Here is a 57299-nt window from a genome sequence, read left to right as displayed (position 1 = left end):
CTCGATCCATCCAGTCTTGACCCAATTGCGGCGGGACAGGCCCTTAAAGCCGTTGTCCGTTATCGCCAGGCTTCGCTGAAACCTCTTCGTTTTGCCATCGGGTTTGACCATTCCAGTCAGGGCTATCAGCTTCGTTATTGGCTCAACGCCTGCGGTCTGGTCGTCGGGCGCGACGTGGATCTCGTGGCTTTGCCATCGCCATTGATGGCGGATGCCCTCTCGGAGGGGGCCATTGATGGTTTTTGCGCCGCCGAGCCGTGGAACAGTCTGGCGGTGAGCAAAGGTGTCGGGCGCATTCTCACCACCAGCGCCGAAATTTGGCGCAACGGGCCGGACAAGGTGCTTGGCCTGTCAAAAAAATGGGCACAAGACAATGATCTCGCGCTGGATGCCTTGTTGCGCGCCCTGCACCGATCTGCGCAATGGTGCGGCAATCGAGACAATATCGAGGAGTTGGCCGGTATTTTGGCAGCCCCGCGCCATCTTGGCGTTGAGGGGCATCTAATGCTGCCCGCCTTGACCGGCGAGGTAACGATTGCGCCGGGGCTATCTCAAAAGCGGGAGGGCTTTTTGGTGCTGGAGCGCAAAACCGGAGGCTTTCCGCGGCAAAGTCAGGCGCTGTGGTTTTACAGCCAGATGGTGCGCGCCGGTCATGTTGTGCACTCGGCTGAAAACCGCAACACGGTGGTGCAGACCTATCGGCCTGATCTCTATCGTCGCGCCCTGAAACCCATCTTTGCCCCCATGCCCGCGACAGATGATATGCGGCAGGCCATGGCCCTGTCTGGATCCGATGGCTTTTTCGACGGTGCAATTTTTGATCCCGACCGGCTGGAAAATCATCTGTCGCCTTGATCTATGCATGTGTGTGGAAATTTACATCAAAGTGAATTGCAGTCATCTTATTCTCGTGTATGTTTTTTAAGCAGAGTGCGGGGTAGGGCTTTAAATTCTAGGCAAATATGCTGAATGTGAGTGCCTGATCCGCTAGAAATGCTGTTTTTTGAGTTTGGCATGCTTCGTGCATGGTAAGGGAAAAGAAGTCCAGAGGGGACTTTGAAAAGGGCGCACCAAAGAAGGCGCTCACACAAACGCCGCCGGTTCCACCTGCATTCAGCAGTGTTGGTCCGGCGGTTTTTGTTTTGGCACAGATGCAATATAAGGCGTTTCGATTTTGAAGAATTTGCCATGAAGAATTTGTAATAAGGGGTGGTAAAACGGCGCTACATCACCGATGTATCCAGTCTCACTCCAATTCATTCAAAGCTCTGTCCTCCTATATGAGGTGGCAGGCGATCCAACCGGGAAGTTCAGCCATGGTGCCCGATAAAAACAGTGTTCTCGATGCTCTGAAGACCGTGCGCGGTCCTGATCTTGAGGGCAATATCGTCGATCTTGGCATGGTCTCCGACGTGTTCATTTCCGATGCCAAAGTCTATTTTTCCATCAATGTGCCAGCCGAACGCGCCAAGGAGCTGGAACCATTGCGGGCAGCAGCCGAGCGCGTGGTGAAAGCACTGCCGGGTGTCAAAGGCGCGCTGGTGAGCCTGACGGCAGAACGCAAGGCGGGGGCAGCTTCAGCCGCCCCTGCGCCTGGCAAGCCAGCCCATTCGCACAGTCACGCTCATTCTCATGCACCGGCTGGCCAGCCGCCCAAGCAGGCGAAAGCCGATATTCCCGGCATCGGTGCCATCATTGCCGTTGCATCCGGCAAGGGCGGCGTTGGCAAATCCACCACGGCGGTCAATCTTGCCCTGGCGCTGATGGCCAATGGCTTGAAAGTCGGCATTCTCGATGCCGATGTTTATGGTCCGTCGATGCCGCGCCTGCTGGGCATTTCCGGCCGACCCGAGCAGATTGATGGACGCATCATTGTGCCGATGGAAAATTACGGCCTGAAAGCCATGTCCATGGGCTTTCTGGTAGACGAGGGTACGGCCATGATCTGGCGCGGTCCGATGGTGCAATCGGCCCTTATGCAGATGTTGCGTGAAGTGGCCTGGGGCCAGCTGGATGTGTTGGTGGTGGATATGCCGCCGGGCACGGGTGATGCGCAGCTCACCATGGCGCAGCAGGTGCCGCTGACCGGGGCCGTGATTGTGTCGACTCCGCAGGATTTGGCCCTGATTGATGCGCGCAAGGGGATCAACATGTTCAACAAGGTTGAAGTGCCGGTGCTGGGCATTGTCGAGAACATGAGCTATTTCATCGCGCCGGATACTGGCAATCGTTACGATATTTTTGGCCATGGCGGCGCGAAGGCCGAAGCCGAAGCCATCGGCGTGCCGTTCCTGGGCGAGGTGCCGCTGACGATCTCGATCCGAGAAAAGTCTGATGCCGGAACACCGATCGTTGTCAGCGAGCCGGAGCATGTGCAAAGCCACGTCTATCGCGACATCGCCACCAAGGTCTGGCAGGAAGTGCAGCGCCATTCAGCCCGCAAAGCCCCAAAAATCACCTTCGAATAGGTCAAGCCGCTGCTGAACCATCAGGCGGAAGCCGAAAAATGTCGCCGTTGCAGGACTTTAAAGTCGGCTGCAACGGCGACACCGTCAACAGTGTAGGGTTGAACGGAAGAGACATGACGGGATTATGCCCAAAGCCGCCTGTCTGATAAAAATATGCCGATGTTCGCTCCACGCTGCATTGATAAAAATCAAATTGCTATCGGTGGACAGCGAAAACTTGAATTTTTTGTGATGATGAGTCATACCGGCATGATCGCACCACATGTGCGCAACTGCGGGCCCCTCTGGCGGGAAATTCGGCTTTCCCGTGATGTCGGAGTTGTTTTCATTGAAAACGCCGTAAGAGAATAAAATTCATGACCTTTATTGCCGCTGATTTTCTCGGCCAGCCCCTTTGGATGTGGCTGGGCTTTCTTCTGTTTGTGGCTGTTCTGCTGACAATTGACCTTGGCTTGTTAAGCAAAAAGACCCGCCATATTGATGTGGCCCAGAGTATGAAACTCTCTGCCTTTTACATTGCCATGGGCGTGGCCTTTGGCGGGTTTATCTGGTGGCGCATGGGCCAGGAATCCGCAATTCTATACCTCACGGGCTATGTGGTGGAAGAAAGCCTGTCGCTGGACAATATTTTTGTCATTGCCCTGATCTTCAGTTATTTCCGCATTCCCCAGCATCTCCAGCATCGGGCTCTGGTCTATGGCATTATCGGCGTTGTAATCTTGCGCGGCATTATGGTTGCGGCCGGCACAGCCATTGTCGATCAATTCCATTGGGTTTTGTACGTGTTTGCTGCCTTCCTCGTCTATACCGGCATCAAAATGCTGCTGGCCGCAGATCAGGAATTTGATGTGTCCAAAAATCCGATTTTGGCCTTTTTGCACAAGCGTCTGCCGATCACCGAGGAATTGCACGGCGAGAAATTTTTTGTGCGCCTGCCTGCCCCCGGTGATGTGGTGGAAAAAACCAAGTTATTTGCAACGCCGCTGTTTCTGGCTTTGGTGATGGTGGAATTGGCAGATGTTATTTTCGCTGTTGATAGTGTGCCTGCGATTTTTTCGATCACCACCAACCCCTATATTGTCTTCACATCCAATATCGCCGCGATCTTGGGATTGCGCGCGCTATATTTTGCGCTGTCTGCCATGCTGGAACGCTTCATCTTGTTGAAATATGCGTTGTCGGCCGTGCTGATTTTCATCGGCGGCAAGATTTTGATCGGTGATATGCTTGGCGTGTTGCATATTCCACCTCTGCCCTCGCTTGCAATTACCCTTGCTATCTTGTCGGCAGGTGTTATTGGTTCGCTGTTGAAGACGAGTGCGCCGCACACGAAAAAATAACGCCAACGGGCGGATTTAATCGTTTAAGATCTTCTGCAACACAGTAAATTGCCGCTACCTGTTATGGGGCGTGGCAACAATGCTCTGGAGATTTATTGCAGGTTTTCAATTTCCGTTTACGGGTTAATTGAAAATTGTACAGGATTTACAAAGTGTTGCAGCGTCGTTATCGTGTCAGGGTGATGCGGGGTGATGTCGTGGCCATGGGACGAAGGTATCACGTTTGATTAGAGCTTACAGGTGTGACGGGACGGTGGATGTCATTCTGCCCAGCGATGCGCCGACGCGCCTTGCTGACGATATTTTGTGGGTCGATCTGTTGTATCCGGATAAAACCGAGGAACAACTGGCGGAAACCCTCTTGGCCATGCCGCTTCCGACCCGCGACGATTTGAAAGACATCGAGCCATCAAGCCGTTTGTACACCGATGATCATGGCGTTTACATGACGGCATCCCTGATCTGCAAAGCCGAATCCAATGCGCCGCAACTGGCTGATGTGGCGTTTATCCTCGGTGGCAACCGCATGGTCACCGTGCGCTATGCCGAGCCACGGTCGTTCGGGCTGTTTGCTGCGGCTTTGAGCCGCAATCAGGTCAGTTGTTCCACAGGGTCTGTTCTGCTGATGCGACTTTTGGAAACGGTGGTGGATCGAACCGCCGAAGTGCTGGAAATCGCCGGTGCGCGGCTGGATGCGCTGTCGAGCGATGTGTTTATTGAGCGAAAACTGCACAAATCGCGGCCGCCGCATTTTCTGGAAGACAAGCTGGTGGATATTGCCAGCTACCATCGTCTCGTCAGCAAAGCGCGCGACAGCTTGGTGTCGCTGTCCCGAATGGTATCCTTTCTCGCCTCGGCTGATCCGGTCAAGGCCAGTGAGGATGCGAAAGAACTCTGTCATGTGGTGGCGCACGACGTTCATTCCCTCTCGGAACACGCGGGCTTTATCAGCAGCAACATCAGTTTCATGCTGGATGCATCGCTTGGCCTGATCAATGTTGAGCAAAATGCGATCATCAAGATTTTCTCAATTGCTTCCGTGGTATTCTTGCCGCCGACATTGGTGGCGTCCATCTATGGAATGAATTTTCAAATTATGCCCGAGCTGAACTGGCACTTTGGTTACCCCGTTGCCTTGATTTTCATGGTGGTTTCCGCAGTTGTCCCCTTCCTGTTTTTTCGTTGGAAAGGCTGGCTCTGAGAGCCTGTAAAGATCAATGTCTCACGATGCATCCCATACCTCGAACGGAAAAAATGGCCTGCGCAGCCTGTTGTTGCCCGCCCTTGGCTCCGTCGGGGTCGTCTATGGCGATATCGGCACAAGCCCGCTCTACGCCTTTCGTGAAGCGCTAAAGCCCATTTCCTACGATGGCATCAGCCGGTTTGAAGTGATTGGCCTTACATCGTTGATTGTCTGGACCCTGACAATCATTGTCACCTTGAAGTATGTGCTGTTTTTGCTGCGCGCTGACAATGATGGCGAAGGCGGCACCCTGTCGCTGCTGGCGCTTTTGAGCAAGACAGCCGGACGCCGCACGCTGGTGCTGATGGTGCTGGGTCTGGTCGGTGCCGCGCTGTTTTTGGGCGATGCCATGATCACGCCCGCGCTGTCTGTGTTGTCTGCGGTTGAAGGCCTGAAACTGGTTGCGCCGCAGGCCAGCCCATTTGTTGTTCCCATCTCGGTTGTTATCTTGATTATCCTGTTTGCCATGCAATCGCGTGGCACGGGGGCGGTTGCCAATCTGTTTGGCCCCATCACGGTGGTGTGGTTTTTGGTCATGGCCGCAGGTGGCATCAGCCATATCTTCGACGATCCTGCGATTTTCTGGGCCTTTAACCCGGTCAATGCTGTCACTTTTCTGTTTCAGGAGAAGTTTTTGGGCTTTGTTGTGCTCGGGGCTGTTTTCCTGACGGTCACGGGTGCAGAAGCGCTCTATGCCGACTTGGGTCACTTTGGCCGCAAACCCATTCAGCTCGCCTGGTTCTGCCTTGTTTTCCCGGCTCTGGTGATCAATTATCTCGGCCAAGGCGCGCTGGTGTTGAAAGATCCGTCCATGGCGAAGGATCCCTTCTATCTGATGTTCCCCAGCTGGGCGATTATTCCGGTGATCATTCTGGCCACCGCCGCCACCGTCATTGCCAGCCAGGCGGTTATCACAGGCGCGTTTTCCATGGTGCGTCAGGCCATTCACCTTGGCTTTCTGCCCCGCATGGAAATCACCTTCACGTCGGAGACCAACACCGGACAGATTTACCTGCCTGCCGTCAACACGCTGCTGTTGATCGGTGTTCTCGGCCTGGTACTGCTGTTTGAAAGCTCGGATGCGCTGGCCACGGCCTACGGCATTTCGGTGACGGGTGCCATGGTTGTGACCACCATCATGGCCTTTGAATTTGTGCGGGTAAAATGGAAATGGTCGCCCTTGTTGGCGCTTGCGATCATTGTCCCGCTTTTGGCGCTGGAAATGGTGTTTTTGGGCGCAAACCTGCTTAAAATCCATGATGGCGGTTATATTCCGGTGTTTTTTGCGGCTGGCTTCACCATTGTCATGTGGACATGGAGACGCGGCACGGCCATCCTGTTTGCCAAGACCCGCCATGCCGATATCCCGCTGTCGTCGTTCATTCCGTCGATTGAGCGCAAAAGCGAGCATGGGCCGGTATCCGTCTCAGGCACCGCGATTTTCCTGACCAGCGACCCGGAAACCGCCCCTGCGGCATTGCTGCACAATCTCAAGCACAATCACGTTCTGCATGAGAAAAACATCATTCTCACCATCAAGACGGTCAATAGACCTCGCGCCACAGAGGCAGAGCGGTTTGTGGCCGAAAGCCTGTCGGAACGGTTCAGCCGGGTCGAGATCCGCTTTGGCTATATGGAGCAGCAGAATGTGTCGCAGGCGCTGGCCAAATTGCGAAAGGGTGGGTTGAAGTTCGATATCATGTCGACCTCCTTCTATCTGGGCCGTCGCAAGCTGGTGCCGGATGCCAAGGCGGGCATGCCCAATTGGCAGGATCGATTGTTTATCGCGCTGGCCAACTCGGCCACCGACCCATCGGATTATTTCCGCCTGCCGGCCAATCGCGTGGTCGAACTGGGGTCGCACGTGATTATCTGATGGTTTTGGAGCGGATTGCCAAGCATGCAATCTGTCCAGCCAAACGCCTGAATTGCGGCAAAAACCTGGGGGTGATTCCAGGTTTTTGCCGAGATGGGGTAGACAATTTGGCGCAGGTTTATGAGGAAAATCTGTTTTTTTCTGCTATCGCTTTGTTTTGTTTGAGTTAATTTGTCGTGAAACAAGCGTGTTCAATGCCTTGACTATAGCGACGGGCAAAATTATGGTGCGCCAACTTTAGAACGGGCTGGACCATTGAAAATCCGCTACGTTTGCTATCCGGACAGGCTATTTTATGGCAATGTCTGGTTTCGGACGGAGGATTTGCAATGGATGAGCGCGAGACTGAGCTGGAACGTCGCCGCAATCAGCTTGAGACCAAATTGGTCGCCAAGACGATGCATGACGGGGAAGAGGCCGCAAAAGATCAGCGCGCCGAGACAAGCCGTAAAGGCTATGCTCAGGCGATGAAAATCTCCAGCGAGTTTCTGTCTGCCGTGATCGTGGGTGCGGTTCTTGGCTTCGTGATCGACCGTTTTGCAGGAACATCACCCTGGGGGCTTATTATCCTCCTGTTGTTGGGGTTCTGCGCAGGTGTTTTGAATGTGCTTCGCTCAAGCGGGGTGGTGACGTCACCACATCCCGCTGATAGGAAGCCCGGTGTGAAAAAATAACAGCGTTCGGATGCTTTGCATCTGGGCGGACAGGAACGGACGCCACTTGCGGGTGGCAAAAGCGAGAGAGATCAACAGGTGTCAAACGATCCGACCCATCAGTTCCAGATCCACAAGATTGTTCCGATCGAGATTGGTGGCATAGATTTCTCGTTCACCAATGCTTCCTTGTTCATGGTTGCGACGGTGGCGGTTGCTGCTGGTTTTCTATATTTTGCAACGTCTAACCGTGGCCTCATTCCAGGTCGCGCGCAATCTGTTGCTGAAATGTCCTACGAATTTGTGGCATCCATGCTGCGAGAAGGGGCCGGAAGCCACGGGATGAAGTTTTTCCCCATGGTCTTTTCGCTGTTCATGTTTGTGCTTACCGCCAACCTGATGGGCATGGTGCCGTATTTCTTCACGGTCACCAGTCAGATCATCGTCACGCTGGCTTTGGCGATTTTCGTGATTGGCACCGTTTTGGTGTATGGTTTTTACAAGCACGGTCTTGGCTTCTTCCAACTGTTCGTGCCATCGGGTGTGCCTGGCGCACTTTTGCTTCTGGTTGTGCCAATTGAAGTGATTTCCTTCTTGTCACGTCCGATTTCTTTGTCTATCCGACTGTTTGCCAACATGCTGGCCGGTCACATTACACTGAAGGTTTTTGCGGGCTTCGTCGCTTCGCTTGGCAGCCTTGGCGCTCTTGGCGTCGGTGGCGCAATCCTTCCTCTCGCTATGACCGTCGCATTGACTGGTCTTGAGTTCCTGGTTGCCTTCCTGCAGGCTTACGTCTTCGCCGTGCTGACATGCATGTATCTGAACGACGCAATCCATCCGGGCGGTCACTAAGGATAACGACATTGGCGCTCAACGGCGTCAGTCATTCGCCGCAATAACCATTTCAAAGGAGTACACTCATGGACGCGGAAGCAGCAAAGTACATCGGCGCAGGTCTCGCTTGCTTTGGCATGGCCGGCACAGCTCTTGGCCTTGGCAACATTTTCGGCAACTACCTTTCGGGCGCGCTGCGCAATCCGTCTGCCGCTGACAGCCAGTTTGGCCGTCTGGTATTCGGCTTCGCCGTTACGGAAGCTTTGGGCATCTTCTCGCTGCTCGTCGCTCTCCTGCTCCTGTTCGCTGTTTAATTTCAGTGACATTACGGGATCACGGTTTGCTGTTTAGCATGCCGTGATCTCTTGCATTTGCAGGATACTGGAGGCGAGTATGTTCGTTACCCCCGCCTACGCCGAGGAAGCCCCGGCAACGGCTGTGACCCACACTGAGACTGGCGTTCCTCACGGAGCCGAGCATGGCAAGGGCGTTTTCCCACCCTTTGACCATACGACATTTGCATCTCAGCTGCTTTGGCTGGTCATTACCTTTGGCGTTTTCTATGTGCTGATGCAGCGGGTTATCGTGCCACGCGTTGGCGGTATCCTGGAAAATCGCCATGATCGTATCGCTCAGGACATCGAAGAAGCCCGTCGCTTGAAGGCCGAATCGGATGCTGCCGTTGAGGGCTATGAAAAAGAATTGAGCGCAGCAAAAGCAAAAGGCGTTCAGATCGCCTCTGCTGCTCGCGAAGCTGCCAAGGCAGAAGCCACTGCTGAACGCACAGCAGTTGAAGCCGAGCTTGCCAAAAAGATTGCTGAAGCTGAAGCCAGCATTGCCGATATGAAGGCAAAAGCGATTGCTGAAGTTGACACCATCGCAACCGAAACTGTTGCCGTCATCGTTGAGCAGCTCACGGGTAAACCGTTGAGCCCTGCCGATGCTGCGGCCGCCGTGACAGCAGAAAAGAGAGGTTGATCAGATGGAATATGATGCAACTTTCTTTGCCTTCGTTGGTCTGGTGATTTTTCTCGCGCTCGTTGCCTATCTCAAGGTGCCGGGCATGATGGCAAAGTCGCTGGATGAGCGGGCAGAAAATATCCGCGAAGAACTGGCAGAAGCCAAGCGTCTTCGTGAAGAAGCTCAAGCTCTTTTGGCTGACTATCAGAAGAAGAGCAAAGAGGCTGAAGCCGAAGCCGCCGCTATTGTTGCCGTGGCACAGCGCGAAGCTGCTGCATTGGCAGCGGATGCCAAGATCAAGACCGAAGAATTCGTTGCCCGTCGCAACGCAATTTCTGAGCAGAAAATCAAGCAAGCCGAGACCGATGCAGTCAACGCTGTTCGCGCCGCTGCCGTCGATTTGGCAACAGCTGCAGCACAAACCGTGCTGGCAAAGCAAAGCGATGCTGAACTTCAGGCCCGTTTGTTCCAAGCTGGCATCAGCGACGTCAAGACGCGCTTGAACTAATATTCACAACGATGAATAAAAAAAGCCGGGTCCAGCCCGGCTTTTTTGTGCTTGCTGCGACTCATCGGCTCGATTAATTTCCAACGCATAGGCTTGACCCGCGCCTCCTCCCTCCATTCGGGGAAGTATGACACATATGGGGTATTTCATCCTTGTCGAACCGTCTGTTCGAGCATCGCATCAGGAGGGGTTGCGTTTTTCGCTCGCAATAGAGGTTTAGGATGAAACTTTCGGCCCCCATTTTCCAACTTAAACGACGTGCGAAGCTGATGGCGCGTCATAACAATATTGCTTTGCATGACGCGCTCGATCAAATCGCACGCGCGGAGGGTTTTACTCAATGGAGCTTGCTGTCGTCTCACATAGCGGCAAGGCCTTTGTCGGCGACCATACTGGCCCGATTGGATGATGGCGACTTGCTGTTGATGGCTGGTCGCCCCGGCCATGGCAAGACCAAGCTCGGCCTGCAACTTCTGCTCGACGCCGTGCGAGATGACAGGAGAGCGGTGTTTTTCACGCTAGACTTTACGGAGCAGCAGGCGAGACGGCACATACAGTCGCTGATTATCGATCATGATATTGAAGGTGACAGAGTGGAAATTGTAACATCCGATGAGATCAGTGCGGATTATATCATGCGCTATCTTTCGGACGCAAAGCGTGGAACGGTCGCAGTGATAGACTATCTTCAGATTCTCGACCAACAGCGCAGCAAGCCTTGCGTAGCGGAACAGGTTCAGGCGTTGTCGGCGTTCGCTCAGACACGTGGTGTGGCGATTGGCTTCATCTCGCAGATTGATCGGTCATTTGATTCTGATAGCAAACGCTTGCCCGATATCGGCGATGTTCGGCTGCCCAATCTGGTCGATCTAGGCTTGTTCGCAAAAGCGTGCTTTTTGCACAATGGCGAGGCCCAGTTCCAAAACGTTGTTTAATTGACGGGACGGCCCTACAGCGCCGTGCCCATATATGGCGCACGGCGCTGTAACACTTTTAATATGCTGCATAATTCCCTCAATTGATTCCGATTTAAGGAATTATGCCTTAGCGCTGCAGTCGCGGCGATGGTGGTTGATTTAAAACTCCAATGGTCGGTTGTCGACCACTTCTTTCATCACAAAAAAGGTGCGTGTTTGGCGCACACCGGGCAGGGCTATCAATTGGCTGCCGTGAATGCGGTTGAAATCGGCCATGTCGCGGACGCGAATTTTTAGAAAATAGTCGAAATCACCCGCGACAAGATGGCAGTCGAGCACAAAGCTTAATTTCGCAGCGGCAGCTTCGAAATCTGCGAAGCTTTCAGGTGTTGAGCGATCAAGCACAACGCCGACCATCACCAGCGCGCCACGGTCGACTTTGGTGGGAGCGACCATGGCGCGGACCCCACTGAGATAACCGTCTCTGAACAGGCGCTGTGTGCGGCGGTGGCAGGTGGCCGCACTGATGGAGACTTGTTCTGCCAACTCAGTGTTGCTCAGGCGGCCATTTTTTTGCAGCCGCCGCATGATCTTGAGATCAATACGGTCCAGCGGTTCGAGTGTGGAAGAATCGTTCATAAGTTATATCCAAATCGGACGATTAATTATTAAAATCGAAAGTTGATGGTTTATCCTAGATAATAGGCAGTCAAAATTAGAAAGCACCTTTCATTGAAAAAAGTCTAGCGTTTGGTATCTTCAAACGAAAGGATGTCCGATGCTTGACGCTTTTGAACGCTATCCCCTCACGTTCGGTCCAACGCATATTGAAAAGCTGGAAAGACTGAGTGCGCATCTTGGTGGCAAAGTGCAGCTCTATGCCAAACGCGACGACTGCAATTCGGGTCTGGCGTTTGGTGGCAATAAATTGCGCAAGCTGGAATACATCATTCCAGACGCTATCGCCTCGGGTGCCGATACGCTGGTCTCCATTGGCGGCGTGCAATCCAACCACACCCGAATGATTGCCGCCGTGGCTGCCAAGATCGGTTTCAAGTGCCGATTGGTGCAGGAAGCCTGGGTTCCGCATGAAGATGCTGTGTATGACCGCGTCGGCAATATCATGCTGTCGCGCATTATGGGCGCCGATGTGCGTCTGGTTGACGACGGTTTTGACATTGGCATTCGCAAGAGTTGGGAAGATGCCATTGAAGAGGTGAAAGCCAATGGCGGCAAGCCCTATGCCATCCCGGCCGGAGCATCGGTGCATCCCTATGGCGGGCTGGGTTATGTCGGATTTGCGGAAGAGGTGCGGGCGCAAGAAGAAGAGCTGGGCTTCAAGTTTGACTATATCGTGGTTTGCACCGTCACAGGATCGACCCACGCCGGCATGACGGTGGGCTTCGCCAAGGATGGTCGTGCGAACCGGGTGATTGGCATTGATGCGTCGTTTACGCCGCAACAGACGAGAGAGCAGGTTCTTGCGATTGCCAAACGAACTGCGGATCTGGTGAAGCTGGGACGGGAGATCACTTCCGGTGATGTGGTGTTGATCGAGGATTATGCCTATCCTGTTTACGGGGTTCCATCTGAAGAGACCAAAGATGCGATCCGTCTGGTCGGTCGCCTCGAAGGCATGATCACCGATCCGGTTTATGAGGGCAAATCAATGCAGGGCATGATTGATTTGGTCAAAAAAGGATATTTCCCGGAAGGATCAAAAGTCTTGTATGCGCATCTCGGCGGCGCACCGGCGCTGAATGGTTATGGCTACGCGTTTCGCAATGGCTAGACCATAAGCCGGGCTCGGTTCCCTGCGCAATGATGGGATAGAAAGAGAAATCGCCGCGCGTTTGAGAATCGCACGGCGATAGGTGTCATTTGTCTGTAGCGTCGGGCTATTCCTGGCGCAGAGGACGAAAGCTCATGCGATGGAGGATGCAGGGGCCATTGTCGCTGATGGCCTGGATATGGGCCTTGGTGCCATAGCCAGCATGGGCGTCGAAACCATAGGCCGGATAGATTTTCGCGGCTCGTTCCATCATGCGGTCGCGCATGACTTTCGCAATAATGGATGCGGCAGCGATGGAAAGGGAGCGCGCATCGCCTTCGATCACGGCAGAGCCACCGCAGATCAATCCCGGAGGCACATCACGGCCGTCACACAATACATGGGCGGGAGCGAGCGTCAGGCCTGCCACGGCACGGCGCATGGCATCCAGACTGGCTTTGCGGATGTCGCGCCGGTCAATGTGATTGGGACCCGATGAGGCGATGGATACGGTCGCTGTCGCTAGAATTTCCTCATACAATGCTTCGCGACGACGGGCGCTGAGCTTTTTCGAATCATTCAGGCCCACCGGGATGGCATTGCAATCAAGAATGACGGCGGCTGCAACTACGGGGCCTGCAAGCGGCCCGCGACCGGCCTCGTCCGTACCGGCAACAGGCCAAAGACCGCGCTTTTGCGCCAGTGTCTCCAGCGAAAAATCTGGCCCAGATTCAGGCACAATAAAAAAATCAGGATGATCAGGCGAGATGTGTTTTGGCATGCGCAAGACCTCGCATATCGACCCTTATCCCGCAAGTCTGTTATCCGGTAAGTCTGCCGTTGTCGTGCGTTGCGCGCATCATACTTGCAGGACGGCATGAGCCTATCTTGGGAATGTTACGATATAAGGACGTCGTGGCATCCCGCCTGTTGGGAAAGAGTGCAGGGCAGGGGAACCTTTGCAACACAATCACCAACAGGGCAGGAGCAGACCGGTTTGCAGCGGCGGATGCACCGGTCCTTTCAAGAGGCTGCCTTATGCGGCGAGGCGGCCCCGTGAAGTTTGAAATAGAAACAGGCAAAAGCCTACAGCAGCGAAAGCTGCACGCCATTGCCGTGCGGCGGCACAAACAGATCGTCACGCAATTGCATGCTGCGTCGTCCCAGGCCAAGGCGCTTGGTGGCCATCTCGAACCGGCGGTTGATCTGCCAGGCGTAGGGGCCTGTGCCTTTCATGCGCCGGCTGAAATCCGCATCATAATCCTTGCCATCGCGCATGGAGCGCACCAGTGACATCACATGACGGTAGCGATCTGGATAATGCTGAAGCAACCAATCGCGAAACAGCGGACTGACCTCCAGCGGCAGGCGCAGCAGGATATAGCTGGCCTCGGTAGCACCTGCTGCTTGGGCCGCGTCCAAAATCCGTTCCAGTTCATGGTCATTGAGTGCTGGGATCAAGGGCGAGACGAGAACGCTGGTGGGAATACCTGCCTCTCTCAAACCCCGGATTGCCTCCAACCGTTTGGTTGGCGTGGCCGCCCGTGGCTCCATTGTTCGCGCCAGTTTGCGATCCAGTGTTGTGACGGACAAGCTCACCTTGGCCAGTCCCTTTTCGGCCATTGGTGCCAGAATATCGATGTCACGCAGCACCAGCGCGGATTTGGTGATGATGGCAACAGGGTGGTTGGCCTCCATCAACACTTCCAGCAATTGCCGCATGATCCGCCATTCTTTTTCAATCGGCTGATAGGGATCCGTATTGGTGCCAATGGCAAGCGTGCGCGGCTTGTAACCGGGCTTGGACAGTTCGCGGGCCAGAAGTTTTGGCGCATCGGGTTTGGCAAACAGCTTTGCTTCAAAATCCAGCCCGGCGGAGAGGCCCATATAGCTGTGCGTTGGCCGCGCATAGCAATAGATGCAGCCATGTTCGCAGCCACGATAGGGATTGACCGAGCGATCAAACGGAAGGTCCGGTGAATCATTGCGGCTAATGACGGTTTTTGGGCGCTCGACCTGCGTTTCGGTTCGGAAGGGTGCCAGATCTTCCAGATTGTTCCAGCCGTCGTCAACGCTTTCGCGCTCCAGCCGCTCAAAGCGTCCCGTCGGGTTCATGCTCGCGCCGCGGCCACGCCTGCGTTCACCATCAACCCGAAGGCCAGAGGCGGCCATCAGTGCATCGGCAATATCTGCCGTATTGGCAGGCTGAAAGGCAGCCTGCCTGACATCAGACAAAACGGTCATTGTGAACTCCTGACAGGCCAAGCGGCCTTTTCATGTATCAAGAGATTTAGCGTGAAAATGAGAACAATGCAAGAACAAAAATCACGTGCGCTCTTGTGCGGCGTGGTGCTGGCGTATTCAATGAAATTTGAACATCAGCATGTGGTGCGTGCTGGAAAACTTGGGTGCAATGCGATATGACCTGTCAATGTTAACAGTTATCATTGAATGTTTCGATCAGGAAAGCGAATTGGCGCAGACCTTGTCGGCCCTTGTTGCGGGAGCCGTCGAAGGAATTGTGTCTGATGTCGTGGTGCTCGATAACGGCTCTCACGATGGCATTTCCAAAATAGCCGATGCCGCTGGCTGCCGCTATCACACCACGTGGGATCTGCGCGACGTGCTGACTGCCGCCCGTGGGGAGTGGTTGCTGCTGGTTGAGCCGGGAGCGAGGCCAAGCCAGGGCTGGATTGATGAAATTGCCGAATATGTCTCTTTAAACAGCACGCCTGCGCGGTTTTCACCGTCGCGCGCTCATCGGCAATCATTCTTGAAGAGAGTGGCCCGAAGACCACCGCTGCTTGAGCGCGGATTTCTGTTGCCAAAGGCGCAAGCGCTGGCGATTGCCAAAAATGGCATGAAGCTGACAGATCTCGTAGCGGGTCTGAAAGGCCAGGCTCTGTCCAGCGAGATGGTGCCCGCATGGGCGGCGAGACCGGCGCGCCCACGGGCTTAAAGCTTGGCATATGTTGGATTAAGAAGCGCTGCGCTCTATCCGTTTTTGCGGCGCAAGTGTTCATCAAGCCGTGGCATGATTTCCACGAAGTTGCAGGGCTTGTGACGATAATCCAGCTGGTATTGCAAAATACCATCCCATGCATCTTTGCAGGCTCCGGGCGAACCCGGCAGCACAAAAATGAAGGTGTTGTTGGCAAGGCCTGCGGTTGCGCGCGACTGGATGGTGGATGTGCCGATTTTATCGAAGGAAATGCGATGGAAAACCGCTGAAAAGCCATCCATGCGTTTTTGAAAGAGGGGTTCCAGCGCATCCGGGGTCACGTCGCGGCCCGTGAAGCCGGTGCCTCCGGTGGTGATCACCACATCGACGCTGTCTGCCAGCGTCCACGCCCGCACCTGATTGACAATCCGATCGGCATCATCGGGAATGATCGCGCGGTCGATCAGCGTATGACCCGCAGCTTTAATGCGGCCTTCCAGCACGTCACCTGAGCGGTCATCGGCCAGCGAGCGGCTGTCCGACACGGTGAGAACGGCAATGCCGAGGGCAATAAATTCTCGTGAATCATTCAGTTCTGACATGTCACACCTCTGAAACCGAATTGGCGGCTTGGAAATACCAGTCAGGTTTGATGGCCTGAAGGGTCTTTACTGCCTTTTCCGCCTTTTCGAGGGTTTGGTAAAGACCAAAACATGTTGCACCCGAGCCGGACATGCGCGTTAGCTCTGCACCCGTGTCAGAAATAAGCTGGGTGAGGGTGGCAATCTCCGGGCAGAGTTGGCGCGCCACGGGTTCAAGATCGTTGCGCATGTCGGAAATAGCCTTTAACCAATCGCTCTGGTTTGAGGTAAGCGGAAGCATGCCAATGGCCGGATAATCACGCCGGGTCAGGGCCTTGAAGATCGATGGGGTGGAAACCGTCTTCAGCGGATTACCCAGTATGATGCCAAAGCGCGGCAGTGTTGGCAGCGGCAAAACCGCATCGCCAATGCCGGTGGCGCGAAGCGGTCTGCTGTGCAGGCACATGGGCACATCTGCGCCAAGCCTCAGGGCAATGGCCTGCAGATCACAGGCATTGAGATCCACATGCCAAAGTTTTATCAGCGCGCGGAGTGTGGCCGCTGCATCGGCCGAGCCGCCGCCGATGCCTGAGGCAATGGGTAGGTTTTTCTCAAGGTGGATGGCCACGGGACGCGTGGAAATGCCCTTTGTCGCCAGCGTTTGGCGAAGACCATCGCGGGCCTTGAGCACAAGGTTGTTGGGCAGCGCCTCGGCTTCCAGCAGATGTGAAAAGGGACCAGAGAGCGATAATGCATCCTGATCCGCCTCGCGCACCGTAATCACATCGCCTCGGTCTGCAAATGTCACCAGAGTGTCGAGAAGATGATAGCCATCTTCTCGACGTCCGGTCACATGCAGCGCAAGATTAATCTTGGCGGGTGCGTTTTCACGATATTCACGCATAAGGCATCACCGATTGGCTCGAATCTGTCAGGTTCAGATTGAACCAGACAGAATCTCGATTCCTTTGTTTGAGTTTGTCTGATCAGAAAAACCGGATTCCACTTTTCCTTGACAAACTCTATGTGCCTTAGGATTTTTTCTCAGGTTCAACCGGCGCTGGTTTGGGGGCCTCAGCCGGTGCGGGCTTTTCCTCAGTTGGCTTGACGTCCTGTGGCTTTACGTCTGCCGGTTTCTCGGCAGGGCTTGCCTTCGGCTCGGGTGTCGCAGGTTGGGTCTTTTCAGGCTCGGTTTCTGAGGGCTTTGTTGGCTCTGCCGAAGGTTTTGTCTCGGGTTCAGGTGCTGCCTCTGGCGCAACGTTCGGCTTGGCTTCCGCCGTTGTCGGGCCGGGTGGCAGGTCTGGCAAGCCGTTTTCCAGCTTTTTTTGAATGGTTTCAGTCAGGTTCAATTCCGGATCGGCCTTAAACGCCAGCGCCTGACGCCACTGGAATGTGGCTTCCAGTTTGCGGCCAACGCGCCAATAGGCATCGCCCAGATGGTCGTTGATGGTGGCATCACCCGCCTTGAGCTGCACCGCCCGCTCCAGTTCGGTCACGGCCTCATCAAAGCGTCCGAGACGGAAGTAAGCCCAGCCGAGCGAATCGACGATATAGCCATCATCGGGTTTCAGCTCGACGGCCTTTTTGATCATCTCAAGGCCTTCTTGCAGGTTGGTATTGCGGTCAACCCATGAATAGCCAAGATAGTTGAGAACCTGCGCCTGATTGGGGTTGAGTTCCAGCGCCTTTTTGAAGTTTGGCTCTGCCTTGTCCCATTCTTTCAAACGCTCATAGGCAATGCCGCGCTGGAAAAACACTGGCCATTGGTTTTTGTCTGGCTTTGGCCCCAGAACCTCGACCGCCTTGTCATAATTGGCGGCCATTTCTTTATAGTCTTTGGAATCCGACAGCACACTGCCATAGGCCAGATAGCTACGAATATCCGAAGGATCAGAGGCAATCAGCGACTTCAAATGGGCCTTGGCCTCATCCACCTTGCCGGTTTCGGCCAATGCAATGCCCAGCTGCATTTCAGAGATGCGCAGCATCGGCGAATCGGCAGGCACCTGCTTGTAAAGCGCAATGGCCTGATCGGTCTGCTTGTTGCCTTCCGCAATGCTGCCCAGCATGATCAGCATGTCAGCGCTTTTCGGAGCCAGCGCCCGCGACAGCTGCAGATAGAGCGCAACCGTGTCCTGTGCACCCTGACGGTTCAGCGCGCCACCCAGCGAAAACAGAACGGAGGCGGCACCTTCTTGCACATTGGTCACCAAAGGTGCTGGCACATTGCCCTTTTCAATGGCTTCGCGCATCGCCTTGAAGGGCGCGTAATTGTTGATCAAGGCTTCGCCGGCGGCAATGGTATCCAGCGCCTTTTGCTTGTTGCCATCCTTGGCTTCCAGCGTGGCAAGGGCAATAACGGCGCGCAAGAATGTGTCTGGCGCTGTGGAGCCACCCTCGCGGTCGGTGACGACGGAGGTGAGATAGGTGCGGGCTTTCTGGGTGTCACCCACCATCGCGGCCATGACGCCTGCGTTATAGTTTTTGAAGATGCCGTACCAGCTTGGGCCTTTCAGCTTGTCCAGATCAGCCATGGCCTGTTTGGGGCGGCCAGCGCCGGCTTTGGCCCATGCCTGAAGCAGCGAATTGGTCAAACGGTCCAGATCGTTGGGGCCTTTATAATCCAGAATCTTTTCGGCCGACTTATATTTGCCGTCCTTGATGTCGTTCAAGGCGCGGGCAACGGTGGTGATACGCTCAACCGCTTTGTCTTTGCGCAGCTCATAGGCATATTTCACGCCCTCATCAAAGCGGCCAGCCATGAACAGCGACAGCATCAGGCTCTCGCGAATTTCCAGATCGGCCGGTTGAAAGCGCAACGCTTTTTCATAGAGCGGCACGGCATTGTCAAAATCCCGATCAGAATTCGCGGTGCGTGCGGCCAGGTACGCCCCCGAGAAGGTGTCGATACTGTCCAGATCCAAAGGCGCGGAAGCAGGTTTGGCCACGTCCTCGGTTTTGGCATCAGCAACGACAGGTCTCAGGAAAAGGGCACCACTGAGTGAGGCCAAGAGCAGGAGCGCCGTGCCGGTCGTGAAGCGTTTGGCAAACATCTGCCGCATGAAAAAGCCTTTCAACCATGATCACCGGTCTCATCGGGCCGGATCGGGAAATCTTGTATTCAGGCAAAGTCTCAAAAGGCCATCCCTAAGGATAGCTTTCAAGAAGCGACGCCTGACCTTCTGATGTCGGAGCCATGCTCCAGAGTCACGAATGCACGTGATGGAGAAAGCATGGCTTTTTTGAGTAAGCAGCTCGAAAAATGGCTCAACTGACACGCTCAATGCAAAAATCGATCACATCCATGAGAGCGTCTTTCCAGGGGCTGTCCGGCACAGGGGCCAGCGCATCACGCGCCACATCGCCATAATGAATGGCGCGGGCAACGGTGTCTGAAAGGCCATTGTATTTGGTAATCAAGCCCATGGCTTTTTCGAGATTGGCATCGCTGCTGTTGCCACCTTCAATCGCGTCGCGCCAGAATGCACGTTCCGCCTCATTGCCACGCCGATACGACAGGATAATCGGCAGAGTAATCTTGCCCTCGCGAAAATCATCGCCGGTGTTTTTGCCAAGCTCCGCCGCCTTGCCGCCGTAATCCAGCGCGTCATCGACCAGCTGAAAGGCAAGGCCAAGGTTCATGCCATAGGATTTCAGCGCATTGCGGGTTGCGCGGTCGGTGCCTGCCACAATTGGCCCCACTTCGGCGGCTGCCGCAAACAGAGCTGCCGTCTTGGCGCGAATGACGGCTTGATAATCGTCCTCGGTGGTTTCCATGTTTTTGGCAACAGAGAGCTGCAACACTTCGCCCTCGGCAATCACGGAAGCCGCCGTGGACAAAACATCCAGCGCGTCCAGCGAGCCAACGTCCACCATCATGCGAAAGGCCTGACCGAGCAGAAAATCACCCACCAGCACGCTGGCCTGATTGCCCCAGATCATTCTGGCTGTGGATTTGCCGCGTCTGAGGTCGCTTTCATCCACCACATCGTCATGCAAAAGGGTTGCGGTGTGCAGAAACTCCACGCTGGTGGCCAGCTTGATGTGATGTTCACCTTCATAGCCAAACATGGCGGCAGAGGCCAATGTCAGCATGGGGCGCAAGCGCTTGCCGCCAGAGGAAATCAGGTGGTTGGCCACCTCGGGAATCATTTCAACGTCCGAACCAGCCTTGGACAGAATCAGTTGGTTGACCCGCTCCATGCTGCTTCTGGTCAAATCCACCAGAGGCGTCACCGAGGCCTGTTTGTTTTTCTTGTCACCAAGCGGTATCACTGCACCCAAGGTATCGGACTCCTGTTTACCCCACATTGCCATGACCATAGTTTAACCCCAATGGCCAGATGAAACTACGTTTCATTCAGCCTTTGGATAAAAAAGGTTTCATCGCGTCTGGTTTAGCATAAAAAGCCTGTGGCGGCGGGGCAAGAGCGGAATTACCGTATCCCGCAGATTTGATAGGACTTATCAGCGCATGCAGGAAATAATTCGCACCAATGACCCCGTTTTGCTCTCCTTTGCCCAAAGCCTGATGAAAGATGCTGGCATACAATGCCTGATTGCCGATCAATCGATGAGCATTCTGGAAGGATCGCTCGGACTTTTGCCGCGTCGCTTTCTGGTGGTGGCTGATCAGGAGGCGAAAGCACGGCGTATTTTGATCGATGCCGGTCTGGAGCATGAATTGCGAAAAGGTGATGTGTGACGGACACAAAGACCGGATTGGGTGAGGTGCCGTGCGAAATACCACGCGAAACGGTGGATGCGTTTCATCGAGGCGGGTTTCATCTGGTACAGCCCAAGGGACGCGGCCATCGCGCTGGCATGGATGCCATGCTGCTGGCATCGATGATTGACGATGATCGTCCGATTCGTGTTGTCGATCTCGGAGCGGGAGCCGGTGGTGCGGGCCTTGCCGTGGCATCGCGCCTGCCGCAAGCGCATGTGACCTTGGTGGAACGCTCCTCTGAGATGTTGGCTTATGCCAAAAAAACACTGGCGCTGGCCGAGAATGGCCATCTCTCTGAGCGCGTCAGCCTGATCGCCGCCGATGTCACCCTGACCGGCAAGGCGCGCCATGCGGCGGGCTTGCTCGATAATGCCTTTGACCATGTGATCATGAACCCGCCCTTCAATGATGGTCGCGACCGGCCAACGCCGGACAGCCTGAAAGCCGAGGCCCATGCCATGCAGGGTGATTTGTTCGAGGATTGGCTGCGCACGGCGGGTGCCATTGTGCGGCCCGGTGGGCAATTGTCGCTGATTGCCCGTCCGCAATCGATTGGTGAAATTATTGCCGCCTGCGGCAAACGCTTGGGCGGCATTGAAATCACCTTGATTCACCCGCGTGAAGGGGAGAGCGCCATTCGGCTGCTGCTCACGGCCATCAAAGGTTCCAAGGCAAGGCTTGCGTTTCGCAGCCCGCTGTTCATGCATGGGGCGGATAGCCACGCCTTTTTGCCGCAGGTGGATGACCTCAGCAATGGCCGTTTGGGCTATGCGCGCATCAAGAACAAAGTCAGTTGAGTTTGGCAAAATGAACCGTGCTTATTGCGTTTGGCCTGCAATCTCTTACATGAACTTGCAATGATGATTGCAAAAAGGTCTTAGGATATGGCGGGTTTGTTGAAGCGATTGATTCCGAAGAAATTTCGCAAAGCTGAACTCGTTATTCCCGTGGTGCAATTGCACGGTGCCATCATGAGCGGCGGCAGCCGGTTTCGGCCCGCGCTCAATCTGGCAAGTGTCGGGCCTTTGCTGGAAAAGGCGTTCAAGCTCAAGGATAGCCCGGCGGTGGCGCTGACCATCAATTCTCCCGGTGGCTCGCCGGTGCAATCACGCATGATTTACCAGCGCATTCGCACGCTGGCCGAAGAGCATAACAAGACCGTTCTGGTGTTCGTCGAGGATGTCGCAGCCTCAGGCGGTTATATGATTGCCATTGCCGGTGACGAGATCATTGCCGATCCAACCTCGATTGTTGGCTCGATTGGTGTGGTGTCTGGCGGCTTTGGTTTTCCTGAGCTGTTGAAGAAGATCGGCGTGGAGCGGCGCGTGTACACAGCCGGTGAAAACAAGGTGATGCTGGATCCGTTCCAGCCGGAAAAAGCCAGCGATATCGAATATTTGAAGACCCTTCAGCTCGATATCCATGATGTTTTCATCAGCATGGTCAAAGAGCGTCGCGGCATTCGTCTGGTTGATGATGCTGAGGTGTTTTCCGGCTTGTTCTGGACCGGCCGCAAGAGCTTTGAGCTGGGCTTGATTGACGGTCTTGGTGGCTTGCGCGAAACCATCAAGGCGCGCTATGGCAAGAGTGCCAAGCTCGAATTGATCTCTGCCCAGCGCGGTTTGTTTGGCAAGGCCCGGCCCGGTATTTCCTCCTTTGCCAATGCTGATCATTTGGCAGCGGCTGCCGCTTCCGGGCTTGCGGAAACCATGGAAGACAGGGCATTGTGGGCGCGTTTCGGACTGTGAAAGCAAACAACTGACATGACGCGCATTGTGTTCTTCCTGCTCCTGATCGGAGTTGTTTATTGGTACTATCGCCGATTTACCCAAGATGCTGAAAAGCTGGCGCGCCGGACGCGCCAAAAAGAGCGCGAGCGCGAAACGGGTGCCATTGCGACACTGGTGAAAGATCCCAAGACCGGCGAATACCGCATCAAGGATGACGATTAGGATCGGGCGTGTTACCCGGTTCGGTGCGAGGATTTTAGCACAATCTGTCTCGAATTGAGACGGCATTGTCTTGCGTGAACTGAAAAAATTAAGGGTTTCCAAGAGGTCTGATCAACAAGCTCTTTGAAAAGCGCTTGATTTTGAGTAGGTTTTTCCCATTGTCATTTTGCCAACCTCGATGGTCCGGGGTGTGTGGCCAATTGAAACAGGTCCAGACACAAGAGGAAGCGAGGGGCTTTGGCTTTTCCAGAGATGAAACAGGCTTGGCCACACGCCCCCAAGCGGGTCAGCACGGATGATTTTTTAGCCGTGGGTGGAGAGACGGCAGAGGCTATCCGGGCCTATGATTGGTCTGCGACTTCCCTTGGCCCGATTGAGGCATGGTCTGTTTCGCTCAAAACCACCATGCGCATGGTGTTGTCGTCCAAACAGCCCATGTGTTTCTGGTGGGGCCCGGATCTGCTCAAATTCTATAATGATGCCTATATCCCTATTCTCGGTTTGCGCAAGGCCAAGGCCTTGGGGCGTCCGTTTCGGGAGGTCTGGGCTGACGTTTGGGATGATGTGTTGCCCTTTGTGCGCAGCGCTCTTTCGGGGCAGGCGACATGGATGGAAGACCTGCCGCTGGTCATGACCCGCAACGGCTATGAAGAGCAGACGTACTGGACCTTTTCCTACAGTCCTCTTTATGGCGATAACGGTGCGATTGAGGGCCTTTTGAATATTGTGACAGAAACGACAAAGGCTGTGGCTGGCCGTGAGGCTTTGCAAGCCAGCTATAAAGAGGTGCAGGAGCATCTGGCGCGCCAGGAGGCGCATGACCGGGAGCTGCGCTTGCTCAATGCCGAGCTGGCCCATCGGATGAAAAACACGCTGGGCATGGTGCAATCCATCGTCAGTCAGTCCATTCGCAGTGCCGAATCGCTGGAAGATGCGGCTTCTGTTGTTTTGGCGCGTATTCACGCTTTGTCGAAGGCGCAGGATTTGCTCACAGGCATCAGCATTGCCGCCGCCGAGCTGTCCATCATTGCCGAAAATGCCATTGATCCGCATCGCATGGATGCGGATCGCTTTCGGTTCAGCGGGCCAAATTTGCTGATTTCGGCCCGTCAGGCGTTGGGGCTGTCTCTGGCGCTGCATGAGCTGGCCACCAATGCCACGAAATACGGGGCTTTGTCGGTACCGGAAGGTTGTGTGTCGATCCAGTGGCATTTGGAAGATGATCATCAGTTTAGCCTGCGCTGGATTGAAACCGGCGGCCCCTTGGTGCGCGCGCCAACGCGCCGGGGTTTTGGCTCGAAATTGACCGAGCGGGCCGTGGCGGACCTGTTTCACGGCACAGCAGAGATCGTGTTTGATCCCACGGGCGTGGTGTTTTCGCTGCAAGGTCGGCTGGATCAATCAACCGATCTGTGATGCTTAAAGCGCTCCACATTTTATTGGATTGGGCAGAGCCGCACTTTATCCTTTTTTGGCATGTCCATTATCAATCAACTGATTCCAGTGGAACCCGACATGCTATAGATGACGCGCAAGCCTTGACCGGAATGGCGCGTCGTGGCAGGTCAGGGTTCAAGATTGACAGAGACCCGTGCGGCGACAACCGACAGGCATGGGGTTCGTAAAAGTGATGCAGGTTCCAATGACGAATTCACCCGCCCCCCATATGGACCCGAAGCGCTCCTTTCAGGCGCTGATTTTGACGTTGCACAATTACTGGGCCGATAAGGGCTGCGCCGTGTTGCAGCCCTATGATATGGAAGTGGGGGCCGGCACGTTTCACCCGGCAACAACGCTGCGCGCCCTTGGCCCCAAGCCATGGAAGGCCGCCTATGTGCAGCCCTCGCGCCGCCCGTCGGATGGCCGCTATGGAGAAAACCCCAACCGTTTGCAGCACTATTACCAATATCAGGTGATTCTGAAGCCAAACCCCTCCAACCTGCAAGAGCTCTATCTTGGATCATTGAAGGCCATTGGCCTTGATCCGCTGCTGCATGACGTGCGCTTTGTCGAAGACGACTGGGAAAGCCCAACGCTGGGGGCCTGGGGTCTGGGCTGGGAATGCTGGTGCGATGGCATGGAAGTGTCGCAGTTCACCTATTTTCAGGCTGTTTGCGGCATTGATTGCTCGCCGGTTGCGGGCGAATTGACCTATGGTCTGGAGCGCCTGGCCATGTATGTGCAGGGTGTGGACAATGTTTACGATCTGAACTTCAACGGTCGCGAAGGCGAAGAGAAGATTTCCTACGGCGATGTCTTCCTGCAGGCCGAACAGGAATATTCCCGTCATAATTTCGAATTTGCCAACACCGAAATGCTACTGCGCCATTTTACCGACGCAGAAAAAGAATGCCAGGCACTGCTTGCCGCCGGAGCGCCCGGCGAGAATGACAATCAGCGCCTGCATAAATGCGTGTTTCCGGCCTATGACCAGTGCATCAAGGCCAGCCACGTTTTCAACCTTCTGGATGCGCGTGGCGTGATCTCGGTCACCGAACGCCAGAGCTACATCCTGCGGGTGCGCACGCTTGCCAAGGCGTGTGGCGAGGCCTTTTTGCTGACAGATGCCGGTGGTGCGAATTTGGTTGCGGCCGCGTGATGGCATCAAGGTGAGGGCGGCCCATGCAGCTTGATACCCTCCTGACACAGCTCAGATGGTTACGGCTGAGTTGGCTGGTTGCTGCCGTGATCACCGGTGGGCTTTATATGCTGCTGGTGCCATTCTATCTCTATACCGCCTGGGTGCAGTATGTGGTGGTGGCCACGGGGGCTGCCGCCTATACGGGCGTCAATGGTTGGCTGGTGCAGATCATGGCGGCTTGGGCCGGGCCGATGGATAGCGGCATTGTGGTGTTTCAGGTGCTGGGGCTGGTGTTCTGGTTTGGCTGGCTGTGGCTGTCTTGCCGCTTTGTAGCACTCTTGGCCCCCGGTGAAAAAATGCGTTTTGGTGGCTTTTCCATGACGATTTTATGGTTCGCACCGGTACTGAATATGCTGCTTGTGCCGCTTGGGTTGATGGAGCTTGCCCATGCGACCACCAAGGATCCGCAAGCGCTGCCCGATGCCGAGCCAGAGCGTGATATTCCTGTTCTGGCATGGAGCATTGGCATTCTCAATCTGTTGGGTGATGGTTTGTTCTTTTATCTCGCCCAGACCTCGTCAGAGTCTTATGAAAACCCGGTTTACGGCCAGAACCTGATGCATATCGCAGCCGCAAGCGGCATTGTCACACTGCTGTTGCTGCTGGCGATGGATGCTTATATCCGTCGGATTGCGGAGGCGCAGGAAATCCGTGCCGCCCGGCTGCACCTGAACTAAACATGCTGTGCGCATTGCTCTTGCGCAACTCATAAACGACCTGACCAAATGCCTGACCGGATGGATTTTTGCATGACCCAAAACCTGCTTCGTGAAGACAAGCTGACCATTCTTCCCATCACCCATGCGTTGAAGGGGCACGTCAGCCCGCCCGGCTCCAAATCCATCACCAATCGAGCACTGCTTTTGGCGGGTCTGGCCAAGGGCACCAGCAAGCTCACCGGCGCGTTGAAAAGCGACGACACCCGCTATATGGCGGAAGCCCTGCGCGCCATGGGCGTGACTGTGGATGAGCCGGATGCCACCACCTTTGTTGTGACCAGTTCTGGTCAGTGGCAGGAGCCAAAAGAGCCGCTGTTTCTGGGCAATGCTGGCACGGCCACCCGCTTTCTGACGGCTGCCGTGGCACTGGCCAAGGGCCGCTTTACCGTTGATGGCGATGAGCATATGCGCAAACGCCCGATCCTGCCTTTGGTCGAAGCCCTGCAATCGCTTGGCGTTGCCGTTGCCGCTCCCAGCGGCTGTCCGCCGGTTGCAATTGATGCCCATGGGGCGTTCAAGAAAAACCGGGTGGTGATTGATGCGGGCCTTTCCAGCCAATATGTCTCGGCGCTGTTGATGGCAGGCGCTTGTGCGGGCGAAGCCTTTGAGATCGAACTGGCCGGAACCGACATTGGTGCAAAGGGCTATATTGATCTGACCCTGTCTGCCATGCGCGCCTTTGGCGCAAAAATTGACCAGCCCTCAAGCGCTGTCTGGCGCGTGGCCCCCACGGGCTACACCGCAACCGATTTCCATATCGAGCCGGACGCATCGGCTGCCACCTATCTCTGGGGTGCGGAAGTGCTGAGTGGCGGCAAAATCGACATTGGCACACCGGCGGCCAGTTTCACCCAGCCCGACGCCAAAGCCTATGACGTGATCTCGGCCTTCCCCAACATGCCCGCCGTGATTGATGGCAGCCAGATGCAAGACGCCATCCCCACCATTGCGGTGCTGGCGGCGTTCAATCAAACCCCTGTGCGCTTTGTCGGCATCGCCAACCTGCGCGTCAAGGAATGCGACCGCATCCGCGCACTCTCAACCGGGCTGAACAACATCCGCGAAGGCTTGGCCTCGGAAGAAGGCGACGACCTGATTGTGGCGTCAGACCCAAGCCTGATTGGCCAAACCTTGCCCGCCAGCATCAACACCTTTGCCGATCACCGCATTGCCATGAGCTTTGCGCTGGCTGGCCTCAAAATCGGCGGCATCACCATTTTGGACCCAGCTTGCGTTGCCAAGACCTATCCAAGCTATTGGGACGCGCTGGCGACGTTGGGAGTTGAGTATCAAGTGGGCTGAGATATTCCGCTTTCATTTAAAGCAATATTCAACAACCTGTATGCAATGCAAACTTTGATTGCAGTCTTTAGAAACATCCAATAAATTCCCTCGCATAAACCCGGGGGTATTTATGGCTGTATCGACTGAACAACAAATTCTCATTGAACAACGTGTAACGAACGAAGCGAAATCTATTGGGGCAAGCTATTTGCTTTGGTTTTTTGTTGGGTATCTTGGCGGGCATCGATTTTATCTTGACCGAAAGGGTTCGGCAATTGTCATGCTGCTGTTGACCATTTTTGGCGTGATTTTGTCGGTTGTGGGCGTGGGCTTCATTTTGTTGGCCGTGGTTGGCATCTGGGCGCTGGTGGATGCGTTCCTCATTCCGGGCATGGTTGCCGAGCAAAAGAATAAAGTCCGCAACAATCTCTTGCAGCAAGCGATGCTGTCCGCAAATTGAAGGCGGTCAGTGCAAAATGCCATTCAAGGATGGCATTTTGCCGCCATTGCATGGATGACTTTTCCCTTCAGGCTTGCTAAGTCCGCATCACGATAAAGCCAACGGTAAAGTCAGTCCTATGCCCGATCTTCTGCTTGAACTCCGCTCCGAAGAAATTCCTGCTCGTATGCAGCGTAAGGCTGCGGGGGATTTGAAAAAGCTCGTCACCGATGCGCTGGTGGATGCAGGTCTGACCTATGAAGGTGCGCGGGAATATTGGACGCCGCGCCGTCTGACGCTGGATATTCGCGGGCTGACGGCCCGCTCTGCCGACGTGAAGGAAGAGAAGAAGGGGCCAAGCATTTCTGCGCCGGAAAAGGCCATTGAAGGCTTTTTGCGCGGCGCTGGGCTTTCGTCTCTCGATCAGGCCGTGGTCAAGAGTGATCCGAAAAAGGGTGATTTTTATGTCGCCTATATCGATAAGCCCGGCCGCAGCGCAGAAGAGATCATCACCGATGTGATGCCGGGCATTATCCGCAGCTTCCCATGGCCAAAATCCATGCGCTCCGGGGCTGCTTCCATGCCGAAAGGCTCCAGCTATGGCGGCATTGAGGGCAAGGGGTCGGAAAGCCTGCGCTGGGTGCGCCCGCTGCAATCCATCGTCTGCACCTTTGGCTCCGAGCATGATGAAGTGGCGGTGATTCCGTTTGAGATCGACGGCATCGTCGCCTCTAACATCACCTACGGCCACCGTTTTCATGCGCCAGAGGCCATTACCGTCAAGCGGTTTGATGATTATGCTGCAAGCCTTGCCAAGGCCAAGGTTGTGCTGGATGCCGAGCGCCGCAAGGATATTATCCTTCACGACGCCCGCGACATCGCTTTCGCCAACGGTTTGGAGCTGGTGGAAGACGAGGGCCTGCTGGAAGAAGTCTCCGGTCTGGTGGAATATCCGCAGGTGCTGCTCGGCACGTTTGAGGCGGATTATCTGTCAATTCCGGCTGAAATCATCCGCCTGACCATCAAGACCAACCAGAAGTGTTTTGTCTGTCGCCCTGTTGGTGAATCTGAGAAACTGTCCAACCACTTTATCCTGATCTCCAACATCGCCGCCCATGATGGTGGCAAGGAAATCATGCATGGCAATGGCAAGGTCGTGCGCGCCCGCCTGTCTGATGCGCTGCATTTCTGGAAGCGCGACCAGGGCAATCTGCCCGATCTGGAAACGCTGCAAGCCTCGGCTGCAAAGTTCAACCTCGATCTGAAAAAGCCGCTCGACCAGCGCATGGCCAAGCTGGATGCGCTGAACGTGACCTTCCACGCCAAGCTCGGCAGCCAAGGTGAACGCGTTGCCCGCATCCGCGCTCTCGCCAAGGTTTTGGCCCCGATCGTGGGTGCCGATGAAGCACTGGTGGACCGCGCCGTGGTGCTGGCCAAAGCCGATTTGCGCACCGAAGCTGTGGGCGAATTCCCTGAACTGCAAGGCCTGATGGGCCGCAAATATGCAACGCTGCAGGGCGAGCACGAAAGTGTCGCTGCTGCGATTGAGGATCACTACAAGCCGCAAGGCCCATCCGATCGCCTGCCATCTGACAAGGTGGCGATTACTGTGGCGCTGGCCGATAAGCTGGATACGCTGGTGGGCTTCTGGGCGATTGATGAAAAGCCGACGGGTTCGAAAGATCCGTTTGCTCTGCGCCGTGCGGCTCTAGGTGTGGTGCGTATTTTGCTGGAGAAGGGTGTACCGATCCAGCTTTCAAAGCTTATTCTGAGAAGCTATCGTGTTGCGCTTGTTGAGCGCATTCGTAAAGTGATGAATGCAAAGCTAGATTTGAGTACAGCAGAAATTGCCAGATCAAAGTTTGCACACTTGCTTAGCGCCGCGGGCGGCGAAGAGCGGATTGAGAAGATTCTCGCAGAGTATGCTCGTAAGGCCGAGAGTGTCGATCCAGCAGAAGATGATGAAGTTACAGTGCTCTCAGATCTCTTGTCCTTCTTCCACGACCGCCTGAAAGTCTACCTGCGCGACCAAGGTGCCCGTCACGACATCATCGATGCCGTGCTGACACCCGAGGCCGATGACCTCCTCATGGTCGCCCGCCGCGCCGAAGCTTTGACCGCCTTCATCACATCAGAGGATGGCAAGAACCTGCTGGCTGGCACCAAGCGCGCCACGCAGCTTCTGGCCGCTGAAGAAAAGAAGGGCACAGTTGTGGCCGATGGCGTGTCCGAGGCGCTGTTGAAGCTGGATGCCGAAAAGGCACTGTTTGCGGCTGTCACTGAGGCCATCAAGGCGGCCAGCGAGGCCGTAGCCAAGGAAGATTTCCGCTCTGCCATGCAGGCCCTGTCCACCTTGCGTGCGCCGGTGGACAAATTCTTTGAAGATGTGCTGGTCAATGACGAGGATGCCGCCATCCGTGCTAATCGTTTGGCGCTGTTGAAAGCCATTCGCGAAGCCACAGCCACGGTTGCGGATTTCTCCAAGATTGCAGGTTAAGCGCAGCGGCGAAACCCCTCCCCACAAGGGGGAGGGAGCAGGCCGAGAGGGTTGACCGATTGGTATGATCCCGTTGGTTTCGATGGAAAACATCGGGTAAGGCGGATCACAACAGCTCCCTCCGTCGTTTGAGGAGGGTGCTTGTTACATTCTGAATTGTAATGCCCGTTCAAACCAAGGCTGGGAACGATGGAGAAAATCCTGATCAGTGCCTGCCTGATGGGCCGCCCGGTGCGCTATGATGGCAAAGGCAAACCACTGAACCATCCCGCGATTGCGCGCTGGCGTGAGGAGGGGCGGTTGGTGGAGTTTTGCCCGGAACAGGCAGGCGGCATGCCCACGCCGCGTCCCGCCGCCGAAATCGAGCAGGGTGCAAGCGGCGACGACGTGTTGCAAGGTCGCGCTCGCGTGCTGGAAATTACCGGTGGCGATGTCACCGCAGCATTTGTGGCCGGCGGGCAAAAAGCGGTGGAAATTGCCCTGCAAAACCAATGTCGCTATGCGCTACTCATTGATGGCAGCCCATCCTGCGGCTCTGGTTTTATCTATGATGGCTCCTTTTCCGGCACCCGCCACCCCGCCTTCGGCGTCACGGCTGCCTTGTTGAAACGGGCGGGCATCGCGGTGTTTTCCGACCGTGCGGTGGATGCATTGGAGGCGGAAATACAGCACCGGATAAATCCGATGCTGTAGAAAACGAAGCCCTGAAGCATGGAAGCCGCCGGATTGGCATGCTCCCTTCACGCTTTGTGCTGTTGCAACCGTCAGGATGGCTGCTTTCCAATTTTAAATGCGACCGGACCTGATTAAAGCTCAACCACGCACGGAACGTGATACAACCACGCGACAGTTTGCATTGCTGTTCTCAATTCAGAAAAAGCTGACCTGTCACGGCCGTGCCATCACTATTTCAAACGCAGGGGTGTTTCAGGCAGCGCGGGCGGCTGATGGTTGACGGCGGCGGTTTCAGCGGCTTCGTCCACGCCATCGCTGGGCATGCCCGCCAATTGGCTGCCATTATCAAGCCATCCAGCCTGTTTGTTGATGAACACAACGGGCGATCCACCCAGCCATGCTTCAGTGCGCACCAGTTCGCGCTGTCCGTCAACAGTTCTGACGTCGATGTGCTGTGTACCTTGGGCCAGTTTCGGGGTCGCCCGCTTGAAGGAGCTGCCAGCGTCTGACAAGGGCGGGCACGTGCTGCAGCTCACCTTGACCACGCTGGGCGTGGTGTTGCCAGGCGTGGTGATAATTTGAATTGATGAGCCTCCAGCCAGAACCGGCTGGGCCAAACCCGAAGCCATCATGGCAAAGGCAGCGATGATGATAACACGCATGGCGACTCCCTTTTGTTAAGGAGCACATTAGCGCGCGTTTCTTACCTTTGGATCACGAATAAAGTTTCAATTTTATCGATCATGCCAATTTGGGTCACTTTTGCCCAGAATCTTCTCTCGAGATGGCACGCCAGCCAATATCCCGGCGGCAAAATCCATTGTTCCAAGCCACGGAATCCACCAGCGCATAGGCCTTTTTCTGGGCCTGTGCAACGGAAGGGGCGCAAGCAGTGGCATTCAGCACGCGTCCGCCCGTGGCAACCAGCGCGCCATCCTGAATGGCTGTGCCAGCATGAAACACCTTTGCATCCGCTGATGCTTGCGGAATGGCGGTGATCGGCGTGTTCTTGTCGTAAGCGGCGGGATAGCCTTGTGCTGCCAAAACCACGGTTAGCGCCGGGTCATTGTTCCACTCGGCCGAGACCTGATCCAGTGTGCCAGTGGCGCAGGCGTGCAGCAGCGGCAGAAGATCGCTTTTCAGGCGCATCACCAGCACTTGCGTTTCCGGATCGCCAAAGCGCACGTTGTATTCAATCAGCTCGGGGCCTTTGGCGGTGATCATCAGACCTGCGAAAAACACGCCGGAAAAGGGCATGCCCATCTCTGCCATGCCGCGCATGGTCGGCTCAATGATTTCCTTGAGCGTGCGCTCCACCATCTCGTGTGTCATCACGGGGGCAGGCGAGTAAGCGCCCATGCCACCGGTGTTGGGGCCGGTGTCGCCTTCGCCCACACGCTTGTGGTCTTGCGCAGTGGCGAGCGGCAAGAGCGTCTTGCCATCGCACAGGCAGAAGAAGCTGGCTTCCTCACCATCCAGATAGGCTTCCACCACCACTTCCGCACCAGCAGCACCAAATGCCCCTTCAAAGCAATCGTCGATGGCGGATAGCGCTTCATCCAGCGTCATGGCAACGGTCACGCCCTTGCCCGCCGCCAGACCATCGGCCTTGATGACAATGGGGGCACCTTGCTCACGCACATAGGCTTTGGCTTTTGGGGCATTGTTAAAGCGCTGGTAAGCGCCGGTGGGAATGTTAAACCGGGCGCAGACATCTTTGGTGAAGCCCTTGGAGCCTTCCAGCTGGGCGGCAGCTTTGGAGGGGCCAAACACATCAATACCGGCTTCGCGCAAGGAATCCGAGAGACCGGCCACCAGCGGCGCTTCGGGGCCAACCACCACGAAATCCACCGATTTGTCTTTGCAAAATGCAATCACGGCCGCATGATCATCAACATTGAGATCCACCAGTGTCGCATGATCGGCAATGCCGGGATTGCCGGGAGCGGCATAGAATGAGCCGAGCAGGGGGGATTGGGCAATTTTCCATGCCAAAGCGTGTTCACGACCACCTGAGCCAATCAGCAGAACATTCATTGTGCGCTCTCCGTCAAACATGATGCGCGGTTAAGGCGCAAGACGCAAAAGGTCAAGGAAAAACCCGGATTGCCGCATACTTCCTTGAACCAGAAGAGGTTCAAGGAAGTATGCGGCAAATCTTTAGTGCTACAGCGAACCTTTGTGCGCCTATGGCGCACGGCGCTGTAAATGGTTTCTTGTGGAGTGTAAACGCATTTCATTGCCTTCGCAGCCGCTCACGCTATGGTCTGCGCCAAATTGAAAGACGAGGTTCCTATGGCTGACGACATGAAATCCATTGCAACGATTATTGCGGGCGAGATCAATGCCCGGCCTGATCAGGTGATCTCTGCGGTGGATTTGCTCGATGGCGGAGCCACTGTTCCCTTCATCGCTCGCTACCGCAAAGAAGTCACTGGCGGGCTGGACGATACGCAATTGCGCAATCTCGCTGAGCGCCTGACCTATTTGCGCGAGCTTGGCACCCGCCGCAAAGCGATTTTTGATAGCATCACATCACAAAACAAGATGACTGATGAGCTGGCCGTCAAGATTGCCCGCACCACCACCAAGGCCGAGCTGGAAGATATTTATCTGCCCTTTAAACCCAAGCGCCGCACCCGCGCCGAGATTGCCCGCGAAAAAGGTCTGGAGCCATTGGCCAACGCCATTTGGGAAGACCGCACAAGCGATCCTGCCAAATTGGCCGAGTCTTATGTGAAGGGCGAAGTGGCAGATGTGAAAGCAGCGCTGGAAGGTGCCCGTGATATTGTGGCCGAAACCATGGCGGAAAACGCCGACCTTCTGAAAAGCCTGCGCAATTACCTGAAAGACAAGGCCGTTCTCTACTCCAAGGTGCAGGATGGCAAGCAGGCAGCAGGCGAAAAATTCGCCGATTATTTCGACCATTTCGAGCGTTGGGCCACCGTTCCCGGCCACCGCGCGCTGGCCATGCTGCGCGGCTGGAATGAAGAGATTTTGACGCTGACGATTGAGGCCGACAAGGACGATCCATCCTTGGTCAAGCCGACCCACCGGATGATAGCCTCCGCCTATCAGATTGGCCAGAAAGGCCCTGCCGATCAATGGCTGATGGAGGTGGCGGGCTGGACCTGGAGGGTGAAGCTTTCCATGTCGCTGTCTCTCGATTTGATGCGCGATCTGCGCGAGCGCGCCGAGGAAGAGGCCATTCACGTTTTTGCCCGCAATCTCAAGGATTTGCTGCTGGCAGCCCCTGCCGGTTCGCGCCCCACCATGGGGCTTGATCCGGGCATTCGCACCGGGGTGAAAGTGGCCGTTGTCGATGGCACCGGCAAGGTGTTGGAGACCACAACGGTCTATCCATTCCCGCCGAAAAACGACATTCGCGGAACACAAGCCGAGCTGGCAGGGTTGATCCGCAAGCATGGCGTTGATCTGATTTCGATCGGCAATGGCACTGGCAGCCGCGAGACCGAAAAGCTGGTGGCCGATATGCTGGCGCAAATGCCATCGACGGTTAAAAAACCTACGAAAGTCATTGTGTCTGAGGCCGGAGCTTCGGTCTATTCGGCATCTGAGCTGGCGGCCAAGGAATTCCCCAATCTGGATGTGTCTTTGCGCGGGGCGGTGTCGATTGCCCGTCGTTTGCAAGATCCGTTGGCGGAACTGGTGAAGATTGACCCGAAATCCATTGGCGTTGGCCAATACCAGCATGATGTCGATCAGGGTCGTTTGGGGCGCTCGCTGGATGCCGTGGTGGAAGATGCGGTGAATGCGGTGGGGGTTGATCTCAACACCGCGTCGGCTCCGCTTCTCGCCCGCGTTTCGGGGCTGGGTGGCTCGATTGCCGAGGCGATTGTCTCGCACCGCGACCAGACCGGGCCGTTTGCCAGCCGTAAGGAACTGTTGAAAGTGCCGCGTCTGGGCGCGCGCACCTTTGAGCAATGCGCGGGCTTTTTGCGCATTCCCGATGGCAAGGAGCCGCTGGATGCCTCGTCGGTGCACCCGGAAGCCTATGGCATTGCCAAGAAAATCGTGGCTGCCTGCGGGCGTGATCTGCGCACGCTGATGGGCGATAGCGCTACGCTGAAAGGTCTGGACCCACGCCAGTTCGTGGATGAGCAATTTGGTCTGCCAACCGTGAAGGATATTTTGACGGAACTGGAAAAGCCGGGCCGCGACCCGCGCCCGAGTTTCAAAACGGCCACCTTTGCCGAGGGCGTTGAGGAAATCACCGATCTGAAGCCCGGCATGTTGTTGGAAGGCACCGTCACCAATGTGGCGGCCTTTGGCGCTTTTGTCGATATTGGCGTGCATCAGGATGGCCTCGTGCATGTGTCGCAATTGGCCGACAAATTCGTCAAAGACCCGCATGAGGTGGTGAAAGCGGGTGATGTGGTCAAGGTTCGCGTGGTCGAAGTGGATGTGAAGCGCAAGCGCATTGCGTTGACCATGCGCAAAGACGGCGGTGAAGCCCCACCGCCATCCGCCCGCGACAATCGCGGCCCGGCGGTGATGCGCAATGCCAACCCGAAACCGGCCCGCGATGAAAAGCCAGCCATGGGTGGCTTGGGTGCGGCTTTGGCAGAAGCCATGCGTAAAAAATAAGCCGCGAGGCTCTCGCACAGGATATTTTGCACCCTGTGCGAGAGCCTCTTCAAAAATATGTGACTAAAACGTGCTTGCCTTGAAGGCCAGAGAGAATAGGTTTGGCTCGGAGCGTTTCCGTGTTTCATGGAAAGGCGGAAACGCTCTCATTCTTCGCTTTTACGCATTTCTTCACGGAAAATCGGTCTTCACGGAAAACCGGTCTCCACTTTTCCTAGAAATGCTCTAGCAAAGTGCAAATCGTCATTTTCTGGGGGTGCTTATGGTATCATCTCTTCGTGGCATGTTGCGTAAAATCATTCGAAAAGGGTCTTTAACGATCACCGGCGCCGATGGCCAAAGTGAAACCTTTGGTGATGGCTCCGGCCTTCCTCTCTCCATGCGGTTTCTGGATGCCGAGGCCGAAATTGAAATCTACCGCGATGCCCAGTTGAAGCTGGGCGAGGTTTATATGCAAGGCCGGTTGGTGTTTGATGCCGGCAATATCTACGATCTTCTGGCGCTGATCCGCTCCAACACGCTGGTTGCTGATCTCACCCTTCCCATGCTGTGGCGGGGCCTGTTGCGCATTGCCGAGGCCAAGCTGAAAGGGTTTTTGCCGGTCAATCACAACAAGCGCAATGTCGCCCATCATTATGATCTCAGCGCAAAGCTGTTTGATCTGTTTCTGGATGAGGATTGGCAATATTCCTGCGCCTATTTCAACCCGCCCGGCATTTCGCTGGATGAAGCGCAACTGGCCAAGAAGCGCCATATTGCCGCAAAATTAATGCCGGAGCCGGGACAAAAGGTGCTGGAAATCGGTTCCGGCTGGGGTGGCATGGCCATGTATCTGGCTGAGACCTGCGATGTGGATGTTAGCGGTATCACGCTCAGTGAAGAGCAACTGAAAGTGTCGCGCGCGCGGGCGCAAAAGCGCGGCCTTGCCGATAAAGTCCGGTTTGAGCTGCAAGACTACCGCACCATGAAGGCGAAGCCCTTTGATCGCATCGTGTCGGTGGGCATGTTCGAGCATGTTGGCCCCAACAATTATCGCAGGTTTTTCAAAAAAGCCGCCAATCTGCTGCATGATGATGGGGTGATGCTGCTTCATTCCATCGGTCAGCCTTATCCGCCGCTCTATAACAACCCGTTCTTTGAGAAATATATCTTTCCCGGTGGTTACATTCCCTCGCTTGCCGAGGTGCTGCCAGCGATCGAGAAGAGCGGCCTGCTGGTGGCCGATTGTGAAATTCTGCCCATGCATTATGGCCATACGCTGCGCCATTGGCGCGAGCGGTTTATGGCAAGAAAAGAAGAGGCAGCAGCCCTGTATGACGAAGATTTTGTGCGCATGTGGGAGTTTTATCTGGCCGGATCAGAAATGGCGTTCACGCACGAGGATTTCTTCATCTTTCAGCTGCAAATCACCAAAAAGCGCATGAGCGTGCCCAACAATCGCGATTATATCGCGCCGAGAGAAGAGGCATTAAAGCTGCGCGAGGCAGAGCGGCCGCCGCTGGAGAAGGTGATTTTCTGATCCAAGATGGCAGTTTTCTTCCCCCGTGATTTGGTTTATCACGGGGGTATGAGCACAGCCCAAGACCAATCCGCCCGCGTTTATGACGCGCCATCCAACAATTGGGTCTATCGCCTTTTGCCAAAGGCGATCTGGCCCTATGCACAATTGGCCCGCTGGGACCGCCCGATTGGCTGGGAATTGCTGATGTGGCCCTGTTTCTGGTCATCGGCACTGGCGGCCAATTATTTGGCTGAGGCGGGGGCCTTGCCCGTTCGGGTGTTTATCACCCATCTTCTGCTGTTTTTTATCGGCTCTGTTGCCATGCGCGGGGCGGGCTGCACCTATAACGATCTGGTGGACCACAAAATTGATATGGCGGTGGCCCGCACACGCTCGCGTCCCTTGCCGTCCGGGCGGGTGACACGGCTTCAGGCCAAGATTTTCATTGTCTTGCAAGCCTTGGTCGGGGCGGCGGTGTTGTTTTGCTTTAACTGGTTCTCAGTCGTGCTCGGCATTGTGTCGCTGGTCATTGTGGTGATCTATCCCTTTGCCAAACGCTTCACCGATTGGCCGCAGTTTTTCTTAGGGCTGGCCTTTTCCTGGGGTGGCTTAATGGGCTGGGCTGGCTTGACCGGCTCGCTCTCGGTGGCGGCTGTGCTGGTTTACATTGCCGCCATCGTCTGGACGATTGGCTATGACACCATTTACGCTCACCAGGACAAAGAGGATGACGCTCTGATTGGTGTGCGCTCGACCGCGCGCTTGTTTGCTGACGACACCAAAATCTGGCTCGGCGGCTTTTATAGCGTCATGGGCGTGTTGCTGGCTGTGGCTTTTGGGCTCGCAGGGGCTGGTTTTCCGGCCTACCTCGGTCTTTTGGCAGCACTGGTGCTGCTGGCCTATCAGATTATCGTGCTGGATATTGACAACCCAACCCAATGCCTCGCGCTGTTCAAGCTGAACGGCAAGGTTGGTTTGCTGCTGTTTGCAGGCCTTGTGCTGGCCATTCCCTTTGCGTGAAAATGAAACATGGCCCACCATGTCGGGCGGGCCATGTTGATCATTTTGAAATATGTCGCAGTCCGCGTTAACGGCGGGCGATGATTTCCTTGCCCGAAATTTTCATCACGACGCCCAGCGAACCTGTGGTTCTGCGCACCAGAAAGCGCGGGCGGCGCTCAGCGAAATTGGAATGGCGGCGGCGTTGTTTTGGCACGCTGGCGCGGATTTCGCCCAAATGCTCCTCCAGCGGGCGGGCCACGCCATCGGCTTCGACCATCAGCATGGGGATGCGGAATTTTTCAGCCCAAAGGCGCCAATCGGCGGCGATATCACACAGATCATGGGCAACCAGCAATGGAATGCACAGATCAGCATCTTCGTGGTATAGCTCCAGCGTGACCGTGACTTCGCCATTGCCATGATCAATGGCCCGCGCTGCAACACCTTTGAATGCCCGGGCGGGGAGGGCAAACGACAAAGGCAAACCACTTGATGGCAGGACCTTGCGCAACACCGCGCCGCGCTCATCCAGTGTAATCGAGACATTGCCGGAAGCATCACGCAACGCATAAGAAACATGTTGCGGCAAGCGAGACGGCTCTAACCGAAACGTTGCTCCGGCCCATACGGGCTTCATAACCGTGTTTGTCATCATACTACCCTTGTTTTACCTGAGAGCCGCTGTGGACTCTTCTTATCGGGACTTTGCGTCCTCTGAGGCTCAAGATAGCGGCAGCCCCTTCCTGACCACTTAAAAATTGCGGTTAAGAAAACTTTGCTGCTTCAGATGGTTATCGAAATGCAATCAGTGAGGGTTTCTCAAAGGTGAACGGCATTCATCGAATTTTCAGGCACGTGTTAACAGAATCCTTCTAAATGAGAGTCTATAGTCATAGTTGCTGCCGATGATTGGCAGCCGTTGCTTTTCTCCTCGCGAAAGCCAGGGGCAAGGCCCATGAACCATGATGGGTTGCCCAAAGAGTGTCACGTTTCCATTGCCTGTGCAGGTATGGGAAAGGCACCAAAGATTTTGAGAATGGTGGTGTGCTTGTGCATCAGGGTTGATGCGCCACACGGTCGGGAAATCGAGGAAAGACGGTCATGGTCTCCACTTATATCAGTTATGATATTATCAATCGCGATATGAAGTCGAGCCTGAAGCGCGTTGCTCAGGAAAGTCAGGTGAGCCGCGATACCCAATATTACAATGATAATATTGGGAAAATAAAGACCGTTGACGATTTCATGGCCAATGACCGTCTTTATCAATATACGATGAAGGCCCATGGCCTAGAAGACATGATTTACGCCAAAGCCTTCATGAAAAAAGTGCTTGAGAGCGATCTGTCTGACGAGAACAGCTATGCCAACAAGCTGGCCGATGACCGCTATCGCAACTTCGCAGCCTCGTTCAATTTCTCGGCAGAAACCGCCGATATGCAGACCGGCAAGCAGGAAGAGGACGTTATTGGCCTCTACAAGCAATCATTGGTGACAGAAGGTGATGATGCCAAGACAGAGGTGAACTATTACGACTCGATGATCGATCAGGTCACCAATGTGGATGACCTGTTGCGAAACAGTCGTTTGACCACATTTGTTTTGAAGTCCTATGGCCTGGACACCAAATATTACTCGGCGGACCATTTGAAAAAGGTTCTGACCAGTGATGTCAACGATCCCGCGAGCTATGTGAACACGCTGACCACCAACAAGTCGGACTATCTGTCGATGGCCAAGGCCTTTGGCTTCAACACCGACGGAACGTTGAAAAATGCCACCGCCCAGACAGTTGACCAGAAGACGGCGATGGAAGATCAATATCTGGATGTGGTGCCAAGCACCGAGACCGCCTTCAAGGCCGAGCGCGAAACCGCCTATTATAAAAGCAAAATAGCCACCATTACGCAGGCCTCTGAAATCACGGCTGATTCGCGTTTGTTTTCCTATGTGAAGACGGCTTTGGGTCTCAACACGAATATGTTGAAATCGACCTTTGAAAACATCGTCACCAGCGACCTTTCGGATCCAAACAGCTACGCCAACACGCAAGGCGACGGCACGGGTGGCAATTATTCAAAAATTGCCGCCATGTTCAATTTTGACACGAGCGGCAATGCAACGGCGGGCAATGCCCAGAATTCCGCCCAGCTGAACCAGACCACAGCGCAATATATGACCCGTTATGACGATGCCGATCAGGACAGTCTGACGGCATTGACGACCTATTATTCGACACAAATGAAGTCGATTGCCAATGTGGATGATCTTCTGGCCAATCAGAAGGTTTATGGCATGTTGACCAAGGCCTACGGCATCGAATCTGACGAGTTCAGCAAGGCGACTTTGAAAAAAGTTCTGACCAGCGATATGAACGACAAGAACAGCTACGCCAATCAGACGCGCGACAAGCGGCTGATCAGCCTGGCCACTGCGTTCAACTTCAAGCCGGATGGCACGCCCGACGTGCCGCTTCTGGCCCAATCCGAGCGGACGATTACCGCGATTGCCAAGGATTATATCGTTCAGAAAACCCGTTTTCTAAGCGGCACAGAGCAGACGGATGCCAAGACCAAGGCGACAGCCGATGCGAAATATTATCAGGATAATATCGTCAAGATTTCCTCGCTGGATGATTTTCTGAAAGACAGGAAGCTGGTTGATTTCACCCTGACGGCAAAGGGGCTGGACCCGACAAAGGTCGATAGCGACATGCTCAAGAAGCTATTCTCATCGGATTTGACGGATCCCAAGAGTTTTGCCAACACGCAGACGGATGAGCGCTATGCTGAATTTGTAGCGTCTTTCAATTTCGGAACCGATGGCAAGATCAACAAGGCGAATGCACAAGGCATTCAAAACCGGGGTGAGATTGTCAACACCAACAATCTCTTCCTGCATCAAACCATGGAAACCGAACAGGGTGACGACAATCCCGGTGTGCGCCTGGCACTGTATTGGCAGCGGATGACGCCGACCATTACCTCGGCCTATGACATTTTGGGCGATAGCGCACTTCTGGAAGTGTTTCGCACGGCCTTCAGTATGCCGAAAGAAATGAGCAATATGGCGATTGAGCAGCAGGCCAAGATTGTCGAAAGCAAGCTGAATCTGAAGGATCTCAATGATCCGGACAAGGTGAAGAAGTTCATTTCGCGCTTCACGGCCATGTATGACCTCGATAATGGCACGGGCGGCTCTTCCGCCAATGCGGCGCTGGCGATTCTGGGCGGCTCTTCCGCCTCCACCGGTATCAGTTCGTCGCTGCTGGAGGCTCTGAATAGCCGCTAAACAAAAGGCCAAGGCAAGCGCGTAATCGCTGCTTGCCTTGTTTTTGATCCATCGATATATCTCAAGGAATATATCGATGGATTGAGGACAGAATATGGTGGTTGGGTTTGGTATGTTCAGGCGGTGCAACGCCATTGTCGTTGCAGCTTTTATGGTGCTTGCACCGGTTTTTGTCCCAGTCTTGGCCCCAGTCTTGGCAAAGTCGGCTTTTGCCGCCGATAGCCTCACGGTTTTTGCAGCGGCCAGCTTGAAGGAAACATTGGGGCAGATTGCCGATGACTGGACAAAAGACACTGGCAAGCCAGTGAAACTATCTTTTGCCGCCAGCTCTGCGCTTGCCAAGCAGATTGATGAGGGCGCACCCGCTGATGTGTTTATCTCGGCGGATTTGAACTGGATGGACCATTTGCAAAAGGGTGGGCAATTGGTTGATGACAGCCGCGTCAATCTTTTGGGTAACCGTATTGTGCTGGTGGAAGCCGCAAATGCCGCAGCCACAACTCAAATCAAGCCGGATTTTGATCTGGCGGGTCTTTTAGGCACGGGCAGGCTTGCCATGGGCAATGTTGCATCCGTGCCGGCAGGCATTTACGGCAAGGCGGCCTTGACCAGCCTTGGCGTGTGGGACAGCGTGAAGGACAAGATCGCGCAGGCCGACAATGTCCGCGCCGCCTTGCTGTTGGTGTCGCGTCAGGAAGCGCCGTTTGGCATTGTCTATGAAACCGATGCCAAGGTTGATCCGGGCGTGAAAATTGTCGATCGTTTTCCCGAAAGCAGCCACCCCGCGATTATCTATCCGGCAGCAGTGGTCAAGACCTCGAAAAACCCCGATGCCAAGGCCTTCCTTGACTATTTGCAATCGAAAAAAGCGGCGCAGATTTTTAATCAGGCAGGCTTTACCGTGCTGGGTAAAACGCAATAAGCAGGCATGATGGATCTTTCAGCCGACGACATCACTGCCATTCTCTTAAGTCTCAAGGTGGCCAGCACGGCTGTTGCTGTGTCACTGCCGTTTGGCGTGGTGGTGGCCTGGCTTTTGGCGCGCAAACGGTTTTGGGGGCGCACCGTGCTGGATGGCGTGGTGCATCTGCCCTTGATCTTGCCGCCGGTGGTTACGGGCTATGCGCTGCTGCTGACCTTTGGCCGAAGGGGCGTGCTGGGTGGCGTTCTCGATCAATGGTTCGGGCTGGTGTTTTCCTTTCGCTGGACCGGGGCAGCCCTTGCGGCAGGTATCATGGGCTTTCCGCTGATGGTGCGCTCAATCCGCATGGCCATTGAGGGCGTCGATACCAAGCTGGAAACCGCTGCCAGCACCTTGGGGGCCTCCTCTGTCATGGTGTTTTTCACCGTCACCCTGCCGCTGATTTTGCCCGGCATTGCCGCCGGTACCGTGCTGGCTTTTGCCAAGGCCATGGGTGAATTTGGCGCAACCATCACCTTTGTCTCCAACATTCCCGGCGAAACTCAAACCCTGTCGGCGGCAATCTACACTTACACGCAAGTGCCGGGGGGCGATGCGGCGGCCCTGCGCTTGACCCTGGTGTCGGTGGCGCTGTCCATGGCAGCGCTGATTGCGTCGGAAGTGCTGTCGCGGCGGCTGACATCCAGATTGGCGGCGTGATGCTGGAAATCGATATTGACCACCATCAGGGCGGCTTTAACCTCATTGCTGATCTCGCTTTAGGGCAGGGGCTGACGGCCTTGTTCGGGCCATCGGGTTCGGGCAAAACCACGTTGATCAACGCCGTTGCGGGCCTGATCCAGCCCGATAAGGGGCGCATTTGTTTTGATGGCACGCTGTGGAGTGATGCCAGCACCGGCCAGTTTTTACCAACCCACAAGCGTCGCATTGGCTATGTGTTTCAAGAGCCACGGCTGTTTCCGCATCTGAGCGTGAAGGCCAATCTGCTCTACGGCCAGTATTTTACCCCCAGGCGCGAGCGGCGTGAAAATCTCGCCTCTGTCGCGGAGCTTTTGGGCCTTGAGGGCCTTTTGGCGCGCGCGCCCAACCGTTTGTCGGGCGGTGAAAAGCAGCGGGTGGCGATTGGTCGCGCCTTGATGACCAGCCCGAAACTGCTGTTGATGGATGAGCCGCTGTCGGCGCTGGACAACGGGCTGAAAGCGCAGATCCTGCCCTATATCGAGCGTATCCGTGATGAGGCAGGGGTGCCGATTCTTTACGTTAGCCACGCCGTGGAGGAAGTGACCCGCCTTGCCACCCGCGTGGTGATGATGGAGGCCGGAAAGGCTATTGCGATTGAGGGCGATGATGGCGGCCTTCTGTCTTTGCCGCGCATGGAAGAAAGCCGCTCCGGCACATTCCTTGCAGCCCGCATTATCGGCCATGAGGCAGAAGAAGGGCTAACCATTGCCACCTGTGCCGCAGGCACGCTCTATCTGAAATATGCTGATTTACCTGTTGGCACCGATATTCGCTTGTTTATTCCGGTCAGCGATATTGTGCTGGCAACGGGTGCGCTTGATGGTGTCTCCACCCTCAACCGGCTGGGCGGCGTGGTAAAATGGGTTGCCGATATCGGCAAGACAGTGCTGGTCAAGGTCGATTGCTCGGGCCAATTCGTCGAGGCCGAAATTACCCAGCGCTCCCGCTACACGCTCAATCTTGAACCGGGTAAGCCGGTGTCAGTGCTGTTCAAGGCGGTGTCGGTGGAGGCGGGCGGGGTTTATCGCCTCACTCAGGCGCATCCGTTGTGATCCTGTTTGCCGCCATAGCTTCCAGCCAGACCAGATCATCTTCAAGCACCTGTCTCGCCTTTGCGTCCATGGCTTCAGCGCGGGCCAGCAACGCCTCACCAAACGGTGTCAGATAGGCCCCGCCACCGCTTTTGCCGCCGTGGCGGGTGGCAATGGACGGCTGCTTGAACATGCGGTTGACTTCGTCGCCCAAAAGCCAGGCCCGGCGATAGGACATGCCAATGGTGGCCCCTGCGGCGCGGATTGAACCATGCTCGCTGATCAGCCTTAAAAGCTGCACCTTGCCGGGGCCAAGGCGGGTGCCATTGGCCAGATCCAGCCGGAAAATGGCTTTGGGCGGCGCATCCGCCATCAGCTGGACACCATTTTTCCGGGATTCATGATGTTTGCCGGGTCAAACGCGCGTTTGATGCGCAGCATCAACTCGGTTTCAATGGCTGGCCGGGTTTGCGCCAGCTCATCGCGCTTGAGTTGGCCAACGCCATGCTCGGCCGAGATCGAACCACCATGGGCTCGGACAATATCGTGCACCACTGTGTTGATCTCGCGCCAGCGGCCAATAAATTCGGCCTTGTCGGCCCCCACCGGCTGGCTGATGTTGTAGTGAATATTGCCATCGCCCAAATGACCAAAGGCGCACACCCGCGCGCCGGGCATGGCGGCCAGCACGGCGGCTTCGGCTTCTTTCATGAAGGTCGGAATACTGGCAATCGGCACCGACACGTCATGCTTGATCGAGCCACCTTCGGGCTTTTGTGCTTCCGACATGCTTTCGCGCATGTGCCAGATGGCCTTTTGCTGGGCAACCGAGCTTGCCACCACCGCATTCTCAATCAATCCGGCATCATAGCCCTGTTCCAGCACCGTTTGCATCATGGCACCGGCTGTATCTGCCGAATCCGAGGTGGAAATATCAATCAGCACATACCAGTCATGGCGGGTGGTCAGCGGATCGCGGACATTGTCGATGTGGCGGGTGGTGAAATCCACGCCAATCCGTGGCATCAGCTCAAAGCCGGTCAGCGATGTGCCGCAGATGGCACCTGCCTTTTCAAACAAAGCCAAGGCTTCCTCTGGCGATTTCAGCCCGACAAAACCCACTTCATGGCCGAGCGGCTTGGGGTAGAGTTTCAGCACCGCGCCGGTGATCACCCCAAGCGTGCCCTCGGCACCAATAAACAGATCGCGCAGGTCATAGCCGCTGTTGTCTTTTTTCAGGCGGCGCAGGCCATCCCAGATCTCGCCGGTGGGCAATACCACTTCCAGCCCAAGGCAAAGCTGGCGCATATTGCCATAGACCAGCACCGCCGTGCCACCTGCATTGCTGGAAAGATTGCCACCAATCTGACAGGAGCCTTGCGAGCCAAGCGAGAGAGGAAATAGCCGGTTCACGGCATCGGCCGCTTTGTGAATGTCATCCAGAACGCAGCCTGCATCGGCAACGATGACGTTGCCGAGCGGATCAACCTCGCGAATTTTATTGAGCCGCGTCAGCGACAAAACAACGTCCTGGCTGCCCTCGCGCGGCACTTGCCCACCCACATGCCCGGTGCGGCCACCCGCAGGCACAATGGCGGTGCCGGTCTTAGACGCCAGCGCCATGATTTTCGATACTTCCTCTGTTGATCCGGGCTTGAGCACCAAGGGAGATGCACCATGATAAAGGCCGCGATTTTCGGTGAGATAAGGCTCGATATCGGCGGCGTCGGTCAGCGCATGGGCTGCGCCAACAATGGCAATGAAACGATCGCGAAGGGTGACATCGAAAGAAGGATGGGCTGACATATCGTTCATAATATCATCTCTACCGTTATGATCTGGGCGCTGCGGCCCGCTCCAGCCTGTCGTTAATGGCCTCACCCAGGCCATGGTTGGGAATGGCGGTAAAGGCAATGCGCACCGCCCCGCACGCATCGGCTTGCTTCATGGCGCTAAACAGATTGCTTGCCGCTTCCACCACATCGCCGCTGGCACTGAGATTGATCACCAGCCTGGCCTTTTCAAGCCCTTTGGGGTGCACATCACCAAAGGTGATCACCGCTTCATCGTCAAATATCTCAGCGGCATTGAGCCGCACCGCCGCATCGGGGGCATAGTGCGAGGCCAACATGCCGGGAGCTTCAATAATTGCCCCGGCTTTTTCCGCTCTGATCACTGAGAGGCCAGTGGCTGCCTCAATTTCCTCGACCGATAAACCGCCGGGACGCAAAAGCCGAATGGTGCCGTTTTCCACCTTCAAAATGGTTGATTCCACCCCGACGCCAGCCGAGCCAGCATCCAGAATAAGCGGAATTTTATCACCCAGATCGCCTTCCACATGGTCGGCACTGGTAGGACTGATCCGGCCGGATGTGTTGGCGCTGGGGGCGGCCAGCGGCCGATCAAAGGCGGCAATCAGATCAGCGGTAAAACCACGCGGCACCCGCACGCCCACCGTCTCCAGACCTGCGCTGGCCAGCGGATGAATGCCACAATCGGCTTTCAGTGGCATAATCAAGGTGAGCGGTCCGGGCCAGAAGGCTTCTGCCAATTGGCGCGAGAGCTGATCAAAGGTGGCATAGCGCTCTGCCATGGCCAGATTGGCCATATGGCAGATCAGCGGGTTGAAACGCGGGCGGCCCTTGGTTTCATAAATGCGGGTGATGGCGCGGGGGTTGGTGGCATCGGCTGCCAGTCCATAAACAGTTTCGGTTGGCACCGCGATAGCTTCACCCGCTTGCAAAAGGGGAACGGCCACTGAAATAGCCGCTTGCGGAGCGGTGCCGATGGAGATGCGCTGTGCCATAATTGCCTGCTAAATGTTGGTCTTTGCTGCATACTCCCCCTTTGGAGCGCGGCAAAGACATTTATGACGAAAATTTTGCGCTCAAGGTTGTATTTTATAGGATGTTCGTTAATCCATAAAACTTTATATATCGATGTAACCTAAAGAAAGAACTGTGGTGTTACAGTTCAAATCAACACATAATGTAACTGGGGATCTCACCCGATGCAGCCTATGAAAAACCCGGCGTCCAGCATTGCGCTTCGCGTGGCAACAGCCATGCATCAAATGGGCATCGAGGGTCTGCCGCGTAATTACGAGCTGGTTTACGAGGCTTATTCGGGCAGCAATCCGGAACTGGTGCGCGAATTTATTGCGCTGGGCAAGGTCAAAACCCAGGAAGCGCTGGATGTGCTGGGCCGCAAGTATCTGCCCCATCACCATGAAGATGGCCTGCTGGCGCGCCAAAACAATATTGTGCGTGCCGAGATGAGCAGCTTTATCAATCTGCTCAATCAGGAAAAAAACTCCCTCACAGATTATGGCCGCCTGATTGGCGATGCCACAAAGGGTATGTTGAGCGAACATGATCTGGGCAACCCCGAGCTTAGCCGCTCTATTCAGGCGCTGAAGGCTGCAACAGACCAGCGTGTTGCCGAAAACAGCAATGTCGTCAAAACCGTGGTGGAAAAGACCGAGCAATTGGCCGATGTGCAGCGCGAAGCCGATCAGGTGGCGCAGGCCAAGTTCATTGATCCCTTGACCGGCATGGGTAGCAGGCGCGCCTTCAACAAGGCTTTGGCCAATATCTACGGCAATCCGGATCTGCCAATTTTGTGCGGCTTGGCGGTGGGCGAAATCGACGATTTTGCCAAATTGTCGGACCATCTTGGCCCCACCGTGACCGAGCGCTTCATCAAGCAGATCGCCAAGGTGGTCAAAGCCCTGGCGGGCAAGGATGATCTGGCGTGTCGCTTTGATGGCAGCCGCTTTGGCCTGCTGTTTTACACCTCCGACAAGGACGAGATCAACCGTATCGTCAATTCCGTGCGCGCCAAGCTCAGAGCCACCGCCGTGGTCAATGCGGGCTCCAACGGTTCGCTTGGCCCGCTCACTATGTCTTTTGGCATTTGCCTCTCAGAGCAAGCCCCGAATGCTTTTGACCTGATGACCTATTCTGAGCGCGCGCTCAGCGCCTCGAAATCCTCTGGCGGTGATACCGTGACCATGTATGGCGCGACCGAGAACAAATATGTGCCGAAGGATTGGCTGATTTATAAGCCAACTGTGGTGTGAGTTTCGCGCTAACAGCTGATATTGCGGCACGGCGCTGATCTGACAGATCGCGCCGTGGTTTCAGGTTTGGTTCAGATCCGACAACCGGCTCCCAAGTTTCGGCCGGTGCTCCAGGTTTTTCTGTAAGCTGCTGTGACTTGCATCGGCGCGCGTCTTCAAGAGACGATATCTCTTCAAAAATACTGCTTTTGATTGTGTTGTTTTAATGGATGCTTAAGTAGTTGCATTCAATACTTGGTTGCTGCAATTGTGTTGCAACACTCTTTGCGCTCATTGAATTTGATTGACCCGCTTGATGATTGAGTGGGGCATTGTGTTGTCGCGCTGAAATGATGTTCAGCACCAAACCCGAACGCCAAGACCCAAACGCCAAGTTCGGAACGCAGCGAAGAGGGTGGTACGCCTATTGTAGCGATCTGCTGTGAGGGCTTTTGCATAATTTATTAAATCGGGTGCGATTTAAAGAATTATGCAGCAAATTAAACGTGTTACAGCACCATACGATAAAACGCATGGCGCGGTAATGGCCCACCGATCTCCGCCCGCATCCCGGTGTAACGATCCAGACAGAGGCATTCGCCGAGTCTGGGCAAATCGCTGCAATGTCTTGTCTTGGTGCCTTCCAAATTGCGTGTCTCGTGGGTGCGTGTGCAACCGAGGCAAGCCTCTTTCATCATGGCTGCGGCGTAAAATGCGCCGCGTAGGGGGATTCTATGTCGCTTCTATCTAATCTTACCATTGCCAAAAAAATCTACATTGCGTCAGGTCTCGGCATTGCAATGGTCATGGGTCTGGTTGCAAATCAGCACCTGGCGGAAAGCACAATCAAGGTGGCGCAAGATGTGGTAGTGCGCGAGCAGACGATTTTATCGGGAATTGCTGCGAGTGAAAAAGCTTTCATGGAAATGAAAAACGGCGTGCGCAATATCATGCTGGCGCCGACTGTAAAAGAAATCGATGATACGTATAATTTGGTCAACAAGGCCGCCACAGATGGCCAGGCCGCACTCAATGAGCCGATCCGCATCGCGTTAAACCCGGAGCCATTGGCCGCAATCCACGCAGCATTGGCGGAATATGCAGCAGTTTCTGTCAAGCTCAAAGACTATGTGAAAGATCAGCGCACAAAGCAAACAATCGATCTGGTGGAACTGGCAGCGCAGCGCGATAAGTACACACGCCCTGTTACGGGCAAGTTGAACACATCAATTCAAAACTCTTTGGCGGCGACCCGTAAATTGACCGAGGAAGCCCACGCATCGCTCAAGATTATAGAATCACGCGCAGCGATGATCACCGGTTTTATTGAAGCTTTGATTGTGTTGATTCTGATGTTGACCACCTTTGTGCTGCGCAGCAGCGTTGTGCGTCCGCTGACATTGCTGACAGACGCCATGAACCGCCTCTCCACAGGCGATACGACCGTTGATACGGCTTTGGGGCCGCGCCGCGACGAAATTGGTAAAATGTGTGAGGCTGTTGAGGTTTTCCGAAAGGATGCCGTGGCCAAGCGCCAATTGGAGGCAGACGCAGAAAACAACCGCCTGCGTCTGGAAGAAGATCGTTTGCAGGCTCAGGCCAAAGCCGAAGCAGATGCGCAAGCGCGCTTGAAAATCGCAACATCAGGCCTTGCCGCAGGTTTGAAACGTCTTGCCGATGGTGACCTCACGGTTGAACTGCGCGAAGCGTTTTCGCAAGAGTTTGAGAGCCTGCGCCATGATTTCAACCAATCTGTGCGCACGCTGGGCCAGACCATGAGCGCCATTTTGGCCTCGGTGACCCATATCAACAATGGTTCGGTGGAAATTGCCTCTGGCGCTGGCGATCTGGCCAAGCGCACAGAACAGCAGGCGGCGTCACTGGAGGAAACCTCGGCAGCGCTGGACCAGATCACGGTCAATGTTGCCAATTCGTCCAAGCGCACGCAGGAAGCCAGAACCGTGGTGATTGAGGCCAACAAGGCCGCACGCCAATCCGGTGAGGTGGTCGCAAGCGCCGTGGATGCCATGCAACGGATTGAGGCCTCATCCAGCCAGATCTCCAATATCATTGGCGTGATTGACGAGATTGCCTTCCAGACCAACCTCTTGGCTCTGAATGCTGGCGTTGAAGCGGCCCGTGCCGGTGAAGCAGGCAAGGGCTTTGCCGTGGTGGCTCAGGAAGTGCGCGAACTGGCCCAAAGGTCAGCGCAAGCCGCAAAGGAAATCAAGGATCTGATCCGCAATTCCTCGACCGAAGTCGGCAATGGCGTTCGGCTTGTCAGCGATACGGGCGCGGTTCTCAAAACCATCGAGGATTACGTCGCAACCGCCAACAGCCACATGGATGCCATCGCCACCTCGGCGCAGGAACAATCCGTTGGCCTGAGCCAGGTCAACAGCGCCGTCAACCACATGGACCAGATGACCCAACAAAACGCCGCCATGGTCGAAGAAACCACCGCCGCCAGCGCATCCCTTGCAGGCGAAGTGGATAAGCTGCGGCAATTGCTGGGACAGTTCCAGATTGGCCGGGGTGCCGGGGATCGCGCTATGTCCTATGCGGCGTGAGGTGGGGATAGGGTTAAAACGCCGGGTGTTGTTTTAGACTGATTATATTTCCAATGTGACAATCAACTTGCGCATTCAAGGCCAATCGATCCGATGTTATCTGACCGATTGGCCTTGTGTAATTTTGTCGCTAACCTTGCTGCACTGTGAAACGTCGCAGCTTGGCTATATTCGTCTTTCCAAAAGTCGTCGCCGCAGCTGATCGATGGCGCGTTGAAACACGGCAGGATCGTCTAGCGCTCGCGACAGCACGATTGCGCCTTGTATTGAGAGCACAGCGTCTTCCGAGAGGATGCGTGCCAGACTATCATTCTGGCCCTGCCGAATGAGCGCTGATTGCAAAGCATCTACCCAGCTTGCGAAATATCCTTGAATGGCTTGCGAGAAGCGGTCTCTCGTGTTGCCGACGGCAAGGGCACCGACGAGACACACACGTTGGCCGGATTTGAAGTAATCCATGACGGCATCCAGCATTGCATCGATCGCTGCATTGGCATCGCTCCCGTTCCTCAGGGGCGCGTATACAGCATCCTCGAACCATTGCTCAATTTCGGCGAGCACAGCTCGCACCATCTCTTCTTTGCCTTCTGGGAAAAAGTGGTAGAGGCTGCCCTTGCCGAGGCCGGTTGCCTTGCCGATCAGGGCAAGGCTTGCACCTTCATAGCCGTATTCACGAAACACTTCAGCCAATGGAGCTATAGCGTCGGATCTTTCGGCGATCACGCGGGCCATGATTAGAGACCCAAATCGCTGAGGCTGGGATGGTCATCTGGCCTACGACCGAGCGGCCAGTGGAACAGGCGGTCGCTTTCAGAGATCGGCATTTCATTGATGCTTGCGTGCCTATGCGCCATCAGACCGTCCTCATTGAATTCCCAGTTTTCATTTCCGTAAGCACGATACCAGCGATTGCCATCATCGCGATATTCATACGCATAGCGGACAGCGATGCGGTTATCCGTGAAGGCCCAAAGTTCCTTGATGAGACGGTATTCATGCTCCTTGTTCCATTTGCGTGTTAGAAATGCCTGTGCCTCGTCACGCGTGGTGCAGAACTCCACGCGGTTACGCCAACGCGTATCGAGTGTGTAGGCTTGAGCGACCTTGGCAGCATCTCGCGTATTCCAGCCGTCTTCGGCCAAACGAACCTTCTCGATTGCACTTTCACGGCTGAATGGTGGCAGTGGGGGGCGTGACATGGTATGTCCTTTTCTGATTTTGTACCAATTGGTAATGTCTTTACTGATTGGTACAATGCTTCTCCACCTTATATCTGTCAAGTGGAAATTTCCCGCTCGCGTACTCAAATTCAGTTGCCAGCGCCCAGGCGTCTTTTGACCCGGCAGGTCAAACACCAGTCTTTCCCGCCTTGCCCGGACCTATCGATATGGCCTTGCAATGGCCGCAATGGGCCGAATGCTGAAATCACCCCATGTCGCAATCCATATCTGCGATGTCGTAGGCCAAGCGGGCGTGTGTCGCCTGCTTGTGGCTAGATAGGACAAAGCTCACATAGCCTTAAAAACATTGGTTCTGATCCGCTTGATGGTTTAGAATAGTCGCAGGCTTTGGGGGATGGATATGAGGCAAAGGTCGCGCTGTGCGGATCAAAGGTAGGGGCACCTTCCTTTCGATGCTCCCGCGCCAGTTGGAAAACGAGGGTATCATGGATCTTCACAGCACCGTTCTGCGTCAGCTGAAAAATCGCCGCGATGGTTATAGTCTGGAGCAGCCGTTTTATATCGATAAAGACTATTTCAAGCTCGATATGGAATTGATCTGGTATCGCGATTGGCTGTTTATGGGCCATGATTGCGAAATCCCCAAGGCTGGCAATTATTTCACCGTACAGGTGGGTGATTATCCGGTGGTGGTGGTGCGTGGCCGTGATGGTCTCATTCGCGCCTTCCACAACACCTGTCGCCACCGTGGCCACCGGGTTTGCACGCAAGAGCGTGGTGCATCGGCAAAGCTGGTCTGTCCCTACCATCAGTGGACCTATGATCTGGATGGATCTTTGGTGTTTGCCCGCCAGATGGGCGAGGATTTTGACAAGTCCCAGCATGGCATGAAGCCCGTGGCCTGTGAAAGCGTTGGCGGTTACATCTTCATCTGTCTGGCCGATCAACCTTTGGATTTTGCACCCGTGCGCGCCACCATCGAGCCTTTCATGCTGCCGCATCATTTGAAAGATGCCAAGATTGCCCATCGCAACACGATTATTGAAAAGGGCAATTGGAAGCTGGTCTGGGAAAACAACCGCGAGTGCTACCATTGCGCTGGCAACCATCCCGAACTGTGCCGCACCTATCCCGAGGCACCGAGCGCAACGGGCGTGCAAGGTGCGGGCGATGATCCGGTGATTACTGAACATTGGCAGCGCTGCGAAGCGGCAGGCCTGCCCAGCACATTCACCATGCATGAAAGCGGCCAGTTCCGTGTGGCGCGTATGCCGCTCATTCAGGATGCCGAGAGCTACACCATGGATGGCAAGCGGGCGGTGAAGCGGCCTTTGTCCGATGATGTGAAAATTTCGCATATCGGCACCATGCTGCTGTTCCATTATCCAACAACCTGGAACCACATCCTCGGCGATCACGCCATTTCCTTCCGCGTGCTGCCCATCAGTGCCGAGGAAACCGCCGTGACCACCACCTGGCTGGTGCACAAGGATGCCGTGGAAGGCGTCGATTACAATCTGCATGACCTGACCCATGTGTGGAACATGACCAATGATCAGGACCGCTCGATTGTCGAAGAAAATGCCTTTGGCATTCGCTCGCCTGCCTATGAGCCTGGTCCGTATTCGCCAGATCATGAAGGCGGCGTGATGCAGTTTGTGGAATGGTACGCAAACTTCATGACGGATCGTTTGCAGGGTGATAAAGCCCCGCTTTCTGTAGTGGCATAAGGGATTGTTGGCAGACCATGGCGATTGAGAAGTCTTACAAACACGTCGATGAAATGCGCCCGTGGTCTGACCGCACCCACCTGCTGGAATGTGTGGCCTGGACACCGGAAGCCCCGGATGTGATGACCTTCACGTTTAAGCCGGATCACCCGGAACATTGGTTTCGCTATCTGCCCGGCCAGTTTGTAACACTGGAATTGCCGGTGGGGCCGGAGCCGGTGCTGCGAACCTACACGCTGTCGTCCAGCCCATCGCGACCCTACACGGTGGCGGTGACGGTCAAGGCGCAGAAAGACAGTATCGGCACTCGCTGGATGTTTGAAAATCTCAAACCCGGCATGAAAATCAAGGCCATTGGCCCGCTGGGCGATTTCTCTTACGTCAAACATCCCGGCGACAAATATCTGTTCATCTCGGCAGGCTCAGGCATTACGCCGATGATGTCGATGACCCGCGATATGGCCGACCGCCAGCCCGATAGCGACATCGCCTTCATTCACTGCGCCCGCTCGCCGGATGATATTATCTTCCGCTGGGAGCTGGAATATAAGGCGCGCTATCTGCCGTTTTTCCAGCTAGGCTTTATTGTCGAGCAATTGCAGCGCTCACAGCTGTGGTCGGGCCTGCGAGGCTTTATCGATAAGGCCAAGATTGGTCTTTTGGCCCCGGATTTTCTCGACCGCACCGTGTTTTGCTGCGGGCCTGAGCCGTTTATGGCCACCGTGCGCGAATCCCTGGCCGGTGCCGGATTTGATATGAGCCGCTATCATGAGGAAACATTCCAGCCAGTGGCCCCTGCGCTGCCGGTTGTGGTGGCGGACCCGTCTGGCGAGGTCAAGACCAACACGATTTCTTTCACCATGGCCGGAAAAGAAGCCCAGTGCGAGCCGGGCTTTACCGTGTTGCAGGCCGCCCGCTCTGTCGGCGTGCGCATTGGTGCCGCTTGTGAATCCGGTCTGTGCGGCACCTGCCGGGTGATGAAAATCTCCGGCGAGGTCGAAATGGCCCACAATGGCGGCATTCTCGATGATGAAATCGAGGAAGGCTATATTCTGGCCTGCTGCTCACGCCCGATTGGCGATGTTGAGATCGAGGCCTGATCATCAGCCGTTTATATCTGCTGTGAGACGTTATGCGGCGGCAATCACCTCGCGCAGAGCGGGGTCTTTTGCGCCCAGCATCAACACGTTTTTCAGGGCCACTTTCGGATCGGTTGTGCGAAACAGTAAGCCGTCCTCACGGATCGAGCGATCAATGGTCATTTTGCGCGTTTCCCGATCAGGCTTGAGGGCAACAGCAAAATACATGCGGCCATATTGGGGGCTGATATGCTCAAAAAAGCTCTCTTCTCCGCCAATCTCGGCAAAGAAATTGGCAATGTAAAAAGACCATTTCACATCGGCATAATTGGCAAAGCTGGTGCGGGCCGCCGTGACGTGGCAATAGCCCAAATGGGGGATGTCGCTTAACGTCTTTTGAAACACGGCCTTGGGAAAGCGAATGGCGCGGTGCACGGTGTTGAGACGTTCATAGGTTTTTTCGCCAACGGCTTCCAGCCGCTTGGATGTGCGCTCGGCCACTTCTTCATGGGTCAGGTAGCGCTTTTCGTCGCTCAGCCAGTCCTCTTGCTGACGAATAATCTTGCCGGTGCGTAGAAATTCAGTGTGACCGCTGCGGGCGCGCTTTGCAGCAAGCGCCAACGGGTTCCGGGCAGCGAAATATCTCAGCTTCGACATTGGCGAACTCTCCACACATGAGAGCATCGGCTGAAAAGTGGGAACCGGTTTTCAGATAAATCCGATGCGTAAACAAAAACTGAGAGCATCTTGCCGATTCCAGTTTTCGGACCGATGCTCTCGAACTCAACGACGTCAGCGCACGCACACATCACGATATAGAACAGTGATGTCGATGTTCAGCTCCACTTGCACATAAGTTGTTGTCTTGCTTGAGCATTGCCTACGCCACATGCGGTAATTGCCCCAAGTTGAACCAGCAGACCATGCCCAGCACATCACCATAAGCAGCATGGATTACGCGAGGCTTGCCTTTGCGCCGATATCTTGATGTTTCGGCCCGCTGCTCCATATAAATTAGATGTTAGAAAGTGTTAATTTCAGGTTCATCTGCCACTTCGTATGCTGGCACTCAGTAAGCTGTATTGGCTGTTGTATCTGAATTTTGGAGGTCTGGTCATGGCGATGATGACGCGTTTGGCAGTGGTGGGAACAGCATTGGCTGTTCTGGCAAGCTCTCTTGGGTCCGCACAAGCGATGCCGCTCACAGGTTTTACCCCTGTGGCAAAGGCAACATCCCCGGTGGAGCAAGTGCAATGGCGGGGTGATGGCTATTATGGTCGTCCTTATTATGGCCGACACGGCGATGGCTATTATCGCGGATATCGGGGCTATGATCGCCCGCGTGAACATTATCGCCGTCACCATGACGGGCGCTGGTATCCGCTGGCCGCCTTTGCGGCAGGCGCGTTGATTGGTGGCGCAATTGCCTCGCAGCCGCGTCAGGCTCCCATCCCGCGCGGTGGAAATGGCGTTAACCCGCGCCATTACCAGTGGTGCGAGGGGCGCTACCGCAGCTATGACGCTTACAGCAATACATTCGTGACCTATTCTGGCGTTCGCCAGCAGTGCCTGTCACCTTACTATTGATCTGAAACCGAAGTTTTCCAGCGCCCGGCCTTGTGCCGGGCGTTTTTGTGTTTTGTTCAAAGAATTTTGGCGCGTTTCAAAATCAGCCAGGCAAACAGAATGGAGCCGACAATGAAGGCGATGGCATAGGTTGATCCCTGCGGGGCGTGGGTAAACGGCAGTTCTGAGGTGTTCATGCCAAAAAATCCGGTCACCAGCGTTGGCGGCAACAGAAAGGCCGTCATCAACGACAACACGTACAGATGTCGGTTGGTTTCCGAGGACAGCTTGCTGTCTATTTCTTCATGCAGCAGGCGCGCGCGCTCATGCAGGGCATAGACATCGTGGTCGGCGGCTTCCAGCCGACTGGTCAGGCGGGTGGCCACATCTTCAAACCCTTCCGGCATTTCATCATCATCGGCCGCCGCCGCCCGGCGCATCAGGCTGAGCATGCCGCGCAAATGCCGATGCAGGCGCACAATCACCCGGCGCAAAGGGGCAAGCTGGGTGCGCTCGTCGCGCAAATCCTCATCATAGACCACATCTTCAATGCGGTTGATCTCATCCATCAACTCAATCACCAGTGCCATGATGCCACGCTGGGATTCGGCTACCAGCACTTCATAGACATGCAAGGGTGAGCGAAATTTTGCCGGGTTTTTCTCGAGCGATGCGCGCAGCAGATCCACCGAGCGAATGGGTTGCAGCCGCGTGGTGATGATGAAGCGATCGGAGAGCGCAAAATGCAGCCAGCCAATATCGCGGGTGGTTGAGTCAAACTCCCGTTGAAAATCCACCAACGTGCCACAAATCAGCTGATCATCGACAGAAAGGGCGGCGTGATGCTCGTGATTGATCAATGCTGCGCGCGATGCTTCGGTTAATCCGGCAAAATTTTCCAAAAATGCAGGCACTCGGCCATCTGCAAGGCTCAGGTGCAGCCAGATAAATCCCTTGTCAAACAGCAGATCATCGGCGGTCATGTCCAT

53 protein-coding genes and 1 pseudogene (2 of these 54 running past the window's edge) are annotated in these 57299 nt (G+C 55.3%); 37 read left to right on the top strand and 17 right to left on the bottom strand.

The features are described 5' to 3' along the window. The 12 genes from BJF95_RS06960 to BJF95_RS06905 form a co-directional block, all read left to right on the top strand. Window positions 1-855: the 3' portion of a CmpA/NrtA family ABC transporter substrate-binding protein gene (locus BJF95_RS06960; protein ID WP_075638705.1), read on the top strand. It extends 315 nt beyond the left edge of the window; only the last 855 of its 1170 coding nucleotides appear in the window; the start codon falls outside the window, past its left edge; the stop codon is at window positions 853-855. 461 nt (window positions 856-1316) lie between these two features. Continuing rightward, window positions 1317-2468, top strand: a complete 1152-nt coding sequence (apbC, locus tag BJF95_RS06955) for an iron-sulfur cluster carrier protein ApbC (RefSeq protein ID WP_075638704.1) — start codon at window positions 1317-1319, stop codon at window positions 2466-2468. Window positions 2469-2621: 153 nt separating this feature from the next. Then, window positions 2622-2819: a hypothetical protein gene (locus BJF95_RS06950; protein WP_075638703.1), complete on the top strand. Its 198-nt coding sequence runs from the start codon at window positions 2622-2624 to the stop codon at window positions 2817-2819. A 5-nt stretch (window positions 2820-2824) separates the two neighbouring features. Continuing rightward, window positions 2825-3808, top strand: coding sequence for a TerC family protein (locus BJF95_RS06945; RefSeq protein ID WP_075638702.1), 984 nt, complete (start codon window positions 2825-2827; stop codon window positions 3806-3808). 223 nt (window positions 3809-4031) lie between these two features. Then, on the top strand, window positions 4032-5009 hold the full coding sequence (corA, locus tag BJF95_RS06940) for a magnesium/cobalt transporter CorA (RefSeq protein ID WP_075638701.1): 978 nt from the start codon (window positions 4032-4034) through the stop codon (window positions 5007-5009). A 16-nt stretch (window positions 5010-5025) separates the two neighbouring features. Then, a complete protein-coding gene (locus BJF95_RS06935; protein WP_075638700.1) occupies window positions 5026-6927 on the top strand; it encodes a potassium transporter Kup in 1902 nt (633 codons plus the stop codon). A 329-nt stretch (window positions 6928-7256) separates the two neighbouring features. Further along, window positions 7257-7601: an AtpZ/AtpI family protein gene (locus BJF95_RS06930; protein WP_075638699.1), complete on the top strand. Its 345-nt coding sequence runs from the start codon at window positions 7257-7259 to the stop codon at window positions 7599-7601. A gap of 78 nt (window positions 7602-7679) precedes the next feature. Continuing rightward, entirely contained in the window at window positions 7680-8432 is a 753-nt protein-coding gene (locus tag BJF95_RS06925; protein WP_075638913.1) for a F0F1 ATP synthase subunit A, read from the top strand. 68 nt (window positions 8433-8500) lie between these two features. After that, window positions 8501-8728, top strand: a complete 228-nt coding sequence (locus BJF95_RS06920; protein WP_075638698.1) for a F0F1 ATP synthase subunit C — start codon at window positions 8501-8503, stop codon at window positions 8726-8728. 79 nt (window positions 8729-8807) lie between these two features. Beyond that, a complete protein-coding gene (locus BJF95_RS06915) occupies window positions 8808-9392 on the top strand; it encodes a F0F1 ATP synthase subunit B (RefSeq protein WP_075638697.1) in 585 nt (194 codons plus the stop codon). 4 nt (window positions 9393-9396) lie between these two features. Then, the gene (locus tag BJF95_RS06910) at window positions 9397-9882 is read left to right on the top strand and encodes a F0F1 ATP synthase subunit B (RefSeq protein ID WP_075638696.1); all 486 of its coding nucleotides are present in this window, start codon (window positions 9397-9399) and stop codon (window positions 9880-9882) included. Between the two features lie 221 nt (window positions 9883-10103). After that, window positions 10104-10817 carry a DNA helicase gene (locus tag BJF95_RS06905; RefSeq protein ID WP_075638695.1) on the top strand — a complete coding sequence of 238 codons (714 nt, stop codon included), beginning with the start codon at window positions 10104-10106 and terminating at the stop codon, window positions 10815-10817. Window positions 10818-10958: 141 nt separating this feature from the next. Here BJF95_RS06905 and BJF95_RS06900 read toward each other — a convergent pair whose 3' ends face one another. After that, window positions 10959-11438, bottom strand: coding sequence for an Lrp/AsnC family transcriptional regulator (locus BJF95_RS06900; RefSeq protein WP_075638694.1), 480 nt, complete (start codon window positions 11436-11438; stop codon window positions 10959-10961). 139 nt (window positions 11439-11577) lie between these two features. On the opposite strand from BJF95_RS06900, the gene BJF95_RS06895 reads away from it, so the two are divergent. Further along, the gene (locus tag BJF95_RS06895) at window positions 11578-12591 is read left to right on the top strand and encodes a 1-aminocyclopropane-1-carboxylate deaminase (protein ID WP_075638693.1); all 1014 of its coding nucleotides are present in this window, start codon (window positions 11578-11580) and stop codon (window positions 12589-12591) included. A gap of 106 nt (window positions 12592-12697) precedes the next feature. On the opposite strand, the gene BJF95_RS06890 is transcribed toward BJF95_RS06895, so the two are convergent. Together BJF95_RS06890 and BJF95_RS06885 are read right to left on the bottom strand one after the other, a co-directional pair. Further along, window positions 12698-13351, bottom strand: coding sequence for a ribonuclease HII (locus tag BJF95_RS06890; RefSeq protein ID WP_175577216.1), 654 nt, complete (start codon window positions 13349-13351; stop codon window positions 12698-12700). A gap of 305 nt (window positions 13352-13656) precedes the next feature. Next, the gene (locus tag BJF95_RS06885; RefSeq protein ID WP_075638691.1) at window positions 13657-14814 is read right to left on the bottom strand and encodes a PA0069 family radical SAM protein; all 1158 of its coding nucleotides are present in this window, start codon (window positions 14812-14814) and stop codon (window positions 13657-13659) included. A 187-nt stretch (window positions 14815-15001) separates the two neighbouring features. Here BJF95_RS06885 and BJF95_RS06880 point away from each other — a divergent pair, with 187 nt between their 5' ends. Then, on the top strand, window positions 15002-15529 hold the full coding sequence (locus tag BJF95_RS06880; protein ID WP_075638912.1) for a glycosyltransferase family protein: 528 nt from the start codon (window positions 15002-15004) through the stop codon (window positions 15527-15529). 35 nt (window positions 15530-15564) lie between these two features. Here BJF95_RS06880 and moaB read toward each other — a convergent pair whose 3' ends face one another. From moaB to BJF95_RS06860, 4 genes and pseudogenes are all read right to left on the bottom strand, one after another. Further along, the gene (moaB, locus tag BJF95_RS06875) at window positions 15565-16113 is read right to left on the bottom strand and encodes a molybdenum cofactor biosynthesis protein B (protein ID WP_075638690.1); all 549 of its coding nucleotides are present in this window, start codon (window positions 16111-16113) and stop codon (window positions 15565-15567) included. Between the two features lies 1 nt (window position 16114). Further along, window positions 16115-16996, bottom strand: a complete 882-nt coding sequence (locus BJF95_RS06870; RefSeq protein WP_075638689.1) for a 4-(cytidine 5'-diphospho)-2-C-methyl-D-erythritol kinase — start codon at window positions 16994-16996, stop codon at window positions 16115-16117. Between the two features lie 187 nt (window positions 16997-17183). Next, window positions 17184-19154: pseudogene (locus BJF95_RS06865) on the bottom strand (tetratricopeptide repeat protein); the annotation flags it as partial. A 205-nt stretch (window positions 19155-19359) separates the two neighbouring features. After that, window positions 19360-20376, bottom strand: a complete 1017-nt coding sequence (locus BJF95_RS06860; protein ID WP_075638911.1) for a polyprenyl synthetase family protein — start codon at window positions 20374-20376, stop codon at window positions 19360-19362. Between the two features lie 190 nt (window positions 20377-20566). Here BJF95_RS06860 and BJF95_RS06855 point away from each other — a divergent pair, with 190 nt between their 5' ends. From BJF95_RS06855 to BJF95_RS06805, 11 genes are all read left to right on the top strand, one after another. Next, window positions 20567-20797 (top strand): putative signal transducing protein, encoded by a 231-nt coding sequence (locus BJF95_RS06855; RefSeq protein ID WP_075638688.1) that lies wholly within the window; start codon window positions 20567-20569, stop codon window positions 20795-20797. Beyond that, complete coding sequence (locus tag BJF95_RS06850; protein WP_245297250.1) at window positions 20794-21618, top strand: tRNA1(Val) (adenine(37)-N6)-methyltransferase; 825 nt, start codon at window positions 20794-20796, stop codon at window positions 21616-21618. Before BJF95_RS06855 ends, BJF95_RS06850 begins: the two co-directional genes overlap by 4 nt. 87 nt (window positions 21619-21705) lie before the next feature. Then, window positions 21706-22569, top strand: a complete 864-nt coding sequence (locus tag BJF95_RS06845) for a S49 family peptidase (protein WP_075638687.1) — start codon at window positions 21706-21708, stop codon at window positions 22567-22569. Window positions 22570-22584: 15 nt separating this feature from the next. After that, entirely contained in the window at window positions 22585-22773 is a 189-nt protein-coding gene (locus BJF95_RS06840; RefSeq protein WP_075638686.1) for a hypothetical protein, read from the top strand. Window positions 22774-23010: 237 nt separating this feature from the next. Next, window positions 23011-24189 carry a PAS domain-containing sensor histidine kinase gene (locus BJF95_RS06835; RefSeq protein WP_245297249.1) on the top strand — a complete coding sequence of 393 codons (1179 nt, stop codon included), beginning with the start codon at window positions 23011-23013 and terminating at the stop codon, window positions 24187-24189. A 250-nt stretch (window positions 24190-24439) separates the two neighbouring features. Then, window positions 24440-25372: a glycine--tRNA ligase subunit alpha gene (locus tag BJF95_RS06830; protein WP_075638685.1), complete on the top strand. Its 933-nt coding sequence runs from the start codon at window positions 24440-24442 to the stop codon at window positions 25370-25372. Between the two features lie 23 nt (window positions 25373-25395). Further along, window positions 25396-26091: a DUF4328 domain-containing protein gene (locus BJF95_RS06825; protein ID WP_075638684.1), complete on the top strand. Its 696-nt coding sequence runs from the start codon at window positions 25396-25398 to the stop codon at window positions 26089-26091. A gap of 72 nt (window positions 26092-26163) precedes the next feature. After that, complete coding sequence (locus BJF95_RS06820) at window positions 26164-27435, top strand: 3-phosphoshikimate 1-carboxyvinyltransferase (RefSeq protein ID WP_075638908.1); 1272 nt, start codon at window positions 26164-26166, stop codon at window positions 27433-27435. 58 nt (window positions 27436-27493) lie between these two features. Beyond that, complete coding sequence (locus BJF95_RS06815) at window positions 27494-27877, top strand: TM2 domain-containing protein (protein WP_245297248.1); 384 nt, start codon at window positions 27494-27496, stop codon at window positions 27875-27877. A gap of 118 nt (window positions 27878-27995) precedes the next feature. Further along, on the top strand, window positions 27996-30353 hold the full coding sequence (gene glyS / locus BJF95_RS06810; protein ID WP_075638682.1) for a glycine--tRNA ligase subunit beta: 2358 nt from the start codon (window positions 27996-27998) through the stop codon (window positions 30351-30353). 189 nt (window positions 30354-30542) lie between these two features. Beyond that, window positions 30543-31046 (top strand): 2-thiouracil desulfurase family protein, encoded by a 504-nt coding sequence (locus BJF95_RS06805; RefSeq protein WP_075638681.1) that lies wholly within the window; start codon window positions 30543-30545, stop codon window positions 31044-31046. Window positions 31047-31258: 212 nt separating this feature from the next. On the opposite strand, the gene BJF95_RS06800 is transcribed toward BJF95_RS06805, so the two are convergent. Together BJF95_RS06800 and purD are read right to left on the bottom strand one after the other, a co-directional pair. After that, the gene (locus tag BJF95_RS06800; RefSeq protein WP_075638680.1) at window positions 31259-31690 is read right to left on the bottom strand and encodes a plant virulence effector HPE1-like domain-containing protein; all 432 of its coding nucleotides are present in this window, start codon (window positions 31688-31690) and stop codon (window positions 31259-31261) included. A 94-nt stretch (window positions 31691-31784) separates the two neighbouring features. After that, a complete protein-coding gene (gene purD, locus BJF95_RS06795; RefSeq protein WP_075638679.1) occupies window positions 31785-33065 on the bottom strand; it encodes a phosphoribosylamine--glycine ligase in 1281 nt (426 codons plus the stop codon). A 258-nt stretch (window positions 33066-33323) separates the two neighbouring features. On the opposite strand from purD, the gene BJF95_RS06790 reads away from it, so the two are divergent. The 3 genes from BJF95_RS06790 to ubiA all read left to right on the top strand — a co-directional run bounded on the left by BJF95_RS06790 (window position 33324) and on the right by ubiA (window position 38157). Then, window positions 33324-35636 (top strand): Tex family protein, encoded by a 2313-nt coding sequence (locus BJF95_RS06790; protein ID WP_075638678.1) that lies wholly within the window; start codon window positions 33324-33326, stop codon window positions 35634-35636. A gap of 262 nt (window positions 35637-35898) precedes the next feature. Further along, window positions 35899-37155: a cyclopropane fatty acid synthase gene (locus BJF95_RS06785; protein WP_075638677.1), complete on the top strand. Its 1257-nt coding sequence runs from the start codon at window positions 35899-35901 to the stop codon at window positions 37153-37155. A gap of 48 nt (window positions 37156-37203) precedes the next feature. Further along, the gene (gene ubiA, locus BJF95_RS06780; protein WP_075638907.1) at window positions 37204-38157 is read left to right on the top strand and encodes a 4-hydroxybenzoate octaprenyltransferase; all 954 of its coding nucleotides are present in this window, start codon (window positions 37204-37206) and stop codon (window positions 38155-38157) included. Between the two features lie 67 nt (window positions 38158-38224). Here ubiA and BJF95_RS06775 read toward each other — a convergent pair whose 3' ends face one another. Beyond that, window positions 38225-38791: a DUF6101 family protein gene (locus BJF95_RS06775; RefSeq protein WP_075638906.1), complete on the bottom strand. Its 567-nt coding sequence runs from the start codon at window positions 38789-38791 to the stop codon at window positions 38225-38227. Between the two features lie 449 nt (window positions 38792-39240). Here BJF95_RS06775 and BJF95_RS06770 point away from each other — a divergent pair, with 449 nt between their 5' ends. The 4 genes from BJF95_RS06770 (at window position 39241) to modC (ending at window position 44145) form a co-directional block, all read left to right on the top strand. Beyond that, on the top strand, window positions 39241-41430 hold the full coding sequence (locus BJF95_RS06770; RefSeq protein ID WP_075638676.1) for a DUF1217 domain-containing protein: 2190 nt from the start codon (window positions 39241-39243) through the stop codon (window positions 41428-41430). A gap of 151 nt (window positions 41431-41581) precedes the next feature. Further along, the gene (modA, locus tag BJF95_RS06765) at window positions 41582-42352 is read left to right on the top strand and encodes a molybdate ABC transporter substrate-binding protein (RefSeq protein WP_075638905.1); all 771 of its coding nucleotides are present in this window, start codon (window positions 41582-41584) and stop codon (window positions 42350-42352) included. A gap of 6 nt (window positions 42353-42358) precedes the next feature. Beyond that, on the top strand, window positions 42359-43051 hold the full coding sequence (gene modB, locus BJF95_RS06760) for a molybdate ABC transporter permease subunit (RefSeq protein WP_075638675.1): 693 nt from the start codon (window positions 42359-42361) through the stop codon (window positions 43049-43051). Next, on the top strand, window positions 43051-44145 hold the full coding sequence (modC, locus tag BJF95_RS06755) for a molybdenum ABC transporter ATP-binding protein (protein ID WP_175577215.1): 1095 nt from the start codon (window positions 43051-43053) through the stop codon (window positions 44143-44145). Before modB ends, modC begins: the two co-directional genes overlap by 1 nt. On the opposite strand, the gene BJF95_RS06750 is transcribed toward modC, so the two are convergent. Genes BJF95_RS06750 through BJF95_RS06740 form a run of 3 tightly spaced genes read right to left on the bottom strand, consistent with a single transcriptional unit; the run spans window position 44123 to window position 46930 of the window. Then, window positions 44123-44497, bottom strand: coding sequence for a winged helix-turn-helix domain-containing protein (locus BJF95_RS06750; protein ID WP_075638673.1), 375 nt, complete (start codon window positions 44495-44497; stop codon window positions 44123-44125). The genes modC and BJF95_RS06750 overlap by 23 nt on opposite strands. Next, on the bottom strand, window positions 44497-45939 hold the full coding sequence (locus BJF95_RS06745; protein WP_425348677.1) for an FAD-binding oxidoreductase: 1443 nt from the start codon (window positions 45937-45939) through the stop codon (window positions 44497-44499). The genes BJF95_RS06750 and BJF95_RS06745 overlap by 1 nt, the downstream gene beginning before the upstream one ends. Before the next feature lie 16 nt (window positions 45940-45955). Beyond that, window positions 45956-46930 (bottom strand): L-threonylcarbamoyladenylate synthase, encoded by a 975-nt coding sequence (locus BJF95_RS06740; RefSeq protein WP_075638672.1) that lies wholly within the window; start codon window positions 46928-46930, stop codon window positions 45956-45958. 204 nt (window positions 46931-47134) lie between these two features. Between BJF95_RS06740 and BJF95_RS06735 the strand changes: the two genes are divergently transcribed. Next, window positions 47135-48205 carry a GGDEF domain-containing protein gene (locus tag BJF95_RS06735; RefSeq protein WP_075638671.1) on the top strand — a complete coding sequence of 357 codons (1071 nt, stop codon included), beginning with the start codon at window positions 47135-47137 and terminating at the stop codon, window positions 48203-48205. 713 nt (window positions 48206-48918) lie between these two features. Then, window positions 48919-50754 (top strand): methyl-accepting chemotaxis protein, encoded by a 1836-nt coding sequence (locus BJF95_RS06730; RefSeq protein WP_075638670.1) that lies wholly within the window; start codon window positions 48919-48921, stop codon window positions 50752-50754. Window positions 50755-50919: 165 nt separating this feature from the next. On the opposite strand, the gene BJF95_RS06725 is transcribed toward BJF95_RS06730, so the two are convergent. After that, window positions 50920-51486 (bottom strand): TetR/AcrR family transcriptional regulator, encoded by a 567-nt coding sequence (locus tag BJF95_RS06725; RefSeq protein ID WP_075638669.1) that lies wholly within the window; start codon window positions 51484-51486, stop codon window positions 50920-50922. A 2-nt stretch (window positions 51487-51488) separates the two neighbouring features. Beyond that, entirely contained in the window at window positions 51489-51953 is a 465-nt protein-coding gene (locus BJF95_RS06720) for a nuclear transport factor 2 family protein (RefSeq protein WP_075638668.1), read from the bottom strand. A 467-nt stretch (window positions 51954-52420) separates the two neighbouring features. Here BJF95_RS06720 and BJF95_RS06715 point away from each other — a divergent pair, with 467 nt between their 5' ends. Both BJF95_RS06715 and BJF95_RS06710 read left to right on the top strand, forming a co-directional pair. Beyond that, window positions 52421-53665, top strand: coding sequence for an aromatic ring-hydroxylating oxygenase subunit alpha (locus BJF95_RS06715; protein ID WP_075638903.1), 1245 nt, complete (start codon window positions 52421-52423; stop codon window positions 53663-53665). Between the two features lie 17 nt (window positions 53666-53682). After that, entirely contained in the window at window positions 53683-54765 is a 1083-nt protein-coding gene (locus tag BJF95_RS06710; RefSeq protein WP_075638667.1) for an FAD-binding oxidoreductase, read from the top strand. Window positions 54766-54795: 30 nt separating this feature from the next. Here the strand turns inward: BJF95_RS06710 and BJF95_RS06705 are convergent, their stop codons facing one another. Further along, window positions 54796-55401: a DUF6656 family protein gene (locus BJF95_RS06705; RefSeq protein ID WP_075638666.1), complete on the bottom strand. Its 606-nt coding sequence runs from the start codon at window positions 55399-55401 to the stop codon at window positions 54796-54798. A gap of 459 nt (window positions 55402-55860) precedes the next feature. Between BJF95_RS06705 and BJF95_RS06700 the strand changes: the two genes are divergently transcribed. Continuing rightward, window positions 55861-56331, top strand: a complete 471-nt coding sequence (locus BJF95_RS06700; protein ID WP_075638902.1) for a BA14K family protein — start codon at window positions 55861-55863, stop codon at window positions 56329-56331. Between the two features lie 56 nt (window positions 56332-56387). On the opposite strand, the gene BJF95_RS06695 is transcribed toward BJF95_RS06700, so the two are convergent. After that, window positions 56388-57299, bottom strand: partial view of a transporter gene (locus BJF95_RS06695; protein ID WP_075638665.1) — the 3' portion only. Its footprint extends 84 nt past the window's final position; only the last 912 of its 996 coding nucleotides appear in the window; the start codon falls outside the window, past its right edge; the stop codon is at window positions 56388-56390.

It is taken from the genome of Rhizobium oryziradicis (assembly GCF_001939045.1).
GTDB lineage: Bacteria > Pseudomonadota > Alphaproteobacteria > Rhizobiales > Rhizobiaceae > Allorhizobium > Allorhizobium oryziradicis.
The sequence above is the reverse complement of the archived record's forward strand: the minus strand, read 5'-3'. Positions and strand labels throughout refer to the sequence as shown.

What these genes read in the sequence shown, in the direction of transcription:
- apbC (WP_075638704.1), top strand. Translation starts at nt 1,317, where the DNA reads ATGGTGCCCGATAAAAACAGTGTTCTCGATGCTCTGAAGACCGTGCGC.
- BJF95_RS06950 (WP_075638703.1), top strand. Translation starts at nt 2,622, where the DNA reads ATGCCGATGTTCGCTCCACGCTGCATTGATAAAAATCAAATTGCTATC.
- BJF95_RS06945 (WP_075638702.1), top strand. Translation starts at nt 2,825, where the DNA reads ATGACCTTTATTGCCGCTGATTTTCTCGGCCAGCCCCTTTGGATGTGG.
- BJF95_RS06935 (WP_075638700.1), top strand. Translation starts at nt 5,026, where the DNA reads ATGTCTCACGATGCATCCCATACCTCGAACGGAAAAAATGGCCTGCGC.
- BJF95_RS06930 (WP_075638699.1), top strand. Translation starts at nt 7,257, where the DNA reads ATGGATGAGCGCGAGACTGAGCTGGAACGTCGCCGCAATCAGCTTGAG.
- BJF95_RS06920 (WP_075638698.1), top strand. Translation starts at nt 8,501, where the DNA reads ATGGACGCGGAAGCAGCAAAGTACATCGGCGCAGGTCTCGCTTGCTTT.
- BJF95_RS06915 (WP_075638697.1), top strand. Translation starts at nt 8,808, where the DNA reads ATGTTCGTTACCCCCGCCTACGCCGAGGAAGCCCCGGCAACGGCTGTG.
- BJF95_RS06910 (WP_075638696.1), top strand. Translation starts at nt 9,397, where the DNA reads ATGGAATATGATGCAACTTTCTTTGCCTTCGTTGGTCTGGTGATTTTT.
- BJF95_RS06905 (WP_075638695.1), top strand. Translation starts at nt 10,104, where the DNA reads ATGAAACTTTCGGCCCCCATTTTCCAACTTAAACGACGTGCGAAGCTG.
- BJF95_RS06900 (WP_075638694.1), bottom strand. Translation starts at nt 11,438, where the DNA reads ATGAACGATTCTTCCACACTCGAACCGCTGGACCGTATTGATCTCAAG.
- BJF95_RS06895 (WP_075638693.1), top strand. Translation starts at nt 11,578, where the DNA reads ATGCTTGACGCTTTTGAACGCTATCCCCTCACGTTCGGTCCAACGCAT.
- BJF95_RS06890 (WP_175577216.1), bottom strand. Translation starts at nt 13,351, where the DNA reads ATGCCAAAACACATCTCGCCTGATCATCCTGATTTTTTTATTGTGCCT.
- BJF95_RS06885 (WP_075638691.1), bottom strand. Translation starts at nt 14,814, where the DNA reads ATGACCGTTTTGTCTGATGTCAGGCAGGCTGCCTTTCAGCCTGCCAAT.
- BJF95_RS06880 (WP_075638912.1), top strand. Translation starts at nt 15,002, where the DNA reads ATGTTAACAGTTATCATTGAATGTTTCGATCAGGAAAGCGAATTGGCG.
- moaB (WP_075638690.1), bottom strand. Translation starts at nt 16,113, where the DNA reads ATGTCAGAACTGAATGATTCACGAGAATTTATTGCCCTCGGCATTGCC.
- BJF95_RS06870 (WP_075638689.1), bottom strand. Translation starts at nt 16,996, where the DNA reads ATGCGTGAATATCGTGAAAACGCACCCGCCAAGATTAATCTTGCGCTG.
- BJF95_RS06855 (WP_075638688.1), top strand. Translation starts at nt 20,567, where the DNA reads ATGCAGGAAATAATTCGCACCAATGACCCCGTTTTGCTCTCCTTTGCC.
- BJF95_RS06845 (WP_075638687.1), top strand. Translation starts at nt 21,706, where the DNA reads ATGGCGGGTTTGTTGAAGCGATTGATTCCGAAGAAATTTCGCAAAGCT.
- BJF95_RS06840 (WP_075638686.1), top strand. Translation starts at nt 22,585, where the DNA reads ATGACGCGCATTGTGTTCTTCCTGCTCCTGATCGGAGTTGTTTATTGG.
- BJF95_RS06830 (WP_075638685.1), top strand. Translation starts at nt 24,440, where the DNA reads ATGGACCCGAAGCGCTCCTTTCAGGCGCTGATTTTGACGTTGCACAAT.
- BJF95_RS06825 (WP_075638684.1), top strand. Translation starts at nt 25,396, where the DNA reads ATGCAGCTTGATACCCTCCTGACACAGCTCAGATGGTTACGGCTGAGT.
- BJF95_RS06820 (WP_075638908.1), top strand. Translation starts at nt 26,164, where the DNA reads ATGACCCAAAACCTGCTTCGTGAAGACAAGCTGACCATTCTTCCCATC.
- glyS (WP_075638682.1), top strand. Translation starts at nt 27,996, where the DNA reads ATGCCCGATCTTCTGCTTGAACTCCGCTCCGAAGAAATTCCTGCTCGT.
- BJF95_RS06805 (WP_075638681.1), top strand. Translation starts at nt 30,543, where the DNA reads ATGGAGAAAATCCTGATCAGTGCCTGCCTGATGGGCCGCCCGGTGCGC.
- BJF95_RS06800 (WP_075638680.1), bottom strand. Translation starts at nt 31,690, where the DNA reads ATGCGTGTTATCATCATCGCTGCCTTTGCCATGATGGCTTCGGGTTTG.
- purD (WP_075638679.1), bottom strand. Translation starts at nt 33,065, where the DNA reads ATGAATGTTCTGCTGATTGGCTCAGGTGGTCGTGAACACGCTTTGGCA.
- BJF95_RS06790 (WP_075638678.1), top strand. Translation starts at nt 33,324, where the DNA reads ATGGCTGACGACATGAAATCCATTGCAACGATTATTGCGGGCGAGATC.
- BJF95_RS06785 (WP_075638677.1), top strand. Translation starts at nt 35,899, where the DNA reads ATGGTATCATCTCTTCGTGGCATGTTGCGTAAAATCATTCGAAAAGGG.
- ubiA (WP_075638907.1), top strand. Translation starts at nt 37,204, where the DNA reads ATGAGCACAGCCCAAGACCAATCCGCCCGCGTTTATGACGCGCCATCC.
- BJF95_RS06775 (WP_075638906.1), bottom strand. Translation starts at nt 38,791, where the DNA reads ATGACAAACACGGTTATGAAGCCCGTATGGGCCGGAGCAACGTTTCGG.
- BJF95_RS06770 (WP_075638676.1), top strand. Translation starts at nt 39,241, where the DNA reads ATGGTCTCCACTTATATCAGTTATGATATTATCAATCGCGATATGAAG.
- modA (WP_075638905.1), top strand. Translation starts at nt 41,582, where the DNA reads ATGGTGCTTGCACCGGTTTTTGTCCCAGTCTTGGCCCCAGTCTTGGCA.
- modB (WP_075638675.1), top strand. Translation starts at nt 42,359, where the DNA reads ATGATGGATCTTTCAGCCGACGACATCACTGCCATTCTCTTAAGTCTC.
- modC (WP_175577215.1), top strand. Translation starts at nt 43,051, where the DNA reads ATGCTGGAAATCGATATTGACCACCATCAGGGCGGCTTTAACCTCATT.
- BJF95_RS06750 (WP_075638673.1), bottom strand. Translation starts at nt 44,497, where the DNA reads ATGGCGGATGCGCCGCCCAAAGCCATTTTCCGGCTGGATCTGGCCAAT.
- BJF95_RS06745 (WP_425348677.1), bottom strand. Translation starts at nt 45,939, where the DNA reads ATGAACGATATGTCAGCCCATCCTTCTTTCGATGTCACCCTTCGCGAT.
- BJF95_RS06740 (WP_075638672.1), bottom strand. Translation starts at nt 46,930, where the DNA reads ATGGCACAGCGCATCTCCATCGGCACCGCTCCGCAAGCGGCTATTTCA.
- BJF95_RS06735 (WP_075638671.1), top strand. Translation starts at nt 47,135, where the DNA reads ATGCAGCCTATGAAAAACCCGGCGTCCAGCATTGCGCTTCGCGTGGCA.
- BJF95_RS06730 (WP_075638670.1), top strand. Translation starts at nt 48,919, where the DNA reads ATGTCGCTTCTATCTAATCTTACCATTGCCAAAAAAATCTACATTGCG.
- BJF95_RS06725 (WP_075638669.1), bottom strand. Translation starts at nt 51,486, where the DNA reads ATGGCCCGCGTGATCGCCGAAAGATCCGACGCTATAGCTCCATTGGCT.
- BJF95_RS06720 (WP_075638668.1), bottom strand. Translation starts at nt 51,953, where the DNA reads ATGTCACGCCCCCCACTGCCACCATTCAGCCGTGAAAGTGCAATCGAG.
- BJF95_RS06715 (WP_075638903.1), top strand. Translation starts at nt 52,421, where the DNA reads ATGGATCTTCACAGCACCGTTCTGCGTCAGCTGAAAAATCGCCGCGAT.
- BJF95_RS06710 (WP_075638667.1), top strand. Translation starts at nt 53,683, where the DNA reads ATGGCGATTGAGAAGTCTTACAAACACGTCGATGAAATGCGCCCGTGG.
- BJF95_RS06705 (WP_075638666.1), bottom strand. Translation starts at nt 55,401, where the DNA reads ATGTCGAAGCTGAGATATTTCGCTGCCCGGAACCCGTTGGCGCTTGCT.
- BJF95_RS06700 (WP_075638902.1), top strand. Translation starts at nt 55,861, where the DNA reads ATGGCGATGATGACGCGTTTGGCAGTGGTGGGAACAGCATTGGCTGTT.